Raw genomic sequence first — 57671 nt, 5'->3', positions numbered from 1 at the left:
AATCTATCCGATTTGGTGACACATCAACTATGGCGATTAGATGATCTGTCCACTATTGTCGAGCTTTGCAAAGCACAAAAAGGCATCGCTTTTTTGCCTGAACATATTGTTGAGCCGCTACTAGAGAAGAGTGAACTGGCCATTATTACCGATAATCTGGAGTTTTTCGGTAAAAAGGTCACCGCTTCACTGTTTTGGTGTACTCATTCTGACTTCGGCTTATACAACCAATGGATCCGCAGCCAGCTAAAAACTGTCATCGACCAACAAAATACCTTTGTCGCCGCACTCGCCAATTAACATCTATAGCTCACGCTTGAGGCCAAGGGGTACCAAGCGTGATACAGATCTCTCAGCCTTTTTACTCCTCCCTAACATAGTTATCACATGGATGATTCGCCCCCATTCAGGGTATTGAATAATCAACGATGCCCTTTTGAGCGACAAAACTATAATAAGGACATCATGTGAAACTGGCTAAAACCCTTATCTCTCTTTCTGTTGGCGCAACCCTTTTATGGGGCTGCTCTGGCGAATCAACCACGCCATCTGACCAAGGTGGTACGACAACAAGTTATGCCTGCAGCACTCATAATAGTGCTCAGACCGACGATTTACGCATCTACCAAGTCATGGTAGAAAGTTTTGTTAATGGCAACCCGACTATCGGCCATGGGACAGGCTACGGTACCAGTCATCACATGGGTGACATCCGAGGCATAATTAACTCACTCGATTACATTCAAGATCTGGGTATGAATGCGGTCTGGCTGACACCAATCTTCAATTCCATTGCCGTGGACGGCCAAGACCACTGGGCAGATAGACTGGATGCGACCGGCTACTTCGCCACCGACTACTTTGCAATTGATCCACGTTTCGGCACTCTAGAAGATGCTAAAGAGCTGGTCGAAGAAGCGCACAAACGTGGCCTATACGTATTCTTTGATGGGGTGTTTGGGCACCATAAGGATAACGTGGTTGCATCTCCGTCTGGCAATAAGCCTGTCGGTTCAAGTAATCCGGTCAGCTACCCTGAAAGCCTTCCCTTCTTTAAAGAAGTTGCTCAACATTGGGTGAAAGAGCTGAAAATTGATGGCTGGAGACTGGACCAAGCCTATCAAGTTCCCACTGACGCTTGGGCAGAAATCCGCAAAGCTGTTGATGAAGCATCACAGCAAGTGACCTACACCAATATTGACGGTGAACTTGTTAATCCACTCGGGTATATGGTGGCCGAAATTTGGAGTGGCGAAAGCGAGATTGCACAAGATGGTTATGGCAGTGAACAGAGCCCGGCACTGTGTTCAGCGTTTGATTTCCCGATGCGCTATCGATTAGTACAAACCTTTGCGGTAGAGGAATCGGGTTATAGCTCTAACCAAGGTGGTTTAAAACTTGCGGAAGGCATGCTAACCCATGACGCCTACCCTGCTCATGCCAAGCCAAACTTAATGCTTGGTAACCATGATTTGGTGCGCTTAGGCGATCTTATTCAACGTGGCGACCTTGCCGAGCCTGAAGATGAAGCCTATTGGCTGCGCCATAAAGCAGCAATTTCATTCCTTGGCGCGTATACCGGACCGATAACACTCTATTACGGTGATGAAATTGGCGATGAGCTAGAAGGATTTGCTGATCGAGTAACGAATGACTGTGCTATCTCAGGGAAATGTGATGACCATGTAGCCCGTATGAGTGGCAAGATTGAAGGTGTCACTGGTATCACACTATCTACAGAGCAAGCCGATCTCAAGGACTACGTGAAAGAACTGATGACACTTCGCGCGCTGCACCCATCGCTGGCTCAAGGTACTCGCAATAACGTTGTCGCAACAACGAGTGCCTATGCGGATCTAAAAACATCCGGTGAAGAATCGATTCTATATATCGTGAATACGACAGCATCGAATCAAACCATTACGATTTCTGAAGATACATTATCATTTAGTGGCAACCTTAATGATTTACAAACGAATGACAGCGTAACCTTAGCTTCTGGTTTCTATAACGTCGACCTAGCTCCATTCCAAGCTAGATTTCTAATACTCGAGCAATAAGCAGCGAGAAGCCTAAAAAACAAGCCGCCTTCAATAACCATTGAAGGCGGCTTTTTCTACCTCATTTCGTTACTATTCTTAGACACTAACAGTTGTAGACACTGACGGTTAGATAGTAACGACGGATGCTTACGCTAGTGCTGGGTAGGTTTTGTACTTCACACCCATCATTTGTTCCATACAGTGCACGACTTGACAGCTGTAACCAAACTCATTGTCATACCAGATATATAGTACACAGCGATTATCTTGTGCGATGGTTGCTTGTCCATCAACAATACCCGGGTGACGTGCTCCTACTAGATCTGTCGACACAACTTCCGTTGAATCGGTATAGTCAATCTGAGCTGATAGTGGCGATGTTAGCGACACTTCGCGAAGGTAAGCGTTTAGCTCTTCTTTAGTCGTGCTGCTTTCCAGATTCAAATTCGCAACCGCCATTGAAACGTTAGGGGTCGGAACACGAATAGCGTTACCACTCAACTTACCTGCAAGTTCAGGCAACGCTTTTGCCACTGCTTTTGCTGCGCCTGTTGAAGTCAGCACCATGTTGAGCGACGCTGAGCGGCCGCGACGATCACCACTGTGGTAGTTGTCGATAAGGTTTTGGTCATTGGTGTATGAATGCACAGTTTCAATATGACCAGAAACAATCCCATACTTATCGTTCACAGCTTTAAGCGTTGGTGTAATAGCATTCGTGGTGCAGCTCGCTGCAGATACAATCGTATCTTCAGCCAAGATGCTTTCGTGATTAACACCAAACACGATGTTTTTGATATCCCCTTTGCCTGGCGCAGTTAGCAGTACTTTCTCTGCACCATTACACGCGACGTGCTGACCAAGGCCTTCTGCATCTCGCCAAACACCAGTGTTGTCAACAACGAGTGCATTCTCAATTCCGTACTGAGTGTAATCCACATCCTGCGGGCTATTCGCGTAGATAACTTGGATGTAATTACCATTAACAATCAGTGCTTTGTTGTCTTCGTCAACCAAGATACTGCCGTTAAACTGCCCATGTACTGAGTCACGACGCAAAAGGCTAGCACGTTTTTGAAGGTCGCCATCTCGACCACCGCGTACCACAATTGCACGTAGGCGTAGCGGATAACCGGAACCACTCTTCTCAACCAAAATACGTGTAAGCAAACGGCCGATACGTCCAAAGCCGTAAAGCACAACGTCACGTGCTTCTAGTGAACCATTGCTCTCAATGCTTTCATTAAGAGCCGTCATCAAAAAGTCATCAATATTTTGGTGACTATCGTTTTGAGACCAGTATTGAGTTGCCAATTGACCCACATCGATACAACAAGGCGAAAGATCGAGTTCAATTAAACGTTCAATGATTGGAGCTGTTTGAGAAATAGAGACAGAGGTGGCGCTGTAGTGGCGAGAAACACGATGAGTTTTAATAATATCGATGGTGGTTGCGTTGACGAGTGTTTTCCCAAATAAAAGCACTTCTACGCCTTTCTCTCGATACAACCTGCCGAGAAGCGGCAAAATAGACTCAGCGAGTGTTTGATTTAATTGCCATTGATTTTGGTGAATTTCAGTTTGCGAGATGTTGCTATTACTCATAGTAACCGGGGGCCTCTCTAGATTAAAGGCTCGCTATGTCTCGTATGTAGGGTACAAGAGATATTGAGCGACACAGGGATGTAATCGTGTTGTTATTTTTTATGCCGCGCAGTGTAACAAACAGACACTTAATCTGCTAGTAAAAATAATTCAGAATAACCCAATGAAAAAGTGTGATGCAGGTAGGATAAATTTTGGTTTTTCCCTCGACCTTAGTCGTAAAAAATAGTCACCAAGGTCGGGGTTATTTTATAGAAACAATCAAGAACAATGACAATTCACAATTGCATTCATCATTCAATCGAATAATTATTGCGATTCGAAGTTGTCATGATCCTGCTTTTTAATCGCTTTATGACCATCTTCAGACACTCCGCGTTTCCAATAGCTGCTGATATAGATAGCATCTCGAGGAATGGCTTTATCATTTCTAAAGTACTGACGTAGCGCTCTCATCTCATCAAATTCACTTGCACACCAAACAAACGGTTCGCCCGCTAACCACGGTAGTGCTTTAGCCTCTTCAGAGAGTGAGCCTGTTGTCCATATTAACTGCATGTCTTTCGGTACGTAGATCTCTTGCTTGTCAGCCATATCTTCAACCTGAACGACAGCGTACCCTTTAGCGTCTGCTGGCAACATGGTAAGTTTCACCGACAATGCAGGTAAAGCCGTCATATCTGCCGTAAAAAAGAACCACTCTTTTTCAACATCTACCTCTTGCAACGCGCCAGGTCCTACTAGCGATATGGTATCCCCTACTTCTGCCGCCATTGCCCAGCGAGCACCAAAACCACATAGTTTATCTTCTGTAACGTGAGTAACGAAATCGACATCAATTTCACCACGTAGTGTATCGAGTCTGCGAATGGTATAGGTGCGCATTTTAGGTCGCGCATCAAATGGCTCATCATCAAGATCGATGCCGCCATGCTGATTGAAAAGCAACTTGATGTAACCACCAAGGCTTTCCATAGAAAACTGAGTAAACGCTTCACTATGAAGTGTGATACGTAACATATTCGGTGACAGGGTGCGCTTGTGACTAACAGACGCCATTTTAGGAGTTGGCTTTTTCATTTAATGTACTTAATGATTATTGTTTTCATTAAGTTTAACACAAGGTTGCAGAAAGAAGAGTCATCTAAATGACCAATTTATCGAATTTACAGTCTTTTACTTTCCCGAAAACCGTACAATCGACTCTGACCTCCCTCGTTCAATCTCGTCTGGTCATGGACTAAGTGGGGCCCTCTAACACTATTTTGTCATTTTTTCCACAAACCACTGTTCATAATTTGACCAGGGCAGGATTGACTTCTATTGTTGATAGACCGCTCACAACAATGGAGGTAAAACATGAAAAAAATGAGCAAGGCATACCGTATGCAAATCATCAAAGAAGTGGCAGAAAGAAAACGTCGTGATCAGTTCGATGACCCAATGGCCAAGTACATCAATCACCTTTTAGATGAACGCCCGAATATCGACAATGTCGTTGAATACAAACAAGAATTTAGCGGAAGCTACTTTGATGAAAATGTTGGGGGATGGATAAGTAAAACTTGGCAAAGCAAATAAAAAATCAATTGAGTGTGACCACACCATTAACCGTCTAGAAAATTGGGAACGAGCTTCGAGCTCACGATAAGGCGCCGCGTTTAAGGCGCCCCCATTGTACTCTTTATCTTCTCACCGCAATGAGCATAAGTCATATATCTCGGTCTAAGAGATCTGCAGACTGTTAACCCACAAAGTTTGGCAACATTCCCATCATAGAAAGCACATGGAAAATCGCGGTTAACACACCAAACCCAATGACCACAGTAATCATCGCACTGCCACCAGGCGCCGTGAAACCCTCTACGCCGGCATGTACCTGACGGGTTTTACGAGCTAACAAGGCCGGAATAATACACGCCCAAACCGTTGCCGCCGCGCCAGCATACCCAATAGCCACCACAAAACCGAACGGGAACAACAATGACAGCACCAAGGGTGGTAAAAAGGTCACTAACCAAGTCTTAGTACGGCCTGACTTATCATCGCTAAACTTGAAGAAATCCGCTAAGAAGTCAAACACACCCAAACCAACACCAATGAACGATGACAATATCGCCGCCATAGAGAAAGTGTTAATAGCATTAGCCACCTGTTCGGATTCAATCACTGAACCCAGCGCTTTTAACAATGCATCAACGTTGCCTCCTTGCTCAATGACCGGACCAAAGTTGGCACGTGGTAAGTTGCCAAAGATACTAAATAGCCATAAGAAATAGAGGCTCAGCGCAATCACGGTTCCACCAAGAATCGCATACTTGGCTTTGGTCTCTTCCCCATAATAGGCACGCATAGACGATACTGAGTGGTGGTAACCAAAAGATGTGAGCGCCACTGGTAGCATCGCCATAGCATAAGGCGCGTAAGCACTCTCTTCTCCTATTGTGTCGAACAACACCGACATATCGACTTTAACCGCCAACCCTGATACACCGAACACAAAGCTCAAGATCATAAAGGCGATCAGTACTACCGAAATTCGGTCCACTGCGCGCGTGGAATGCCAGACAAATGCAGAGAATATCAATACAAACAACGCAGAGGCGACTTTCGCATTGAGTCCTAAAACATCCTGTAGAATTAAACCGGAAGAAGTAATGTAGGCATAAAGTAAAATGCCCCCACAAAATATACGGTAATATTGTTCAGTAGATTAACTTTATTGCCTAATAGATCTTTTGTAACTGTATCGAATGACACCTTTAAGTCATAGTGTTTAAATGCTTCAAGTAGCATCCAGCCGGATATCGTCATCACAACCATAGTAATGGCAATCGCTAGCATCGACCATACAGTCCATGCCCCTGCTCCTGCACTGGGTAGTCCAAGCATCCCTGCGCCGACACAGACGCTCGCAATGATGCACGCGCCACCAATGAGCGCAATGTAGTTCATTTAAGAGGAGCAGCGTTGCGATTAACAGGGTATCGGGTTTTTGATATTTTTACCGCCCTAGGCCGGTTTGGCTTAGGGCGTTTGTCTATAAAGAGGATGGATAGGTCGCCTCGAAGGCTCTTTAAGCGTTTCGGCGTGTTACCTAAGGATACCGCTTTACTCATCACTTTGAGCTGGCTGGCTATAAATTGGCAAGCATACTTAAAACTTATTTCATTAGGTAAGCGCCCGTGTTCAACTGCGGCTTGACTAGCTTCTCGTCTCACCAAGTTATAACCAAGTAGCAGTCCCCATAGCTCTTGATAGACGAGATCGACTGTTTTGCTTCTCAACACTAAAGCGTTATGTTGCATCGAACTCTTGATATCACGATAACCTAATTCTATCTCCCACCTTTCATGATAAAGCTCTGCCACGGATTGAGCGTCATACTTGTCTCTAGGAAGAGAGGTAAACACCGTCTTGGATTTACCTTGGACCTCGTAAGTGACCGCCCTGACTGTCCATTTCTCAGGAAGATTAGGGTTCTTCTTACGAGCCTGTGGAGAGGTCTTCATCTCTACTAGCATGTCACTGCTTTCTTTATCGTCCAGTAGGGTATATTTGACTCCTTTCTTTGCAGGGAGAAGCCAATGTCTATTTATTCCACTGTTGTGAAGAGAAAGTAGTAAATCTGCTCCATAAAACCCTTTATCCAGTAATGTCACAGAGTTGTCTGGTAAAGCGTTGATGAAGGGCATCGCTAGAGGGATTTCACCTCGGCGATACGGGCTTATCGCTGCATCAACGATGACATGAGAGCGAACATTCATCATTGTCACAACCCTCAATACTGGATGAGGTGTTTGCCTGTTGCTAGACGTATTACCAGAGCCAAAATGTTCTCTTAATTCGGGTGTGTCAGCTGTTCTAAAAAGAGCACCATCTACAGCAAAAACCTGTAGGCCTTGCCAAGTATCATCAGGGTATCGCTCAAGCCCCCATGTTTTTCCGCATTGCTTAAACAGCCATTCTGGTGCTGCTTTACCTAAGCGCTGTCTTGCTTGGGTTAAAGCGCTCTTTGCCAACAGTTCTTCATCAGCAAGGCCATCAGCACAGACGTTCATTCTCCGTGCGACTTCGGCAATGGGTTCATTACGGAAAAAAGCCATACCAACAATTAACCACAAAACCATATCACTCGGTAGTCGGCGTCGACGGATTGTCGCTTTATCAGACAGAGAGGCTGCTTTAGCGACCCACTCATCAGGAATATGTTCAGAGAATGTGGTGAGCTGAGCTACATCGACAGGGTTTTCTTCGAGGAAGTCGGCAAAGAAGTTTTGAATAGACATAAAAAAATCGGAAACCTATAAACAGGTTTCCGATTGTCTCTCATCAGAAGGATCGGTCAACCGATCCTTATCTGATCTACATTGCACCAATGAGCGACGGATTCTTTTTCATCATTCTGCTCTCTTTAATTCACGTTATTGGATTAGGGTGATTAATCGTTATTATTTTTGTATTTTTTATTCTGTTGTTTTTTGAAAAAAAGAACGCAGCTCAACAGCTGCGTTCTTTAGGTGTGACTAGGCTTCTTCGAGTTGTTTCTCTTCAGCCTTTTGAGCTTCGCCCTTTACGGCCACTTCGACCTCTTTCAGTCTGGCAGTAAAGTGACGTAACACCTCAGGCTCATAAGTAAAGTCCAGCCCTTTCACTTTGTGTGCATTGGCTTTTACTTTCTCAAACGCTTCGATGACGAAATCCATGTGTGTTTGCGTGTAAGTGGCGCGAGGAATCGTTAAGCGAAGTAACTCGGCTGGACAAGGGTGCTGTTTGCCCGTTGCTGGATCGCGACCTAGCAATAATGAACCAATCTCAACGGCGCGAATACCCGCAACTTTATACAGCTCACATGCCAGTGCGTGTGCTGGGAATTGATCTGCTGGAATATGAGGAAGAAGCTTACCAGCATCGACAAACGCCGCGTGGCCACCCGCTTGTTGACAAACCACACCAATCGCTTCTAATCCATCAACCAAGTATTGAACTTGATTAATGCGGTACTCTAGCCAGTCTTGACGCATACCGTCATACAGACCAACAGCAAGACGCTCCATCGCACCACCTTCTAGACCGCCATACGTAGGGAAGCCCTCTTGAACCACACACAAGGTGCGACATTCGGTATAGACATCCATAAAAGATTCGTCTTTAAAGCAAAGTAGACCGCCCATCTGCACCATCGCGTCTTTTTTCGCTGACATCGCCAAGCCATCTGCGTACTTGTAGGATTCACGCGTGATTTGTTCAATAGTCCAGTCTTGGTATCCCGGTTCACGCTGCTGAACAAAGTAGGCATTTTCTGCGTAACGAGCAGAATCCATAATCACAGGGATGTCATACTTCTGAGCAATCTCATACACCGCTTTTAAGTTAGCGATTGAAACTGGTTGGCCACCCGCAGAGTTACAGGTAATGGTGCTAACAATATAAGGCACGTTTGCTGGACCAGCCTCAATGATTGCTTGCTCTAGCTTCTCTAAATCAAAGTTGCCTTTAAAGTCAGCATTTACAGCAGTATCGAACGCATCTTTGGTGTACACGTTTTTCGCCACACAGCAGTTCACTTGTGTGTGACCTTGAGTGGTATCGAAGAAGTAGTTAGACAGCGCTACCATCTTACTGCGATCAAGCCCTTTCTCTTTTTCACGCTTTTTGATAAGCACAGGAATGTAGATTTGCTCTGCGCCACGACCTTGGTGAGTTGGAATCGTTAACTCATAACCAAAAATGTCTTTCACAGCGTTGGATAATGCATAGTAGCTACGGCTACCGCTGTACGCTTCATCACCACGCAGCATTGCCGCTTGCATTTCTTGCGTGATCGAACCAGTACCACTGTCAGTCAGTAAGTCGATAAATACATCTTCACTATCTAATAGGAAAGGGTTCATTCCTGCTTTAATAATTGCTTGCTCACGATATTCACGCGTAGTACGTTTTACTGGCTCAACAACACGAATGCGGAATGGTTCTGGTAGGTGTTTGAAGTTTTCCATTATTTTTACCCAATATATTTATTTACCTTCATACAAGTTTTATTTAATATTTCTTGCGTAGATAAATTTAATTACAGATAACCCTATCTAGAAAATATATCCAGATACGATTGAATTTAGTTTGTTTATTATTTGAAGCTGCCGAACCAATCAATGCCTTGCAACACGGTACGGAACGAGTCCAAATACTCATTAAGTTGCAGTCAGCTAGGCGCTGGCAGACAGGCGCTGGCAGACAGGCGCACTGGACGGTGCGAGAGGGTTATCTCGAAGGGAAAAAGAAAGCGATTTTGTAGTCTAGCGTGAACCAACTACTAATTATGTTGAACTTATTCATTGATTTACCTACTTGCAATATTCAACGACTCTAATCTCAAAGTTATTTCTAAACAAAAAGCTATCGAACTAACTAAGTGTATTATCTATAACTTATCTTACATGTCATTACTATAGGATATAATTTGAGAACTCGCTAACAAAAAAGTTGAATGTTCTTTAATTCAACTTTGCTTGTAAAACAATATTTTGAAGCAGATCAACACAGCGTACTAGTTAATAAAAGCGCACGGATTACCCTTTATAAATCCATCATAGATTTATGACGTTATTTGCTGTTCAGAGGTACCCTAGCCGATTCCATAAACGCCACCACCCTTTCCATCATGGCGTCAAAATACGGATTCCAACTCAAACGTGCACTCACTCGATCTTCTTTAAGCAGTCCCCATGCTGTATAGGTCAGAGTCGGCATACCAACGCAGTCCACGGTGTACACTTCCCCTTCTTGCGCTCCACCACATTGGCGCATCAAGCCTCTTTCACCATACAAAGGGTTATCAGCACGATAAAGCACAGAAATGTGGGAGCCGCTTTCAATACTCTGCTCGGGCAGCGCCATGGTTCTCTTAATCACACGAGCATCTGGATAGGGCTTTTCTCCATACCAAACTAGGCGGCTGCTTGGGTGGACAAACTCTGTTCTAAACAACGAGTACACTGCCTCGGTGTCGATAAGCTCATCATTTTCCGTCACCATAAGTAATGCCGGAACGCTGAGCTGATATTGCTGCAAATCGTGCTTAACCAGTGTCGTCGTTTGGTAGTACAACGCGGCACCATGCATCGCTAATGAGTCATAGCGCGTATAGTTTTGTTCTTTGGCAACATTGACCCAATCGACGAAGACACTGGCTGCGCCTGCAAATCGAACCACAACATCATCGGGGCTAAACGCAGGTGAAAACAAGACGATACCACTCACATCATCGGGCCGCTGCGCCGCATAAGAGGTGATCAAGTTAGTCCCTGTTGAAAACCCGCCTAACCAGATATCGTCGACTTCACCACGCAAAATAGCGACCTGATTAGCAACCGCCTTTTGCCAATCTTCGACACTTGGCTGCATTAAGTCCGCAGGACGTGAGCCGTGCCCTGGCAGTAGCATCACATGCACCAAATAGCCTTTTTCGGCAAGTACTGGCGCGATATCGATAAAGGAATAAGGAGAATCACCTAATCCATGAACCAGCAAAACACCCTGCCCGTTTGGTTGTTTCGGTACTAACTTGTATGGGCTGACCGCCTTCATCTCCGCATCATAGCCCGCACCATGAAATACTCGGGTTTCGTCAAGCCATTGCGCGGTTTGCTCGAGATAGTGTTCAAAGTTAGACTGGTTATAAGGGGCGAGAGAGCCAGATGTTGTATACATTTCTGGCTCATGTTCGATGATAGGGTTCGTACACCCGGTTAGGCCCAAGGTGTAAAAAGCGCAAGTGCCGAAAAGAGTGGCACTGCTAAAACGCATACTTTGAATAGTCGCAACTCTAAAACGCATACTTTGAATAGTCGCAACTCTAAAACTCAGTTTAGCCACCCGCGCCACTCATTTGATGGTCTCGAAAATACTCTTCGGCATCCATGACCTTACCATCGGGTAGAGCACATTGTTTGCTATCTGCAATGTAACCGCCACCTGTCGCTTCACAAAAGCGAGCTGCACTATCAGCACCTTGCTGGTGATGTGCACGAAAGTACTCCCATGCGTCGACCTTTTCACCGGAAGACAACGTACAGGTTCCGGTTTGCAAATCATAAGCACCGTGTTCTTCACAATACACTGCCGCAGGGTTCGCCATGCCAACCGGCTCTGGCTCAGATTTAGCACATCCCATCAAAGCGACTGGCGCGATGGATGCCCATAAAAAATACGAGATCAGGTTTCCACCTTTCATAGCGATTCTCCTTTGTTGCTACATTCCTTTCTGGCAATGATTCAAATGCAAAGATAACACTTGCTTGCGTCTAATAAACTTAGATGAACATGTAAGAAGTGCAACAGATCACTGACTTATTGATACTCGACCACTAATGCCACTGGTTCTAGTTCGAAATATTAATCTAACAAGGTAACACATCTTCGAATGTGAGAAGGTAACTCAGAGTATGTTACTTGTATCTCAAGCTGGATACTTGAAAATTCATGAGTAAATTATTAGTAGAAGGTCACAGCTTATGAAAGGTGTTCGTTTATGGCATTTTGCCCAGGCTTCACTTGGGATTGTACAATGGGTAGGCATTGCTATTTTGCTTAATCCTATCATCATTGAAAGAACCGCCAGCGGCGCTTTGCTTGGTCAAGTGATGGCTTTGATTGGGGGCGCGGGTTTGCTCGCTCCACTCATCGGTGGCTTGGCCGATAAGTTCTCCTGTCATCGAATATTCCAGCGCCTCGCTCTGTTAACCCACTTTATCGCGCTATTGACCCTCTACTTTGCTGAAACCTCTACCACTATTTACTGGATTGTCGGTGCCTTAATTGGCGTCGGTAGTGTCGCTCTGTTGGTACTTAACCCTACCTTTGTCATTGCATCGAGCAAGAATCAACAGCAGGAAGGGCGCGGCCTCGCAAGTCTCTACCAATGCCAATTTTTCGGCATTGTTGTGACAGGTTTATTGGTCGCTCTCGCCGACTGGATGTCGGTGAGCAGCACTGATCAGCTGCTGATTCTAATGGCACTTGTTCTTATAGTTCTAGTTATGGTGACAATTGCACCGCCACCAGCCGTTGAAAGCGAGACTCTACAAGCTGAAACGACGGATGTGGAACACGCAAGCACTAGCAGCACCAAAAAGGCGATGCCTTGGTTTCTGTTCTTGTTGGCGGTATTTTTCTCGATGTTTCTTTCTTCCAACCTTATGGAACTCGGGCCGCTGCTTATAAAAGAGGTGTACCACGTAGAGATTGGTAACTCGGCACTTGGCATGGCCGTTTCCGCGGTGATCAGTATCTTCATGCTTGAATCTGCGGGCCGCTGGATGCAAAAAAGTGGTCCATTTATGGTTTGGTATGCCGCGCAAGCGATGTATTTAGTGGTTGGTTCAATTTTCTGGTTAACCGCAGGTCACGATGTTAATGCCCTATTACCCATCGCTTTACTTGTTGTGCTAATGCAAGCGATGTCTTGGAATGACATGATCATCCCTGCTATCGCTGGAAGACTGAGCCCGAACTCACCGGCGTTAACTCAAGGTTTGTTGATGCTTTGTATGGCTGGCGGCTTTGGCATAGGTGCGATGTTGGCGGGTATGTCTATCGACCTGTTTGGTTATGCTTCTGTGTTTACGCTGTCTTTAGGTGGCATTGTTGTCGCACTGCTGTGCATCGCGGTGTTGGTAATGATTTCCAAGCCTGCCCCATCAGAAACCGCCTCCGCATAATCCTAATTTATGTGCATAGCTAGGAGGCGCAACAGTCGCCTCCTAGCTTTATTCCAACAGTTATTCACCAAAAAATGAGTACTGTGCCTCAAACAACCAACTTAACCCCGCCAATTCTAAGTAAAATTTCCACTGGATGAACCAGTAGAATGAAATATTCATATATAATCGCCAGCAATTGAGTTAAACCTAAGAGTATTATGTTTCTAGCACCATACGTATCAACCAACAACGATCAGTTTGAGTTCACCCGTCAACAAGCAAGCCATTTCGCAAAAAAGGTCGCAGGTGACTTCAACCCTATTCATGACGAAGATAACAAGCGCTTCTGTGTACCAGGGGACCTGCTATTCGCAGTGTTACTTCAAAAAGAAGGCATCAGCCAGAAAATGCGCTTTGATTTCTCTGGTATGGTGGGTGACGGCGTTGCCTTGAATGTAATCGAGAAAGGCGCGCATGAGAGCGCACTTGTTGATACGGCTGGAAAAGAATACTTGCAGATGACTCACAGCGGTGAAGTAAGTCATGACAGTGCGTTCATTGAGCACGTTGTGACCAATTACGTGCAGTTCTCTGGAATGAATTTCCCGCACATTATGGTTCCTTTGATGGAACAAGAGCAAATGATGATCAACTGCCAGCGCCCATTGGTCATTTACGAAAGCATGGAAGTAGAATTCGAACGTTTGGATCTACAGCATCCAGAGGTCGAGTTTACCGGCGCGACGTTCGATGTCGAAGGCAAGCGTGGCGTGGTAACTCTCAACTTCGCGTTTAAAGAAGACGGTGCCGTTGTCGGCAAAGGCATTAAACGCATGGTTGCGAGCGGCCTAAAACCATACGATACCGATGCAGTCGATGATCTCGTTTCCCGCTTTAATGAGCGTAAAGCTTACTTTCTAGAACAGCTAAGCTAAAAGATTTCAATCGTATACCCAAAAGCCCCGCCATAAGTGACGGGGCTTTTTAGTTTGTTCAGCGGATGTCACCTACATCATATCCAGCGTCTTACTTTCGCTTTATATTGGCGATAGTCTTCTCCAAACATCGATTCAAGGATCCGCTCTTCTGGTTTGATTTGGAATCGATTCATATAAGGGATGAACAGCCAACATAACGTCAGCGCTAAACCATCTTCGAGCCAAAACCCCCAACTAAGCAGTAATGTAAACAGAGCCAAGTACATGGGGTTGCGGGTTTTCGAAAAGATACCACTGTCCACTACACAGCTGGCTTTATTCGGCTTGGTAGGATCGACGGTCGTTTTAGCTCGCCTAAACTCGACCACGCCAGACACGCCAACAATACCGCTAAGAATAAATAGCCCCAACGCCCACACAGTTTTGAGTGGAATGTAGGTGTACAGCCAACCATTGTCGTACCATGCAATAAAGTACATCAAAGCAGCAATGATCAGAAAAACCAAAACCGGTGGAACTTTAAGCTCTAACGCCTTCAATATCGACTCCTTGATGTTACTCAAACACCTAAAAAAAGCGTCCCATAGGACGCTTTAAGAAATGACTAACTCATAAGTTGCAGCACCGCTTGCAACGGATGTTGTGTGGCAGTCTGCTCAAAACGCTTCACTTGACTTCGACACGAATAGCCAGTGATCAAACAGCGTTCTTTGGGGAGCTTATCCATATTTGGTCCCCAACTTAAGCCATATATGTCTTTCGACATTTGTAACTTATCCGATTCGTGACCAAAGGTGCCCGCCATACCACAGCAACCGACCGGAACTGTCGTCAAGCGACCACCAAAGTGTTGGAATATTGCGCCCCACTCTTTCTCCGCATTTGGCATTTTAGTTTTCTCGGTACAGTGAGCAAATAGATACCAGTCCGCCTCATCTACCCCGTGACTAGGCTCAATGTTCACAAGCATTGGTGTTAACCACTCATGTACGGTGAGTACATCAAATTCGCCTCGTGATTCACCTAGGATTTCCATGTATTCATCGCGATAACAAAGCACCAACGCTGGATCAACACCTACCAATGGTATCTCTAGGGCAGCGACTTGAGTAAGAAAATCTGCTGTATTTTGGGCAGACTTCGCAAACTGCGCCAAAAAGCCTTTGATATGACTTGCCTTACCATTGGGCTTAAACGGCAACATCACCGGTTTTTTACCCAACTTTAAAATCAGTTTGGCGAAATCTTCCACCACTTGCGCATCATAAAAACTGGTGAATGGGTCTTGAACAATGCACACATAATCCTGACGCTGCGCTGCAGGAATAGCTTGAAGTTGCTCGAGGTTGAACTCAGAAACTGGCTGATGCTTGATGCGAGTTTTGAGTGTCGGTACCGACAACAAAGGGGCATCGATATAACCCACAGACTTTTCGGTGAGCTTCTGCACCAAGGGTTGTTTCAACGCAAAATTGACAACTTTTGGCGCTTTCGCCATGTAAGGCAGCAATGTCTCGATATTCGCGACCAAATAATCTTTGGCAGGGCGCTGATAGCGAGTGTAATACAAGTTTAAGAAGCGAGCTCTAAAGCTAGGGACGTCAACTTTGATTGGGCATTGGCTAGCACACGCTTTACACGCCAAACAGCCATTCATCGCTTCGTACACTTCATGAGAAAAGTCATACTCATGGCGCTTATTAAACGTATTGCGCCACTTTTCAATCAGGCCTTTCGCACTTGAAGACTGTTTGGTCGCGTTCTCAAGCTCTATGACATCGAACCCCTGCTCTGACAACTGTCGTAACCACTCTCGTACCAATCCAGCTCGCCCTTTTGGCGAGTGGCGACGATCTGCTGTAACCTTCAGAGAAGGGCACATAGGAGAGGCGGTGTCGTAGTTGAAGCACAAACCATTGCCATTACATTCCATTGCTTGGGAAAAGCTATCTCGTACTTGAACCGGAATTTGGCGATCGTAGGTTCCGCGTTTGACATCAGACACTTTCACTAGCTCGTCGTTACTTTCTAGTGGAGTACAAATCTTACCTGGGTTCATCTTATTGAGTGGATCACAAGCGGACTTAATACGGCGCAGTTCGTTAAACAACTGGTCACCGAAAAACTCAGGGCCGTACTCAGAGCGGAAGCCTTTGCCATGCTCGCCCCACATTAAGCCGCCATATTTTGCAACTAACGCCACGACTTCATCGGAGATCTGATGCATGAGTGCTTCTTGAGTCGGGTCGCACATATCCAATGCTGGCCTTACATGCAATACACCCGCATCTACGTGACCAAACATACCATAGTTAAGGTTGTGGCCATCAAGCAAGGTACGAAAATCCGCTATAAAATCAGCAAGGTTTTCCGGCGGCACACAGGTATCTTCTGCAAAGGCAATGGGCTTCGCGCTCCCCTTCACTGCTCCAAGAAGACCGACGGCTTTTTTGCGCATGTTATAAATACGGCTAATACTCGAGACATCATTAGTAATTTGATAACCAATAATGCCGTCTTGTTCGGTTTTCAGTTTCTCATCGAGACTATTCGTCAGCGCTTTGACTGCGCGCGCCACTTCTTCCTCATCTTGCCCTGCGTACTCAACCATATTGAGGCCCTGCATTTCTTTACCAGGAACATCACTGATCAAGTCGCTAACGGTGTGCCAAACAATATCTTGCTTAGCAAGATTAAGAACTCTTGAGTCTACCGTTTCCACAGACAGAGCGTTGGCTTCCACCATAAATGGTGCGTTACGCAGCGCCGAATCAAAGCTGTTGTACTTAACATTGATGAGCGTTCGCGCTTTGGGGATTGGCGTAAGATTAAGCTTCGCTTCGGTAATGAATGCCAAGGAGCCCTCGGCGCCACAGAGGATACGGGTAAAATCAAACTCATCGGTTTGTGGTTGGTAAGCGTTTTTTAAATCGTATCCGGTCAGAAAGCGGTTAAGGGGGGGAAACTTTTCATCAATAAGAGCACGCTGTGACTGACACACCAACTTACTCACATCCAGTGCTTGTTCAGCAAAACTCCCCGTTACCAACAGCGCTCCTGAGCCATCACTTTCTAAAACCGAGCCATCAGCAAATACCGCTTGCAAAGAGAGCACATGATCAGACGTTTTACCGTATTTCAGCGATCCTTGACCAGAGGCATCGGTATTCACCATACCGCCTAATGTGGCGCGATTACTGGTGGAAAGATCCGGAGAAAAGAAAAAACCGTGCGGACGCACCGCGTCGTTAAGGGCGTCCTTAACGATACCAGTTTGTACCCTTACCCAACCTTCATCTTCGTTGATTTCGAGTACCTTGTTCATATGGCGGGACAAATCAACCACCACACCCGAAGTCAGCGACTGGCCATTAGTGCCCGTACCGCCGCCCCGTGGCGAAAAGGTCACCGAGCTAAACTTATCTTGATTAGCCAGTTGGCCTATCAACTGAACATCTTGGGTTGTTCTTGGATGAATAACCGCTTGTGGCAACTTTTGATAAACACTGTTATCGGTAGCCACAGCCAAACGGCTGGAGTACTGAGTTTCAACATCGCCGCTAAAGCCACTTGCTTCTAGCTGCTGAAGGAACACCTGCACGGTGGGATGAATATCGGTTTGAGTATCTAATCTTGGTAACATTTAGCTTCCTGCCCCTTAAGTCTGCCGATCCACTCAGCAAAGGAGTAAATTATATGAATGCTTTCGTAGTAGCCGTGTGACGAACCATTAATAACGTCTTATACGTTGCTGAAAGCACATCGATTTTACTTATCCCGTCACTTTACAACAACTAAAAGTGTGATCAAATCGGAAACTCATAACCAACCACCCTGTTTTATGCCTTTTCAATAACTAAGCTTCATGACACACTTCTAAACCTATGGAAGACATCATTACATCAAGCGGTTCCCAATGAAAAAAACAAAAGTAATCACTACAGAAGATATTCTGCTCAAACTCTGTCAGTCGGTCTCTACCGTCCTAACCTCAGCGACACAATCGAGTGTCACCTATTCAGCGATGGTGCAGAAGATAACAAAAACCACACTAAAGCCTGACTACGGCTGTTTTGTTTTATTCGATGGCGGATTTTCTGGATTGGTGGTGATTAACTTTACCTCTAAAGCGGCGCTTGAGCTTTATACCAACTACATGCGCAACATGGGCATGCCTGAAGAAGAGCTCGCGATTCACCACAACTCAGACGAAGTGGGCGATGTACTGGGCGAGCTGATGAACCAACTTGTCGGTGACTTCACCAACAAGGTACGTAAAGAGCTACAAACCAACATTACTCAAAACCAACCGAAAATGTTGTCTATCAACAAGCAAGTCGTTTTATCGGTCGACACCAATCTAGAGCGCCCTCAAGCACGCCGTGTGACGTTCTCCACCGAAAACAACAACATTTTCTATCTTGAGTTTGCAATGGATAAAACCGAATTCATCCAAATGGAAGAGTTTGAAGTCCAGCCGGACGAATGCCCAGACGCAATTATTGAACAAGCGCGCTCCAAGCAAGCGGAGAAAGACGCGTCAAAATCAGAAACGGTTGACAACAGTCAAGACTTGCTCGACGAACTCGGTATTTAAGTCTCCGGCTTCCTTGATTGTATGCCCAAGTGACTCCCTGTTACTTGGGCGACCCGCTCAGTAAGAATCTCCCTCTCTCCCCATTTCATCAACGTACCCTCTGGCTATGATGCTCTTCCCCTTTCGCACAAAAGTCGCTAAAATAAGCGCCCGTTTTTTCTTCCGCGGTATAGAGATTTCAGATTGTCGATGGATAAACAAAAAGCCCTTAAAAAGATTGCTAAGTGCCTAGAGCTTGGCAACTCTGCAAACGTCAATGAAGCAGCAAACGCCATCAAAATGGCGCATAGACTGATGCTTAAGTATGGCCTCGATAAAGACGATATCGAGTTCATTAAAATGGGCAAAACACAATCGACACATCTACTGCCAACTACCATCAGTTCTACGCTACTCCGCGTTATTCGCGGTATTAACACTAAGTTTGGTGTTGAAGCGGTGTTACTGAACCACAAAGGCCTTAAGCGCGTCGAGTTTATTGGTGAGGCCGATCGCGCCATTTTCGCCGCATTCGCGTTTGATATTATCTACCGTGAAATGAATGAACATACAGGTCAGTTCCGCAATAGCTTTGCAGGCTCTGGCACTGCGAATACCGAAGTGACGCGACGCGTGAATTCATTTGTCTCTGGCTGGATTGAAGGCGCGCTTGAAAAGCTTCCTGTTATCGCACCGGATGATGAGTCCACTAATAAGATCAATAACTACATCGATAAAGAGTTCAAAAACATCGATCGCGAAACCTTCAAGCAGCAGCTCAAAGAAGCGATGAAAAACATCACCGCCGACTACGAAGTGGGATTGAAAAAAGGTCGTAAGATCTCAGTAAACCGCCCTATCGATGGTGCCCAAGCGCCAAAACTGCTTAAATAAACCTCCCAGTTCACCAGCGCGACCATCACGGTTGCGCCTATCCGGAGTGTACCTTTGATGCCAAGACGCTTACTTAAAGTTGTATGTTACGTGCTGCTTTCCTGTGCTTGGTTTTCCGCTCCGGCGTGGTCTTCGCTTTCCCACCTTGAACAGCAAGCCAATCTCAACAACGCTGATGCCCAGTATCAGTTGGGACTCGCTTATGAAACAGGTGAAGGAGTCAAACGCGACCTTGGTAAAGCCACGTATTGGTATCAGCAAGCCAGTGAAAACAATCACGTTGCAGCGACCTTCAATTACGCGCAAGCGTTAGAGTTTGGTCGTGGCGTACAAGCCAATCCCGCGAAAGCCTTACTACTGTATACTAAACTGGCGGTAAACGGTGATGCAACGGCATTAGGGAAAGTCGCTAAACTCTATCAACAAGGTTCACCTGAGATTGCAGACGAAGACCAAGCCGTACTTTGGTACTCGCTCGCTAAAGATGCTTCTGACAGCTACCAAGATGCCTACGAGGAGGCTCTGCAAGCACAATACAATGCACAGCAATTGCGACAAATCGAGGCACTTAAACAGCAAGAGCAAGCAAACCAGCAAAATACAAGTTCTACTAATACCACAGCTTTGCTAGAAGGCGATTCCGGATTCAGCGGCTGGTTACATCTGGTTTATCTATTTGTCATCGTGGCATTGGTGGCCCTATTATCCTATCGACACCGCCAAGCTCAGGCGCTTGAACAAACCCAAACAATCAGCACCAATCATCAGAACGCGACAGAACAGTTGCAGAGCCAACTTAACAAGCAGCAGCTTTATATTCAGCAGTTGCAGCGCCAACTCAAACTCGCCAATGATCAAATGCGCACAGCCCCACCTACTGCACAACCTATATCCCCTCTTAGAGACGCCTATTTGCGCTTTGGATTTGAACCGAATCAGCCTTTGAACGCTAAGCAGTTAAAGACTCGCTACAAACAACTGAGCCGCATCTACCATCCAGATGCTCAAGGTAGTGAAGAGGAAATGAAACAGCTTAACCTCGCGTTAAATACACTGACCGCCAACCTTCAGTCCAAGCACTAACGCTATTAAAAACGACTAAAATATAACCAAAAGCGTCTAAGTACGCCTTTTTGAAACATTAATTTAACAAAAGACTTGTTTTTGTGTCATAATAAGTCCCGAAAATAACACCCGTACCGAGTACAACTCCGTACTAACGTACATATAAGGGTGGGGAGTAAACATGTATACATTCACCAAACAAGATATCTGCGATTGGTGCCATGCACCTAGCTTTGTCACCAAACACGAGTACATCGATGGCAAACACCATCATTCATGTGAAAAGTGTTTGAGTTTCGCCATTATGGACGTCAGACAGTTCAATCAAGCAGAAATCGAATTTAGAAATCGAGCAAACGCTCAACAATAACCGCAATGCGCCTCTGCCCTCAGAGGCGTTTTAGTTTCTGCCTCCCAAATACGACGAGCTCAAAGGCTTTCACTTCCCCTTCTTTTCCTAGTTTCGATTTTCTTCTAGTCACATGAACCGTGTTTTTGTACAGGTCGTTTATACAGTAGTTTTTTATGGCCAGTACTGTATAGCGAGAAACCTTTACCAAACATTCCATTCTGTTAGAAAATAAATACCAATAAAAACATGACTTTAAATTCACTTGAAGAATTAGTGCTCAAAAAGTGCTTGATCTTTCCCCTGCAAAAAACTACTGTATATCCATACAACATGTATAAAGGAACAGGGTTATGTTAATCAACAATTCAATGCAGTCTAGATACAATGTTTCACGCTCATACACTTCATTTGACAGTGCGGCTGCACAACGTGGGATCCAGGATGAGATCCTTGAAAAGTTGTCGCAATTAACCTCTAGACCTCAATGGATTTTGTTAACAGCAGAGTGCCCTCGCCCGTCAACAAGCCAAGTTCTGCATTTCCATAAGCTTGGCAATCACATGGTACAAATGAAGCCATCGGCAAGTCTTACCCAGTATCAGGTAGTAGAAAAAGCCATTCGCTCTGGTAATGCCTGTGCCATCATCGCCAATGGCTCATTCACGACTCAGCAGCAAGCGACTTTGAATGCATTAGCACTAGGCCATCAATGTGAAGTGATTTTCCTATCTGGTGAGCATTACCTGCACTAATTCTTAAATTCATCGTCAAGCATCTACGGACTCACTGCCCCTTAGGCGCTTGACGATGGGCCATCATTCGCGTTGTTGTTTATCCTGTTCTTCCTGTACTTAGTTCTATAGCAAGTCACTTATTACCAGTCTGTTACGTAAAGTTTTTCTCTTATCAAAGCGTACTTTTTCATCGATTAACGTTAGTTTAATAACTAATTGCGCAAACGTTTGCTTTTTCTCTGGCAGGATCAAACAGTTCTGGTATGATGCGTGGCAATTATGAGTGATTCCACTCTTCCACTTGTTGTCGCCCAGTATCGCGACTGTAAACCAGATAGGAATGTCTCCATGAGTCTTGCTGATCAAGTTCTAGCCGTAAACGACGATCTCCCAATCCGTACCGATAAGCCTGTACACAGTGGCAAGGTACGTTCTGTCTATTGGTTGACTGAAGAAGATAGCCGCCGCCTAATCAAACAAAAAGGCTACGATGTGGCAGAAGATGCGCCGCTAGCGATTATGGTCATCAGTGACCGTATTTCTGCGTTTGATTGTATTTGGCACGGTGAAGGCGATCTTCGCGGCGTTCCTGGTAAAGGTGCTGCGCTTAACGCCATCTCTAACCACTGGTTCCAACTTTTCAAAGACAACGGCCTCGCTGACAGCCATATTCTTGATATCCCTCACCCATTCGTGTGGATCGTTCAAAAAGCCAAACCGGTAATGATTGAAGCTATCTGCCGTCAATACATCACAGGCTCAATGTGGCGTGCGTATGAAAAAGGTGAACGTGAGTTCTGTGGTATTACCTTGCCAGAGGGTCTAGAGAAAGATTCTAAACTGGATGAAATTCTCATTACACCATCTACAAAAGGCATTTTGCGCGGCATTCCAGGTGTACCAGAAGCCGATGATGTGAACATCACGCGCCAAAACATCAGCGACAACTTCGAAGCGTTTAATTTCTCAAGTGCTAACGACATCGACAGCTACGAAAAGCTATTGAAAGATGGTTTTGGTGTGATTAGCCAAGCCCTTGAAGCAATTGACCAAACGTTTGTTGATACCAAATTTGAGTTTGGCTATGTGACTGACTCTAAAGGCAATGAAAAACTGATCTACATGGATGAAGTTGGTACGCCAGATTCATCACGCATTTGGGACACCAACGCTTATCAGCAAGGTGAGATTGTGGAAAATTCAAAAGAAGGTTTCCGCCAGTTCCTACTTAACCACTTCCCTGATCCAGACATTCTGCTTAACAAAGAGCGTATGCCAGAGCGTGAAGCATTGGCAAAGGACAACGCGCTGCCACTAGAGGCATTGATGGATGTTTCTCGCACCTACACAGGCATTGCTGAAAAAATCACTGGACGCCCAATCACATTGAGCGAGAATCCAAAGCAAGAGATCATTGATATTCTGCGTACTGAATACGATTTGATAGCCGATTAAGCCTCAGTGAAATCATTAATAAAGAGGGGAGCCATGGGCTCCCCTCTTTATATTTTAAATAACTACGCTTGAATTTCCGCGATAAGCACATCATCATCCGGCAGCGCGGTAATTACTGCATTCGCCTTATTCTGTATCTTGCTGATTTGTTCCGGCTCTAGTGAATATGGCATGATGACTTGCAAACGTTCGATATGCTCATCCCTTGCAATACGGATCAACGATACCAAATTAGATTCGTCACTACGGCGGCTAGAGAGCGACTGCAAGGCAATTTGCCATAGACGGCTGTCTGGATCACTGTCTTGCTTCGTTGTCTCTTTCCACGCTTCACCAAACACAGGAGCCACCGAAGCAATAGCTTCGAGGAAAGTCCATTTTTTACTGCACGATTCGCCGAGAAAACTGGTGTAATCAAACTCCACTGGCGATTTTTTATCATCACACATCTTCACTCCCGATTGCAGAATGCTCGCTAATTACTATTATTCATACTCGCTTATATAGCAATGGGATATATAAAAATAGTCTTTTATAGCCATATAACGCATAGAAAAGTGATATAAAAACCCAACTCGCAACATCTCTTGAACATACAAACATCAAACGCCACTCTGTTGTGTAACCTGTTGTGCACTCTATCGTTTCTTATGGTTATTTAATTCGAAGCCCGAACCATTTACCGCAAATCCAACACTCGGCTTGCCTTGCGATATTTGACCCGCCACCCCGACCAAGCAGGCAATTCTTTGCGTCTTGGATCTTCTTTTCGCGAACCAGATTGGTAGCTCACTTCCACCAATTTTCCTTTACCAAAATAATGTACTGACAATGTCAGCCCACTAAGCTGCACAGTTAACGGGTATTTCTCTGCAAAATCTTGGTATTCCCACTCTGGGATCCCTTCAAACTGAAAGTCACTGGCGTCAATCAAGTCAAGATCCTCTTGGTTCTCGACACCGAGCTCAGCCAACTGATGATAGAACCATTGCTCAACGGTGGAAACGGTGCCGCTACCACCTCCCTCTGCTAATCCCAAATCCTGATAGAGCTGCCAATGTTGCATCTGTTGGCTAATTGCGAGTGCAAGCCCTGGAAACAAATGACCGTCAACTATCGCCTTGGTGATCACTTCAAGTGCAGCCTCTCCCTGAGGTTGACCGATACGATGACCGATAGTACGTCCAGCATACACAAAATGCTCGTGGCTAATTAGGCCTTGCTCCGTCTGTTCAGCTTCCCCAGCTTCCCACTGTCCGATTCCTTGTTCCCGCAACATAGCGAGATCCACAGGAATCATGAGCGTCCCTAACGTCATAGTTTGTTTCACACCTCTACCTGGTAGAGAGTGCGTCGACAGCACTAACGCGGCCTCAGAGTGATTTTTCAAACGGCTAGCTCTACCCAGTAAAACTTCGATATGACCATTACCAAAGGCATCGCGCCTGCGCTCACGTCGGACAAACACCAGTTTTGGGTTTGCATTTATCATCTCGGCAAGCCACTGCCCTCTGTCGTAACGAGAAGCCACTTCCAGCGCGGGCAATTCAAAGGCAGCGCGCATTTGATCGGATAACCCTTGCGCCTCACGCAGCGCGTCTGGATCCACAGTAACGCCTGAGTAGCGCCGACCTCGTACCAATCCCACCATCAACTCACCATCACAACCATATCTTTCTTCTTGCTCAAGTCGCTCCAGCACCTCTTCGTTGCTGGTTAGTTGATATAGTCTGCCTGTAGTGCAAATCGCCGCCGTAAGATCAATCATCACCTCTTTTAGCACCCTAGTGGGCATTTTGGTGACCAAATCCGCATAAACAGTATCAATCGGCAATGGAGCAAGTTTGTGGCCGTGAGCTGTAATCCCATTTTGGTCAATCGCACCTAACTCAAGGAGCTGCGCCTTTGCACTGGTGAGGGATTTCTCCGGAATCGAATCAATAAACGACAGTGTTTCAAGACGGTGGCCACATACTGCTGCTGCTAGCATTGGCTCGACGATGGACTCACGCTGGAGTTCTGGGGGCGTAACGGACTCTAGAGCCGCATGTTCTCCATACAAACGCACACAAACGCCATTCATAACGCGTCCTGCTCGTCCTGCACGCTGGGCTGCGCTTGCTTTTGATATATGTGTAAGCATAAGAGTCGTTTGACCGTTACGCTGAACATTACGGCGTTCCAGTCCTGAATCAATCACCAACGCGATATTGGGAATGGTTAACGAGGTTTCTGCTACATTGGTCGCTAGCACCACTTTTTGCTTCGATTGCACTGTCATTGCCAGCGCTCTTTCCTCATCGCTCACCGAAGCATGCAGTGGAGTCACGAGTATATCGCGGCTTTCACAGAGGGCGGCAAGGGTACTTTTCACCTGCTGGATCTCTTTTCTTCCCGGCAAGAAAACCAATACATCGCCTTGAGTTTCTTCCAAGCGCAGTTCGAGCTCTTGTTTGATTCGACTATCAAGATAGCGACTATCTGGAAGCTGGCGACTGTCTTCCCGAAGGTGGGTAACATCGACCTTATATACTCGTCCGCTGGCAACAAGTCGTTTCGCACCGAAATAGTTCGCCAGTTTCTGTCCTTCAATGGTTGCCGAAGTAATAATGGTGCGATGACTCTGTTTTTGTTGCAGCAGAGCGACCAGCAGGTCAGTATCCCAGCGACGTTCATGGAACTCATCCACCACCACGACAGAAAAATCCGCCAGCTGATTTTCAGCAAACCAGCGCAATGCAACACCTGGGGTGACAAACACAATGTTCGAGTCCTCTGAATATCGATTCTCGAGTTTAATCGCGTAACCGACTTTCCCACCCACTTTGTCGCCCAGCGATTCGGCAACAAACTCTGCCAACGACGTACAGGCAATACGCCTAGGCTCAACCACCAGCACCCTGCCCTGCTCCATCGCCCAAATTGGTAGTCTGGTTGATTTGCCGGAGCCGGTCTCTGCTTCAACAATTAGGTGCGAATGAGTGAGTGCGTTTTTAACGTCGTGTTCGATGGCGTCGATAGGTAAGATCATGGATATGTCAGTGGTTTCTCATGTTTGCGCAGAGTATACCCCGAACCATGCCGCAGTTGCAGTGACAGTCGCGCTAAGCGCCGGATTTTTCCCTGATAAATTCTACAATTAGTTAACATTTGCACTTCGCTAACCCACCCTAAATGTGTTAAATTAACGCCCTAATTGTTCCGACTTCCCGAATGACTGTTCCCATATCAGGTAACCTAATGAACAACAACAAACGACCACTCTATATTCCTTACGCAGGCCCTGCGCTTCTTAGCACACCATTGCTCAATAAAGGCAGTGCTTTCACTTCAGAAGAAAGAATGTCCTTCAACCTAGAAGGCCTACTTCCAGAAACCACTGAAACCATTCAAGAGCAAGTGGATCGCGCTTACAAGCAGTACACCAGCTTTGACAATGACATGGATAAGCACATTTACCTGCGTAACATCCAAGACACGAACGAAACCCTTTTCTATCGTTTAGTTCAAAATCACATCACTGAGATGATGCCTATCATCTATACACCAACCGTTGGTGCAGCGTGTGAGAACTTCTCAAACATTTATCGTCGTGGGCGTGGTCTATTTATCTCGTATCCAAACCGTGATCGCATTGATGATCTGCTAAACAACGCTCGTAACCACAACGTAAAAGTTATCGTAGTGACCGATGGTGAGCGTATTCTTGGCCTAGGCGACCAAGGTATCGGTGGTATGGGTATTCCTATCGGTAAACTGGCGCTCTATACCGCTTGTGGTGGTATCAGCCCTGCTTACACGCTACCTATCGTTCTTGATGTGGGCACCAACAACCCGCAGCGTCTTGCTGACCCTATGTACATGGGCTGGCGTCACCCACGAATTACGGGTGATGAATACCGTGCGTTTGTTGAAGACTTTATCCAAGCCGTTCAGCGTCGCTGGCCTGATGCACTCGTTCAGTTTGAAGACTTCGCACAGAAAAATGCTATGCCACTTCTTGAGCGTTACAAAGATCGTATCTGCTGCTTCAACGATGACATTCAAGGTACGGCAGCCGTAACCGTAGGTTCACTGCTTGCGGCCTGTAAGGCAGCGGGAAGCAAACTCTCTGAGCAGCGCGTTACCTTCTTAGGTGCAGGTTCTGCTGGCTGTGGTATTGCAGAAGCTATCGTCGCGCAAATGGTGTCTGAAGGTATCAGCGATGAGCAGGCTCGCTCACAAGTGTTCATGGTTGACCGTTGGGGTCTGCTGCAAGAAGGCATGCCAAACCTGCTCGACTTTCAGCAGCGTTTAGTGCAAAAGCACAGCCACACGCAAAACTGGGAATCAGATAATTCAGGTTTCTCACTGCATGATGTGATTAAGAACGCGAAGCCAACCGTTCTTATCGGCGTTTCAGGCGCACCAGGCCTGTTTAGCAAAGAGATCATCCAAGAGATGCACCAGCACTGCGAACGTCCTATCGTGTTCCCACTATCGAACCCGACGAGCCGCGTTGAAGCGACGCCAAACGACATTCTGCGTTGGACTCAAGGCCAAGCATTGGTTGCAACGGGTAGCCCATTTGACCCTGTTGTTGTCGAGGGCAAAACTTACCCAATCGCACAGTGTAACAACAGCTACATTTTCCCAGGCATCGGTCTGGGCGTATTAGCAGCACAAGCTTCTCGCGTTACCGATGAAATGCTAATGGAATCAAGCCGTGCACTTGCTGAATGCTCACCACTGGCACAAAAAGGCTCTGGTCAGCTATTGCCGCCTCTAGAAGAGATCCACTTGGTATCAAAACGTATTGCTTACGCTGTTGCTAAAAAAGCGATTGAGCAAGGTGTCGCGAAAGAGTGCACTGACGAGACACTGCTAAAAGCTATTGAAGAGAACTTCTGGCAGCCTGTGTATCGCAAATATAAGCGTTCGGCGTTCTAACCGGAATCAATGTCACACAAAGGCTCTTGTTATCAAGAGCCTTTTTTTTGTCTAATTGAGCGCTCAGAACACGAAAAGGAACCCAATTATGTTTGATGTCTTTGCGCCTGGTGGACAGTTTATTTCACCTTATCTTCTGGAAATTGCTACCGCTTTAGTCGCTTGCACGCTAGTCGTGCTCGGCGCCGACATTAATCGTTTGATGCGTAACGCATTACGTGATACTAATTTCGTAATTCGAACAGTCTGTTTTATACTTCTTAACGCATTTGGTTATGGATTGATCATCATTAAAGCCACACCAGTGTTAAAGAATACACTCAACAACATCGAACCGGGTTTGATGTTCTCTATTGTGGTTTTAAGCTTTATAGGTATCGGCATTTGGGCTCAAAGGAATCGACAGATTTAGTGACCTTTAAATTTGATAAGGAAATGTGGCAACGTGACGCTCTAGTTTCACTATTGAAGCGTGGGGTTCGTCTGCTCATTTTCGCTGTGATCGCTGTTGCCGTTGTGGTAATGGCGATTGACCGCTGGATAAGTTGGCGTGCCAAAGACCAACTGTTTACCTCTATTTCTGAGATAGATAATGTTCAAGTGGCCGTCGTGCTTGGCACCAGTAAATATCTAGGCCGCACACTCAATGAGTACTATGCTCATCGTATTAATGCTGCTATCGAACTCTATGACGAAGGCAAGGTATCGCACTTTCTGCTCAGTGGTGATAATGCCCACCGCTCCTACAACGAGCCATGGACAATGAAGCGGGATTTGCTCAGAGCAAATGTACCTGAGCCTGCAATTCACCTCGATTACGCGGGGTTTCGTACCCTTGACTCCATTGTTCGCGCCAAAGAAATTTTCGATACCGACAACTTTTTAATCATCACGCAGAAGTTCCACTGTGAACGCGCTCTGTTTATCGCTCAGTATTACGACATCAACGCCCAATGCCTTGCGGTCGCAGGCCCAGTGTCTAAGTCAGGGTATTCGGTAAGACTACGAGAAGTGTTTGCAAGGACTAAAGCGCTGCTCGACTTGTATGTCATGCATACTCAACCGCGCTTTCTTGGTCCTAAAGAGCCGATTGTGACAAACTCGGATAGTGACTCGGAGATAGAAGAAGCTTCGAAAATTGAAATCGCTCCAAATCAAGACTCTGATAAACAGCTTGAACAAGATAAAGAGCCATAACCTTTCATTGAGCTAACCTTTATTCAATCAAGCCGATCAGATACTAACCTCTACCGCTCTAACACAATTTCGCCCTTGCTGTTTCGCCTCATAAAGCATATCGTCGGCAAAATTGATGGTCTCATAAACCTGATGATTTTGTCCTAGCGCCACTCCAATACTGCAACTCATCTCGTCACCATGCACCCATAGATGTGCGTGGACATAGTGACGTATCTGCTCAGCCATCTTCACCAATTCGCTGTTTGATTTTTGCAGGCAAAACACCACGAACTCTTCGCCGCCCCAACGAACAACTTTGTCTTTGCTGCCTACGAGTTCAGAAAGCACCATAGCAAACTCACGCAGCACATCATCACCTACGCCATGACCGTAAGTGTCGTTAATACGCTTAAAATGGTCGATATCGATAAACAGCACACCAATCGAAGACGTTTGAACTTGTAACTGCTGCCTTTCCAGCCATGCGCGCACTGCATGACGATTACGAATGCCCGTGAGCTCGTCTTTATGTGCCAACTCCGAGAACTTAATGTTCTCACTCTCTAAGCGTTGATTAACTTGAGACAAATAACCTGCTCTGCGTTTCTCGCGATCCATTCCTAACTGATAGTTACGTAGCTCCCACAAGAGCGCAATTGTCGCGACCACAATCCACACGCCCAACATAAACAGAAACAGCGTCTCTCCGGCAATATAACGGCCCACCAGTGTAATACTGTGGATTTTGATCGAGTGCTCACCCAAAGCTGAGTTTGAACCCGTAGCGAGCTCAAACTTATTGATATTGGTAAACTCTGGCGCTGCGTGCGCGATAGGAATTTTATTGTCGACCACCCACCAAGTCATCACTTGGAAATTCCGCATCGGAATGCTGATTTTCCCTGCATCAGCTTGTAGCGTGACGCCGTTATATTTGTGGGTGTACTCATCTTGGATATTGGAGTAGATAGGATTGTAATTACGAAAGTAAACTCGAAGAGAGCGGTCGTCATTAGGAGGGATATCGTAATCGATATCAAGTTCAAGTGTATGATAGTCAGAAAGATCTAGCCCTATCTGGGGGTCTGAGTAAAAGTGCACAGAGACGCCGCAATAAGGCCAAGCGTAATCGCTTGTCTTCAGTGTGCAATCGAGCTGAACGCCTTGATCCATTTTCTTAAGCGTAGAGAGACTCTCGCCACCTTGAAACTGATCATTAGACGCGAAGAAACCAAATTTGTCACTCGATACCACAAGCCGTTTTTGGTCGCCCCAAAGCCGATAGCTGCTTATCACTACTAGGGTCACGAGGATAAGTGACAACAATAACTTTACCGAAAACTTCATAAAAACGACTCAACAACACCACAAGTCTTTGACAATACCATCAACAAAACTAGCTTGGTGCTTGAACATTAGCAATAGGTAAATTTGGATTGTATGACATCCCTCGCCCGTAGACGGTGGGATCGTTGACTTTTGGGGTGGGTTTATAAAAGCCTCAAGCTGGGCTTGAGGCTCAGACTGCTGACAAAGGTCTAGCTTTCAAGCTAGACCTTTGATCTAATAGGAGTATCGAAATATGGATACTCCGATATGCTTCAAAAACCTTCTCCTCAGCAATACGAACTCGAAATGGTAACCATGGAACAGCTCGTTCCACAGAATCATCTCGTTCGTAAAATTGATAATGCCATCGACTTCGAGTTCATCAGAGACGAAGTGGCACATCTATACTGCAAAGATAATGGCCGCCCACCCGTAGACCCTGTGCGTTTATTCAAAATCATTCTGCTTGGCTACCTATTCGGCATCAAAAGTGAGCGCCAACTGGTCAAAGAAATTGAAGTGAACGTCGCTTATCGTTGGTTCTTACGAATGTCACTGACCGAAAAAGTTATCCATGCTTCGACGTTAAGCCAGAACCGAATTCGACGCTTCAATGGTACTGACGTCTTTGAGCGCATCTTCAACAACATAGTGCTTCAAGCGATGGAGAAAGGCTTAGTCGCAGGACAGGAGCTCTTCACTGACAGTACACACCTTAAAGCCAATGCTAACAAGAACAAGCACATGAATCGTCTGCGTCCAGTTAGTGCAGGCGCTTATCTTGATATGCTGAATGAAGATGTGGCTGCAGACCGAGAATCTGAAGGTAAAAATCCATTCAAAGAGACGCCACCAAAGACAGACGTCAAAAACACTAAAGTCAGCACCACCGACCCTGAAAGTGGCTTTATGACACGAGACAATAAGCCTCAAGGCTTCTTCTATCTTGACCACCGAACCGTGGATGGTAAGCACGGTATCATCGTAGACACATACGCAACACCGGGGAATGTGAATGACTCACAGCCCTATATCCGTCGTCTCGATCACACACTAGAGCAGTTCAACCTCAATCCTATCGCAGTTGGTATCGATGCAGGTTACTTCACTGCGCCTGTTGCTGAATCACTCGAGCGCCGCAGTATATTAGGTGTGTTCGGGTATCGCCGCCCATCAAGAACTAAGAACAAATTTAAGAAGAAAGACTTCAAATACCAAAAAGAGACCGATACCTATCGCTGTCCAGAAGGGCAAGAACTTATCTATAAAACCACAACACGCGCAGGCTATCGCTCATACGCTTCAGACCCGAAACAATGTGCGTTTTGCCCCGTTCGGGACGACTGTACTAAGAGTGAAAATATGCAGAAGGTCATAACGCGTCACCTTTATAGTGAGACGGTGGAGCGAGCCAATCAAATGCGACTCTCTAGCTACGGAAAGAAGACGTATCGGAGGCGAAGTGAAACAGTAGAACGAAGCTTCGCCGATGCAAAACAACACCATGGCCACCGTTACGCGCGCTACCGCGGTCTCGCAAAAGTGCAAATGCAATGTTGGTTAGCCGCTGCCGCTCAAAACATCAAGAAGATAGCGTTGGTGGTGAGCTATCTGCGAAAAATGGGCCTAAATAAGGCAGAAATAAGTCAAATACTAGCCTCTGTATGCCGATTTAAGCCTTACTCACTTCAGAACGCTATCTAACAAAAAATATCGCGATCGCGGCCTACGGCCGCTCCGAAAAAAGAACCCCGCTTGAAAAAGCGGGGTTCGTCAGCAATCTGAGCCTCAAGCTGGGCTTGAGGCTTTCTAATGCATGGCAATAGCTATACTAGAGTATCTTCTGAATAAGTACCTATCTCAAGATCCATAGTTGTCCCGTTGAACTCTATTTTTTCGACATTCTTAACAATCGTAAATTCGCCGGAGGAGCCTTGTTCATAGACTTTATATTCCTGTTTAAAAGCGGGTCCATTTGCTTCAACAATAATACTAGTATCCGCAGTAATAACTAACGTATCGATCCCGTGCCCACCATCGACATAGTCTTGCCCGCCCGACATTACAACTGTATCGTCACCATGCATGACCTCAATAACATCATTGTGGTCAGTACCAGTGACTTTATCCTCTCCAGCATCCGTCCATTTATCATAATATTCCATGCCATGACCAAGCCCTGAGAAGTCGACCACATCGTCACCGCGGGTGCCATGAAGCACTTCGACACCAGATACAACATCGACCACCTGAACAGGACCTTCACCGATCATCTCCACATTGAAGGTTTCATCGTCAGTAACGTATACATTAAGGGACTCAGCATTCTTATAAGTGTCATTGTACTTAAGCGTATCAGTACCACCTCCACCCTCTATGATGTCACTTTCCGCATAAACAGGTTTATGCGCTGGTGCTTCCTTGTCAGCGTATATGATGTCATCACCACCACCAGCATTAATGTAATCACTCCCATTACCGCCATCGAGGACATCATTGCCGGAATTGTATGTCATACTTCCGCCATTATCCCCCATAAGCGCATCATCACCATCACCACCAGTGAGAGTGTCATTACCAGTGAAACCAACCAGTAGCGAGTCTTCGTCTGTAGCAACAAGGTTATCTCCTGCGTTATGACCACGTATAAACACAAAACTACCTTCATCAAACTGAAAGTTTTCTACATTCTTGACCATGTCGCGGCCATCATCACGTCCATCAGCGACATCTTCTACCGAAGTGTTTCCACCTGAATAATGTTGGAACTGAAAGTCAGCTACGGATCCGTGGTACACAGCGGTATCTTCGCCCTGGCCACCATCTATGGTATCATCACCAGCACCACCAATAAGGACGTCGTTACCATCACCGCCACTCAACTTGTCATTACCACCTTTGTAGTGAAAATGGGTACCATTGTCACCGATCAATACATCATCGCCGCCCTTGCCATTCAACTCGTCGTGACCATGCATACCAACCATTAACGTGTCGTCGTCTGATTTCGCAGTCATTACATCAGCGGCATTGTGACCGCGTTGCCACGTATAGATATCATCACCGAACTGAACCTTTTGCCCGTTCTCAATGTAGACTTTGGACTCACCATCTCGGCCATCGACTGAGTCCACAACCCTGATGTGACCATACGTTTGAAAACTGTAGTCAGCAGCTGAACCTTCAAAGACAGGGATATCTCCAGTTAGCAAACCTACAATATTATCGATCTTCAAGGCGTTTTGCGGATCGGTTGGTTCGAGCGTCTCATCGACATCAATAATGCTTTTGATTAACTCATTATCTTTAAAACCTTCGAGTTTGATCGTTGTACCTTTGTTGCCTTCAAAAAAGGTAAGAACCAACGTACCGTCGTGCTGCAGATTAATAGTCAGCTTGTTATCCAATGCTTCCTCAACAAAGGTATTTGCATTTTCAAAACCGAAAGTATCTTCACTTTCACCATTGGCTTTTTTAAGGTCTAATTTGTCCTCAAAAAACTTTTTATTCAAGCGTTCTAGCTTTCCGTCAAGCTTGTCGTCAACCCTACCCTCATGTTTATCACTTCGCGCTAAATCGTTCGAAAGAACAAAGTGCTTGCGATCCACTAAAAACTGTAGGTTGTCGACACCAAGCTCAAAGTCCTTGATAGTGTTCACACCACCATGGGTAATGCGCATAGCAAAGGTATCTTCTCCTTCTCCACCAGTAAGCTCATCGTCACCTACACCACCGAAGAGGACATCATTACCCTCACCACCATAGAGAAAGTCATTGCCTTGGTTACCTTCAATTACATCGTTTCCTTCTTTTCCATATATTGTATCGGCTCCTTTAAATCCCCTTATATGGTCATTATTATTGTTGTCGTTATTATCGCCATTCAAAGTACTCGCACTCTCAGTGCCTTTATCATCCGAAATTTTATTTAGTTCCATGTCAATCATTCCTTTCTAACGTTGCCCTATATCTCTCTCATCCCCTTCTCCATGCTTTGAATCAATGGAGAGAGGAGATAATCGAGAACTGTGCGTTCCTCTAGTACAATTTGCGCTTCTACCGGCATACCCGGTTTAAGATCTAAGCCAAGATCGAGAAGCTCCGTTGCATCGAGGGCTATCTTTCCTTGATAGAAATGACCACCTAGCCGCTCATCGACGATGCTGTCCGCAGAGAGGTGTATGAGCTCACCTGAGACCGCTGGGACTTGTCGAAAGCTGTATGACGTTAATCGGATATTGGCCGATAACCCCTCATACACCGATTCGATATCTTTGGGTTGAATGTTGACGCTCGCCACCACTCGCGTGTTATTGGGCACAATCTCTAGAATTGTGTTGGCTGGCGCAATGACGCCGCCTTGAGTGTGAATAGTTAAGTTGATCACTTCACCACTCACTGGTGCCCGCACTTCAATTCGATCATTCAGCGTGTTGGAGGCTTTAAGCTGCTTCAATACTGACTGCTCCTCGGCAACCAATTCTTGCTTTTTTTGCTGAGCCGTACGTCTGAAATCGATTTTCATCGCGTCAAGCTCCGAGCCCAACTCGGTTATCTTACTTTGCGAGTGCTTAATACGAGTGCGATGTTCAGCAATGCGGGCTTTTAAGCTTGAGTACTCGCGCTTTAGCTCCAAAAACGCCACTTTAGACACATAGCCTTTCTCAAGCAGTGCCGAATTCGCTTCAATCTCTTCGTTCAATAATGTGAGTGATTGTTGGTCGCTCGACAGCCAAGCTTTGTAGCTGTCGCTGTCGTTTTCTGACTGGGTGATTTGTTGATGAATAGACGCGATTTGCTCTTTCAAAATCATTCGGTTTTGGCTTAGCAGTGACTCTTGATCGCGCTGAATTTGAGCCTGAATCGGCGTTAAGCTTTGGTTGCTGCTCCAAACGATGGGGTTACCGGAGAGCTCGGCCTCGACTCTTGCGAGTCTTGCTTGAACAATAAACTTACGCTGATTCAACTGCTCCATTTGACTGACCAATAACGGATCAGACAGCACCAGCAATAAGTCACCCTTTTCAACACTCTGCCCCTCTTTAACAAGTAGTGTTTCCACAACACCACCGGTGTGGTGCTGGACTTCTTGATTCTCCAGTTCGGTCACCAATTTCCCAGGCGCGAGGGAGGCCGAGCTAAGAGGTGCTTGGTAACTCCAGTAGCCACTTCCTGCCACACAAACGAGCAGCACAGCCCAACCGAAAAGAACAAAGCCTCTGAGCGATAAGTTAAACGTGCGCGACGATTCGGTATGTTTCAGTATCATGAGACACTCCCCATCTGGGTCGATTTGGCGGGTAAATTCAATATCTCCTGTGTTTTTCCATACTGCTGGAGTTGATGACCCCCTAGAACCATACAGAGACTGGAATGCTGAATTACCGACATACGGTGGGAGATCACGATCGTGGTGATCCGTTGAAGACGTGTATGGGCGAGCAGAGCTATTAATGCGGCTTGTCCGCTGTGATCTAAATTGGTGTCAGGCTCATCAAGGATGAGCAGAGATGGCTTGGTGTAGAGTGCTCGAGCGAGAGCAATGCGCTGCTGCTGTCCACCCGATAGCTGCACACCTAAACTGCCAACCAAGGTTTGGTAGCCATTAGGTAGCGAGAGGACCATTTCGTGTACGCTGGCTAGTTTCGCCGCGTCCACAATGTCCTTTGCCTCTGCATTCACATCAAATCGACTGATGTTTTGCGCGATTGTCCCTGACAGCAATTGACTATTTTGAGAGACATAACCGATTTGCCAGCCAAGCTCCGATACATCACGTTGATTGAGGGTCGCACCATCAATCCTGACATCACCATTGACCGGTTTCACAATCCCCAAAATGGCTTTGGCTAACGTCGACTTACCGACACCACTGCCACCGACAATCGCCACACACTCACCTTCAGGTATGGTAAATGTCAGATTCTCAAGCAGCGGCTTTTCTGTGCCTTGATGACCGAGGTCGACCTTTTCAAACTGAATTTTCCCTTTAATTTTAGGCAGCTCTACGAGATCTGCGCTTTGCTCTAGAAACGCTTTACGAAGTCGTTTATGAGCTTTCCACCCTTCGAGCCAGCCTTGCCAGTTATGTATCGCTTGCTCTACTGGTGCGAGTACGCGACTCATGATCATTGAAGCGGCAATTAATACGCCCGCCCCTACTTCATTGTCCAAGACCAGCACGACAGACAAGCAAAGCACACCAATTTGAAGCAGCATGCGAATGTACTTTGCCAGTGCGAGGATCCCTCTCGATACTCTGTCTGCATTCGCTTTGTCCACGGTAGGGTTAATGGACTCTCTTTGCCATTTGGCGATAAGGTTTTCGTTCATTCCCAATGCTTGAGCAATTTCTGCATTCTTAAGCCAATCTGATGTTAAAGAGTTGAAGGTAGAGCCATGCTGACTTAAGTGGCGCTGCAGACGCTTTGTGATAATGATGCTGGCAAGAGAGATCGCAAATAAAACGCCGGCACCAGCAAGGGCAAAATGGCCTAAAAGTGGATGCATTAAATACATCACCGCAAGAAAGATAGGGGCAAAGGGCGCGTCAAATAATGCAAATATACCGGGAGATGTAATGGTGTCTTTGACCTTCACCAAATCGCTCAAAGGCTGGCTATGAACCCCATTTGCACTCTGAGACTGCAACATTGATAGGCTAAATGCAAAATCGGAAGACTGCTGATTAACGCGATACCCGTAACGCAGCATTATTTGGCCTCGAATCCAATCTAACATTGCTTGCATTGACAACAGAAACAAGGCAAATACCGCTAGCATTAGCAATGTTTCTCGACTTTCAGAAGACAATACTCTGTCAAAAACTTGCATTGAGAACAAAGGAATGACTAGAAAAAGTACATTCACAACGAGTGACATTATGACAATAAACATAACGACTCGCTTATTTACATCAGAGTACCCTGATGTTTTTATTTTATCCTTAGCAAACATAGCGCTCCCTAGCCGGTAAAAATACAAACATACGCATAAAAAGTCATTTTATAAAATGCTAGTTAATATTAGCCACTAATACTTAGGAATTATTTTGTTAATGCACCATCCAGCCACATACATCACATCGGTTCCAACTTTTGAGATCAATTGCAACTCACTTACACAAAAAGAATGACACCAATCACATAAAATGCGTATCTTGTGATATAAATCCCACTAATGACAAGTATATTAACAAACCATAGTTTATTTTTTCGCTAGTACTTTCGGCCAAACTTACATTGGTCTAAAAATTATATTGAATCTGTTGTTTTGCTGTAGGTACTCAATGAAAACCTTATTAACTGCACTATTATTGTGCATATCAATAACTATTTCACCAAATGTGAACTCAAAGAACACATTGAAAGTTCTATCGTGGCATGGATATACAGACCAGGATGTGGTAACTGCATTTAAAACAAAACATCGTATTGATGTGGAAATTACATATATTAATAATGATCGAGAATTACGCAGCCATATCGAAGATTCGAATAAACAATATGATATAGTAGCGCTAAATTCAGCGGAACTAAGGCGTTATATAAAACTGTTCAAAGTAAGGCCCATTGATACTAGTGAGATAAGCAATTTAAAGTGGCTTAGTGAACAGTTCACTCCTCTCTCAAGCAATCCAGAAACCTCTTTCAGCAATGACGTATACGGCATTCCCTATACTTTTTCTTCTATGGGCTTAATTTATAATAAGGATCGTATTGGGCAGCCACCAAGAACCTGGAGTGCACTTTGGTCTCTGATATATCAGGACAAGGTCCTTGGATATGATGGTGGTACACATAATGTCAGTCTCGCGGCTATCTCTCTTGGGTTACCAGACCCTTTTCAGATCTCAAGTCAACATGACAAACAAATTGCTGAACAATTAATAACACTTCGAGAAAACGCACTGACCTTCTACGCCTCAGTAGATGAAGCAACCGAGCTTTTTAACAAGTTCGAGCTATCACTTATGTTCGCCAATTATGGCCACCAGCAGTTCAACGCATTACGGAACAGTGGAGCGAATGTCGGCTACATTATTCCCGATGAGGGGGCTCTTGCATGGGTAGATTGTTGGGCAATTCTAGCTGACTCTACTCACTCCGACCTTGCTCATCTTTGGATTGACTTTCTTTTGGAGCCTTGGGTTCAGCGAAACTTGATTGATCGACATGGTCTGCAAAGCTCTTTGGGGCAATTCTCTCAACAAACAAGCCAGGAGAAGCTCATATGGCTGTCACCTGTAGAATCAGGAAGTAAGCGCGAAGCTATGTGGGATGCTGTCTATAGCGGAAAGTCCCTTTCTGCAGTGCTAAAACATATCGAGAGGTTCACTCCATGAGACTCTCCACGAAAATAAGCCTCGCTTTAACCGGTTCTCTGTTGGTGTTTTTCTTCGCCATAGCCTGGCTTAGCTATCAAGGCTCACAAACATTGCTCATCAAAAATATTGAAGAGCGGATGGCACAAAGTACCAACATTGCGTATCGCTCTTTGCAAGAAAAACTGAAAGACATAGAGCGCGTCAACGAAACGCTCGTTTCTCTCGTTCGAGAACAAGTAAAAACCAATTCTGGCGCAGCACAACTCGCCACTACAGTGCACCCTTTTCTCAATAACAACCCAAGTTTTTCCAGCATCTCGATCGTTAGCCGCATGCCTATCGCACAAGAGTTGGTTCGCGTTGAACGAGACAATACGGGAAACATTGTGCGGGCGAGCCGCAGTCAGCTTAACTCTCTATCGCACATACCAATCTTTATCGAGGCCACTGCAGCATCTAAGGGGTCAGTCTATGTCTCGTCGGTAACAACTCACTACGATAGAATTTCCTACCCAGATCCTAAGCCATTCATTTTCATTGTTTATCCGTTGACGAAAAACAACGACCAAGGGCTGTCACTCCTCATTGCCATCGATGTAGAAAGGCTACTTAAAGGTGCAACACAACTATTGTCCAACCCTACTATGTTGACCATTGCCAATACCGATGGTAGCTACTTGTTACACCCCAACAGTGAAAAGCAATTTGCTTTTGTAAAAGGAAAGATTGAAAAGCTACAAATCGATCACCCCGAAGCCAAACCGACTATCGAAGAGAACCAAGCGACCTTTTTTGAAATAGATGGTGGAGAACAGAGCGAGCGACTTCAGTACGCATACTTCCTGCCGGCGATATTTAAGATTCACAGCACGTCAACTGAATACATTCTAGGTCTACAGCAAAAAGACACTATCGGCGGAATGTGGATGGACAAAACGGCAAAAGCACTTGGGCTCACTTCATTAACTCTGATTGCTATCGTTAGTGTCCTCTCTTTTTCTCTATTTCGATTTATCACGATTCCCCTAACTAATATCGCCAGATTTGCAAAACGTATTACCCTAGAAAAAAGCACACCATATAAATACGATGCTCAGGATGAAATCGGGGATTTAACACGCGCACTCAATTACCTACAAAGTAACTTAAATGCACACTATGTGCAGTTAAAGAACTCCGAACAGAAATTTCAAGAAATGGCTCGTCTCGATGATCTAACCAACCTTCCCAATCGAAAAGATTTTTATGAAAAACTCGAAAGTGAAGTCAACCACCATCGAATAAATCAGCTTCACTTCGCTTTGCTGTTTATCGACATCAACAATTTCAAGCAGGTAAATGACAAAGAAGGGCATGATGTGGGTGACAAGTTTCTTAAAGGGGTTGCCCAGCTACTGTCAAAAAACCTGCGTTCAAGTGATCTTGTTTGCCGCTATGGTGGAGATGAGTTCATTGTCGTGCTATCCAACCTTAAACAGTTGGATGTGATTCACTCTATTTGCAGCAAGCTACATCAATCCACACATAGTCTAGTGCGTTCGGAAAAGCTCTCTGGGTATGACCTGTCGTTAAGTATTGGGGTCGCTGTGTACCCAGAGTCGTCCACCAACGCGAAGGATCTAATTAAGGTTGCTGACCAAGCGATGTACCGCGCAAAGGCTAAAGGACACGCAACCACCTACTGGCACACTCCATTTTATTAATGTTTACAAAGACCCAATGGCTCTATTTTGTTAAACTGAGCAAAACAACGAAAAGAGTAATGTCATGTCACTATTAGCCTCGGGAACGCTATCTAAAATGCGCGCTTCCCTCGACTCAACCGTTCAGTACCGCCTTCCGGTTGGCGATGAAGAAATCGCTCTGACTCCATTGATGGGGAAATCCATTACCCTAACCCATACGGGCAACATCTTTTGTTCATCTTGCGGTAAGAAGACCAAGAAGAGTTATTCTCAGGGTCACTGCTTTGTGTGTATGAAAAAACTTGCCAGCTGTGACATGTGTATCATGAAACCAGAAACCTGCCATTACGATGCGGGCACGTGTCGCGAGCCTGAGTGGGGTGAAGAAAACTGCATGGTTGACCACTTTGTTTACTTATCTAACACGTCTAGTTTAAAAGTGGGTATTACGCGCCACACGCAAATCCCAACACGTTGGATTGACCAAGGTGCAACGCAAGGTTTGCCTATTCTTAAAGTGAAAACGCGCCACATCTCAGGTTTGATTGAAGTGGAATTAGCTAAGCACATCGCAGATAAAACCAACTGGCGTACGCTACTGAAACAAGATGGTGAACCTATTGAGCTGGTTGAACGTGCTCAGCAACTACTGCCATTGGTCGCAGATAAAATTGACGAAATTCGTGCTCAATATGGTGATGACGCGATTGAAGTGCTTGACGAAGCTATCACGCCACTGAGCTATCCAGTTGAGCAGCATCCAACGAAAATAACGTCACATAACTTTGATAAAGAGCCGGTTGTAAGCGGCGTTCTTCAGGGCATTAAAGGCCAATATCTCATTCTAGATACTGGTGTGATTAACATTCGTAAGTTCACTTCTTATGAAGTAGAAGTGAGTGCCGACGCCTAGTAGTCACATTCAAATCAAACAGCCCGCATATTGCGGGCTGTTTTCTAGGGACGTTTAAAGGGATTCGAGTGCATCAAAGAAATAGTCGACTTCTTCTAAGGTGTTGTAGTGCATAAAGCCAACTCTCAACACGCCCCCTTTCTCCTCTAACTCAAGTTGTCTAACAAGACCTAGAGCATAAAAGTGACCATTCCAGACACAGATGTTCTGCTCACCGAGTGCCCTCGCGAGCTGCTCTGGCGTGTGTGTATTTGAACGCAGGGCAAACGTTGGAGTTCTCACTGTATGGCTGCTTTCTTGACTACCGTAGAGTGTTAAGCCCTCGGCTTGAGACAAACGTTGCAAAAAGTAGCGACTCAATAGCTCTTCATGTTTACCCATCGCTTCAAACGCACTCGTTAGCTGCGCTCGAAGTGATGTACCCTCACCCCAAGATGCCAAGTACTCTACCGCAGCGATAAAACCTGCTAGCGCCTCAAAACTCTGCGTACCCGTTTCAAACCTTCCGGGGCCAATGTCTGTTGCTGGTTCAACTTTATAAGGTCTTAGTGTCTGCAACCAATCAGAGCTGATGTATGCCACTCCCAAATGGGGGCCAAAGAATTTGTAAGCTGAGCAAACCAAAAAGTCGCAACCTAACGCTTGTACATCAATAAGGTTGTGAGGTGCATAATGCACCGCATCAACATAAACCGCCGCATCGTATTGCTTCGCCAACTCAACAATACGTTTGATATCGGTAATCGTACCTGTGGTGTTTGAGGCATACGTTACCGCAACCAGCTTGGTTTTAGTTGATAGCAAAGATTCAAAATGCTCCAAGTCCATCGAACAATCCTGAGTATTCACCTTCGCTTGTTTAACGACTGCACCTCTATCTTCTGCCGCTTGCTCCCAGCTAGAGACGTTTGAATAGTGATCGAGCGCAGTGACAATCACTTCATCGCCCTCGCGCCACTCTCTAGCAATCGCACGGCTCAACTGAAAGGTCAGCGATGTCATATTAGCGCCAAACACAATATTGTCTGCACTCGGCGCATTCACGAAATCACGACCACAAGCTCTTGCTAGCCCGACTAGCTCAACTGTGTGCTTGCTGGAAAAATAATGCCCGCCAAGATTAGAGTTGTAAGCACCAAGATACTCATTCATCGCACGCAACACACTCTGAGGTACTTGTGACCCGCCCGGGCCATCCAAAAATACCACTGGTTTATCATTGTGTTTTTGATTTAGAGCCGTGAACTGACGGCGCGCTTCATCAGGAGTGAAGTGCATGTTTTGCTCCCTTTGCAGTCAATACAAATACATCCATGTAACCTTCGCTCTGCTCATCGACGCAGCGAATAGGCTTGGCGTTATGCCACAAACGCGCATCGTCTAGAATTGCCACTTCACCATCAACAAGTACTTTCTTGAAAAACGGCGCTTCATCATGGTTGTTGTAGAGCATGATTTCACCACCACTGATGTTCTGACGACCTACCCCGACAAGCGCAATATGATCAAACCCATCTTGGTGCACACCTTCCGGTGCGACTTCGGTTTCATCATAGACCGCCGCGATACGGATCTGGTGAATCTCAATCTCTTGTCCATTAGGTAAGCCATTCGTCGCCACAAACAAAGACACCAGCTCACCCATCGCATCGCTTTGTAGCGTCGATTCAAGAACAGGTTCAAACTGCCTCACTACATCCCCTTGAAAGTGGTTATAGTGCTCTGACTGTACAAAGCTGCTCGCACCCGTATCGACGATCTTTCCATCAAGATGTTGTATGACCGAGTAGCGGCGTAAACGATATTGTCCATCCGCATGCTGAGTGTTGGGTAGGGTGGAAAATGTTGGCGCAAGCTGCTCAATAGCGCGGCCACTGAGACTAGTAAGATGTAAGGTACTTTCACTGGTGTGTAGCATCATTGACTCCTTTCCTTGTTATGCTGCAACATCTTTTTGTTTACATTTCATTCACAAACCCATTAAATACCAAACATTCTGCGAGATCAACTTTTTACAGCACTTAAATCCAAATTACATGGCAATAAGAAACAATAATCTAAATTAATTAAAATAATCAGAACCTAACACCAAACACAGATATTGGACACTCAAAAATACAGAACACATCACTAGGTGAAATTTCCGTGTAAAACGACCGCCAAGAGTTATGTACCTTACGATGAACCTTTACGACAACTCTCAGTGTAAAACACTATCAAAACTAGATATGACAGGCAGTTAAACCACAGCGAAATAAAGGCTACTTCCCAAATTAGAGATAATCCGTACCGCCTAACCGCGTTTATCGAGCTGAGTGAGCAAAATAACAACAGACAACGCAAATCTAGTGTTGATTCCTACCCCCTAACCCCAATATATTAGGTAGCAAAGCGACATCCATTGCTGATGTTGATAAGAATTGAGAAAGTGAGATAAAACTATGGCTGACACAAAACACTGTAAACTGCTGATCTTAGGTTCAGGCCCTGCTGGTTATACCGCTGCAGTTTATGCGGCTCGCGCTAACCTTGAACCTGTATTAGTGACTGGTATGCAGCAAGGTGGACAGCTAACAACAACCACTGAAGTCGAAAACTGGCCTGGTGATGCGGAAGGTTTGACTGGCCCTCTACTCATGGAGCGCATGCAAGCTCATGCAGAGAAATTCGACACCGAAATTATCTTCGATCACATCAATAAAGTGGATTTTAGCGAACGCCCTTTCAAGCTTTTTGGTGACAGCCAAAGCTACACCGCAGATGCCGTTATCATCTCTACTGGTGCATCAGCGAAATACTTGGGCCTGGACTCTGAAGAAGCATTCAAAGGCCGCGGCGTATCTGCGTGTGCCACTTGTGATGGTTTCTTCTACCGTAACCAAAAGGTTGCGGTCGTTGGTGGTGGCAACACAGCCGTTGAAGAAGCACTGTATCTTTCCAATATCGCATCAGAAGTACACTTGGTGCATCGCCGTGACAGCTTCCGCGCAGAAAAGATCTTAGTGAAGCGCTTAATGGATAAAGTCGAAAATGGCAACATCATCCTTCACACTGACCGTACTCTTGAAGAAGTGGTCGGTGATGATATGGGTGTGACAGGCGTTCGTATTAAAGACACCCAATCCGATCTCATCGAAACGGTTGATGTGATGGGTGCATTTATTGCGATTGGTCACCAACCAAACACCGCGCTTTTTGAAGGCCAGTTAGAGATGAATAACGGTTACATCGTGGTGCAATCAGGCCTTAATGGCAACGCAACGCAAACCAGCATTCCTGGTATTTATGCTGCAGGTGATGTGATGGATCATAACTATCGCCAAGCCATTACCTCTGCGGGTACAGGCTGTATGGCTGCGTTGGATGCGGAGCGATTCCTAGACGCGGATGAGTCATAAGTCGTTCTCATCTCCTATCAGCATACCAATATCGAAAATTGAAAACCCATAGGTACCCCCTCTGGGTTTCTTTTTGTATAATCGCTGGTTCTACTAATAATAATACTCATTAAGCCTTCTACATGGATAAGAAAAAACAACGGAGCTTGAATAAGTGGCTCAAACAGCAAAGTAAGCTCGCCAAACGCTGGCTTATGATTGCAATAGGGCTCGGCGTTCTTTCAAGTCTGTTCCTTCTTGCGCAAGCCGCACTGATCGCTACGATTCTTCATCAACTCATTATCGATCACGTCGATAAGCACGAACTGATCCCACATTTTGCTGGCCTAATGGTCGCCGTTGCCGGCCGCGCAGCTTGTGCATGGGGCAGAGAAATTGCTGGCTTCAAATGTGGTGAACAAGTCCGAATTTATATTCGTCAGCTCATACTCGATAAGCTAAGACAGCTTGGTCCTAGCTACATCAAAGGTAAACCCGCAGGAACCTGGGCAACACTGGTTCTTGAGCAAGTAGAAGAAATGCAAGATTTCTTCTCTAAGTACCTTCCACAGATGTCTCTCGCGGTGGCTGTTCCCTTTATCATCTTGATTGTTGTCTTCCCTATCAACTGGGCGGCGGGACTTATTTTCTTAGTAACAGCGCCTTTAGTTCCTATGTTTATGGCGCTGGTGGGGATGAAAGCGGCAGATGCCAACCGCAAGAACTTCAAGGCGCTGCAACGCTTATCAGGTCACTTTTATGACCGTTTACAGTCGATGACGACAATCCGCCTATTCAACCGCACCAAAGCAGAAACCGAAGTGCTGCATGGCGCTTCAGAAGTCTTTCGTAAACGCACCATGGATGTGCTGCGTCTCGCGTTCCTCTCTTCTGCTGTTCTTGAGTTTTTCACCTCGATCTCTATTGCTATTACCGCCGTGTATTTTGGCTTTAGCTATATCGGTGAGCTGAACTTTGGCCACTATGGTCTGGGTGTGACGCTATTCGCAGGTCTATTTATCTTAATTCTCGCACCTGAGTTTTATCAGCCTCTGCGTGACTTAGGCACTTTTTACCACGCAAAAGCCCAAGCAGTTGGCGCCGCAGAGAGCATAGTCGAGTTTCTAGAGCTTGAAGTACCCGCACTGCCAAACGGCGACACTAAGCTCGATGCTAAGCAAGCGATGACCATTCAAGCGGAAGATCTAGAAGTTTTTAGCCCAGATGGCACTAAACTGGTCGGCCCTATTTCGTTTACTCTCGATGCTAATCAGGCAACCGCACTGGTTGGCCCTAGCGGCGCAGGTAAAACTAGCCTAATCAATGCGATCTTGGGCTTTTTGCCTTACCAAGGGTCACTCAAAGTCAACAGCATTGAACTCAAAGAGGTTGACCAGTCTACATGGCGCGATGCCATTAGTTGGGTCGGCCAAAACCCTATGCTACTGCATGGTTCCATTCTAGATAACGTGACTTTGGGTAATCCAAACGTTAGCGATACGCAAGTGAATGATGCACTTCTGGCCTCTTTCTCTGCAGAGTTTGTCGAAAAGCATGGTCTGAATTATCAAGTAACGGATCGCTCAGGTGGTCTCTCAGTTGGTCAAGCACAGCGATTAGCATTGGCACGCGCTATGGTTCAAAACGGCCGATTCTGGCTACTTGATGAACCCACAGCAAGTTTGGATGCGAAGAGTGAACGTCTCGTGACTCAAGGCCTCCATGCTTCCACGGCCGGTAAAACGACCCTCATGGTCACTCACCAGCTTTCTCAACTTAAAGATGTCGATACCATCTTGGTAATGAATCAAGGACAAATTGAGCAGCAAGGCAACTATGATGCGCTAGCTAAACAGTCTGGTCTGTTCCAAACCATGTTGTCAGCACACCACTCCGCCAAAGCCCAAGATAAGGGGAATCTAGATGCGTGACCTACTCCCTTATTTGAAGTTATATAAAAAGCACTGGTTTGGTCTATCACTTGGTATGGTGTTGGCGTTTTGTACCTTGTTCGCTTCCATCGGCCTGTTAACGCTCTCTGGTTGGTTTATTTCGGCCTCTGCGGTTGCTGGCTTGACCATCGCTAGAGAAACCTTTAACTACATGCTTCCCGGTGCAGGGGTTCGTGGTGCGGCTATGGCTAGAACGGCTGGTCGCTGGGGTGAGCGAGTAGTGAGTCACAATGCCACCTTTAAGCTACTTACCGATCTGCGCATCTTTTTCTTTAAGAAACTGGCGCCGCTGATCCCTGGCAAAGCCGTCAACATTCGTGATGCCGACATGCTCAACCGTTTGGTAGCCGACGTTGATGCTATGGATCATGTTTATTTGCGACTGGTGAGCCCGATGGTGGTTGGCGCATTTGGCATCTTATGTTTAACCGCGGTACTTTGCTGGTTTGACGCCGCGCTTGGCTTGACGCTTGGCGCACTGCTGATGCTGCTACTGTTAATTTGGCCAACGGTTTTCTATCGTCTCGGCAAGAGAAACGGCCAAGCGCTTACGCTCAACAAAGCCGCTTTGAGGATCAAAACTCTCGATTGGTTACAAGGCTACAGTGAACTCACTCTATTCGGTGCTGAATCACGCTATCGCCAAGCCATTCTGAGTGCTCAGGATGAGCTGCTAAAGAACCAGTTTATTCACGCGAAGATCTCCGGACTTGCTCAAGGCTTGCTTATCCTTGCTAATGGTTGGCTGCTTATTTTGATGTTGTGGCTGGCAGCAGACGGTGTCGGCGGTAATCAGCCAGATCCACTGATCGCCTTGATGGCGTTTGCCACCATGGCCAGTTTTGAACTACTTATGCCAATTGCTGGTGCATTCCAATATTTGGGGCAAACCCTCACCTCAGCCCGACGTTTGAACGAAGTCATTCTCGCTAAACCGGATGTGACTTTCCCTGAACAAGACGTCACGCATAGCAACGCTTATTCAGTTAAATTAAATAATGCCAGCTTTAGCTATCCTGGTGCTAATCAAATGGCGCTTCGAGATATTGAGTTAGAGGTGCCTGCTGGTCACAAGTTGGCCATCGTAGGTCAAACAGGTTCAGGTAAATCAACCCTACTTCAGCTCATCACACGTTACTGGGATGTCCAAAAAGGTTCCATTGAACTCGCTGGCGAGAATATTCAGTCGTGGAGCGAAGCTCAGCTTCGTCAATCCACCAGCGTTGTTAGTCAAAAAGTGGATGTCCTCAATGGAACCTTGCGTGACAACCTATCCATGGCTAAACCAAATGCCAGTGATGAAGAGCTCAATGCTGCGCTGGTCAAAGTCGACCTTGGTCATTTAACTGAGAACACTGGCTTAGATGCGTGGTTAGGTGAAGGTGGACGCCAGCTATCAGGGGGTGAAAAGCGACGTATTGGTATTGCTCGTGCCCTACTTCATGACGCACCAATCCTGCTGTTAGATGAACCGACAGAAGGACTCGATAAGAAAACCGAACAACAAATAATGGCGCTGTTCGAGAGCCAGTTTGTAGGTAAAACAGTGGTGTTTATTACCCACCGCTTGGTGAGTCTTGAATCGTTCGATCAGGTATGTTTACTCGAAGATGGTGAAATACTTGAGCTCGGCCATCATACTGAACTGCTCAGTCGTAAAGGTCGATACTTCCAACTGCACCAAACTTTGTAATCCGTTCGCCTAAATAGAAAAGCCCTGCACAGTTCGATACTTGCAGGGCTTTTTGTTTCAATCGTCTCAGGTTTTAGTGCTCGCTCTCTTGTTCCAGCACCACTTCATGCACTTTCACTTGCGTAATGCGATTGTTTTTCACCGCCATGACCTCAAACACAAACCGCTGATAATAAATAGCCTCTCCTTCCGCCGGTAAACGTCCAGCAAGCCAAGTTAAGAAACCATTTAAGGTTTGATAACCTTCGGTGTCCTCACCTTCTAGATCATTGATATTTAACTTACTTTTGAACACAGCAATTGGAATGAGCCCATCCAATTGCCAGCTACCATCTCTGCACTTTCGTGCCCAGATATGCTGAGTCGTCATAGCCAACTCACCCGCAATAGACGTGAGCAAATCATGGTGAGTCACTAGACCTTGAATATCCCCATATTCATCTACCAGAAAAGTCATTTCACTGCTGGTTTGCTGCATGTAACTAAGCAGGGGCAATCCTTTCATCGATTCTGGTACGAACTTAGGTTTGCGTAGCAGTTTTACCAAACGGCCAATCGACAGTTCACTGTACTCATCAAGTAGCACTTTAGACGAGATAGTGCCGATAAGGTTGTCTAACCCTCCACGACATACAGGCCATACCGAGTGTTTGGTTTGACGGAGATCTTTAAGGATTTGCGCCAATGGTTGCTCAATATCGAGATAATGAATATCGCATCTTGGTGTCATTAACGAAGTCGCCATTCGATCATTAAGCTGAAGCAAGTTGGCGATCATCTCTTGCTCTTGATGTTCAATCACCCCGGATTCTGATCCTTCTTTAACAAGAGCAACGATATCCTCCTCTGTGACAGCGTCACCATTACCACTGTTTTGTCCAAGCAGTTTTAGCATCAGATTGGTCGATAGCGTCAGCAACAACACAAACGGCTTAGTGGCAATAGACAATCCGTGGATTGGATAGGCAACAATAACCGCAATGCGTTCAGCATTATTTTGTGCGACACGTTTTGGTACCAACTCCCCAACAACAATCGCAAAATAGGTAATAAGTAATACTACCCCTGTTGTCGCCAACAAGCTGGCTAACTCTTGCTCCATGCCAACACTGACTAACCAGTGCATGATAGGAGCAGATAATACTGCCTCACCCCAAATGCCACTTAGAATACCGATGGCAGTAATCCCGATTTGGATAGTAGAGAGAAAAATGGTGGGATCATCTTTGAGTTTGAGCGCCACCTGCGCCGCCCTATGCTGCTCAGCTAGCGTACGCAGTCTGCTGCCTTTCGCTGCCACCAACGCAATTTCCGACATGGCAAACAAACCGTTGAGCGCTATTAGGCCAAAAAGAATCAATATATCCATAGTGTTTTCCAACAACTCGCCTACATTCAGCATAACTCTGAATGTCTATTAAGAGTATGAATAGTCGCATGTTCCGTGACCAAATAGATATCGGATATTTTATGGAAAAGATAAGCTAAGTTTGTTGAGCAAAATAGAAAAGCCGCGTTAAAACGCGGCTTTTATTGCATAGATAAGGTCTTTCGTGAATTAAGCGTACTGTTGCTCGAATTCTTTCATAAATGCGACCAGCGCTTTCACGCCTTCAATAGGCATCGCATTATAAATTGATGCACGCATTCCACCCACTGCGCGGTGCCCTTTTAGGGCGCGAAGACCACGTTCGTCCGCCAGCTCCAAGAATTTCGCATCCAACTCTGGTTTTGCCAACTGGAACGGTACATTCATCAGTGAACGGTTATCCACATGCACTTGGTTTTTGTAAAACGGTGAAGCATCAATATAGTCATAAAGAATGGCGGCCTTTTCACGGTTAATACGCTCAATAGCCTTAACACCGCCTAGCCCCTTGAGCCATTTAAAGACCAATCCAGATAGGTACCAAGCAAATGTTGGTGGCGTGTTGTACATCGACTCTTTTTCTGCCAGAACTTTGTAGTTTAGGAAAGTTGGCAACATCTCGTTGGCAAGGTCCAGTAAATCGTCACGTACGATTGCGATACAAATGCCCGCAGGACCAATGTTCTTCTGAGCGCCAGCGTAGATCACACCATATTTGCTCACGTCAATTTCACGCGACAAAATGGTCGAAGACATATCCGCAACAATCGGTAAGTCCGTCTGTGGCAACTCGTTAATCTCGATACCATCAATGGTTTCGTTTGGACAAAAGTGCACATACGCCGACTCAGGATCAATGACCCATTCACTCACTGGCTGCACCGCAACTTTACCGTCAATTTCAGTCTTTGCTTGATGCACGATAGGTGTACAGTATTTTTGAGCTTCCTCTACCGCGCTTTGTGCCCAATATCCCGCATCAATGTAAGTGGCTTTTTGCTTACTACCAAGTAGATTTAATGGCACCGCCGAGAATTGCGCGCGTGCGCCACCCTGACAGAAAAGTACCTTGTAGTTCGATGGGATGTTGAGAAGATCTCTTAAATCTTGCTCAGCCTCTTCCGCCACCTGAATAAACGGCTTACTTCGATGACTGATCTCCATAACCGACGTACCCAAATCGTTCCAATCAAGCAGCTCTGATTGCGCTTGCTTTAGTACGTCGCGCGGTAACCCTGCTGGTCCTGCACTAAAATTGAATACGTTATCTGACATCGGCTCCATGACCCCATTACTCCTAACAAAATACTTAATCGAGCCATCAGTAATATCACGTTTTCAAAGAGATAAAAAGAAAGAAAAGAGGCACATGGCCTCTTTTCTTTTGACGGATGAAAAATTAGCCAAATCGAGCTTATTGCCCCATAGACTGACCCATTAGCAGTGGCAGAAAGAGTGCAATCAACGGGATGCGCTGACCATTAGCGAACACTAGTTGACCCGCCTCAATATTGGCATCCAACTCATAACCTGCTTCTTTTTGCTGAATCATATCCATGACCACAAGTTCATCAACACCTTGAGCCAACATCGGGTGTGCGTTAACCATTCCTTGCGACATGTAAGCATTCATATTGCCCTGAATAGCAGGCATCACCACACTTGGATCGCGTGACACATTTTCCGTGCCTTCAGGCACTTCTACCAACCACTTAGACTTAAACTCTTCTTCGGCAATTTTGAAGTGCATATCGTTCATCGACACCTGAAAACCACGAGCGAATAAAGTTTCAATCAATGGAGCAACCGCATTGATATCAGCTTGTGCCATAGAAGGATTGGCTTGGTATATATCAACCAAGCCTTCAAACGACGCTCTATCTAGCGAGTTAAGTGCGAAGTCGATATTCAGATCGCTTAACTGGCCCCCTTCTGGATACGTCAGCTCTGTCATATCGAAAATGTGCTGTGTATCGATACGGTCAGTTTCTGAATTTAGCGATGACTTAAAGGTGTAACCCATAGTATCGATATCGAACAGGCTTTGGTGGTTCTCATCCAAGATAGTAAAGTGCTTCATCGATGCACTCTGTTCTCCTAGCCAAAAGCCGTTCCCTTTAATACCAACGCCATTACCTGCGATATCCGTAATGCGTAGCTGTTCACCATTTTCAAAATCAAGTTGAATCGAAGGAATGTTGGCTTGAAAGGTCATTTGTCCAAGTACGGTTGCAGTACCTGTTACTACCGATGGAGAGACAGACATACTCACCGTCTGCTGATCATTACCTTGATAGCTCCAGCTATCTAAGGTCATCTCAAACTCAGTATTGCCATTGAGCTGAGTGACGGTCTTCATATTAAGCGGAAAGTCAGGGAAGTTGGTCAGTACCGAGTTCGCAGAAAGACTGAACAAACCATGACTAATATCGCTTTTAACTATCAGCTCAGTGGGCAGGCCGTCGACTTCAAGTTGCTCTTTTAAAACGGGATCTTGAACTTGATAACGAGTTTCCACTACCGATGACAAGTAGCTACGATCATAGGAGACTATCTCCGCACTCACGCCCTCGTTATTAAGTTGGGCCACACCGTCTTCAAAGACTTTTTGCCCAATGTGTCCGACCGCCAATGGCCAACACAATACCAACGCCACTGCACCACCAATAGCGCCATACTTCTTTAGTTGATTCATAGAGATAACTTAAACATATTGTGAAGTGTATTTCATTCAGTCTAACTCAACTCGCTTGGATCTCCAATCTCATACCTACTTCTCATAACCCTCTGCTTTTTATTGATATATTAAATTCACATCCGACGTGAAAAACCAGGGCATCAATGACGAAAACCAACCGATACGCGGTACTGTGCTTAGATAGCGATTTCGCCAATCTCGACAAACTCGACACCGAGCTATCCTTGTATCAGTCGCATTTCGATATTCACCTCGCGACCTCCATTCAAGAGGGGTATGAGCTTGTGCAACAGATCGGCCGACAAGGTCAGCATCTCGCAATGGTGATCGCCCGTCACAGCCGTCTGTTTGATGGTGGTGAGTTCTTGGTCCAACTTGAGCAAACTGCGCACGCGCAATCAGCACGTAAAATCCTGATCAGCAAAACTGACTCTTATGATATTCAAGCCATCTTAAACGCTGTGAATGAAGGGCGGCTTGATCATTGCCTGACCTATCCTATTGAGCAGGTAAGCTTGCATAAAACCGTGGTAAAGGAACTCACTCAGTATGTGATTCACCATGAGAAAGACCAGTTGCTCGACTTTGGGAAAGTGCTCGATCAGCAAAAAATACTGCGCGCCCATATCGAAAACAAAATGCATTCCTATCGCGCTAGCTTTATTCATGATTTCCATGAGCTGTCCGACAACGAGCTTGCGATACAAGTTATAGAAGCCCTACTGGCGTTTTTTGCCGAAAAAGATGAAACCCGTGCAGTGCGCGAGTATTCCGCTGAGCATCTTCTTACTGCGGAAGGCATGTCCAATCAGTTTCTGTGGTTTATTGTTGAAGGCCACGTTGCTCTGTACAAGAAAGACGATATCGGCCAGCAGCGAGAGGTTGTCAGACACAGCCGCGGCGGTATTGTTGGCGGCATGTCTTTTGTTACTGGCGAGCATTCATTCTCGACGGCTATGACGTTAACCCCGACCAAAGTCGTGAAACTCGATCGCAATGTCTTTACACAAGTCATGCATTCGAATACCGACCTACTACCGCTGTTTACTAACTTACTGCTACGCCACTTTAATCGTCGCCTGCAGCGAAGTATTAATACTAAACTCGAACTGCAAAAAACGTTGGAATCGCTAGAAACAGCGCACCAACAACTGATCGAGCAAGAAAAAATGGCCATGTTGGGACAACTTGTCGCAGGGGTGGCTCACGAACTTAACAACCCGGTTTCCGCCATTTTGCGTGGTGCCGAGACATTGTCGACAAAAGTAGATGCCATACTGAATACCAATCACGATGCTAACACGTTCGATATTGGTTTAGAGGTACTCAAACAGTCCAGGCTGTCATCCCCTTTATCAACGTCAGAATTAAGGCTGCGGGCCAAAGTGCTGAATGAAACCATTGGTGACAGACGCTTGGCAAAACGACTTGTCAGTCTTGATTTACATAATCACAGCTCCCTACTCAAACAAGCGAAAAGTGATCCCGATAGTCTAGCGGAAACCTTAACCAAACTGGAGCGTTTTCAAGCGACAGGTACGACGCTGCGTTCTATCCAAGTGTGCGCGCAGCGAATTGCCGATATGGTCAAAAGCCTCAAAGGCTACTCAAGACAAGACAACGAGTCTTATGAACTTGTCGACCTGCATGAAGGAATTGAAGACACCTTAGTGATCTTTGAAAACCGCCTTAAGCGACATAATGTCATCAAAGAGTATGGCTCATTGCCTGCGATTTTTTGTAAGCCTATCGCCTTGCAACAGGTGTGGACTAATTTAGTATCCAATGCACTTGATGCTCTCCCCGAAAAAGGACAACTAACGATCCGTAGCAGCCAAGTTTCTCGAGATGATCTTCAATATAACTGCTTCGAGTTCATCGACGATGGCTGCGGCATTCCACCAGCGCAATTAGACTGTATTTTTGAACTCAACTACACCACCAAGCGCGAAGGCAACTTTGGCTTAGGCATTGGCCTGTCTATCTGCCAGCAAATATTGGCTCAACATAAAGGGTGGATAGAAGCGACATCAGAAGTTGGCAAGTACACCAACATGGCCGTATACATTCCCGTTACACAACAAGAACTCATCAAGGAGCACCACTATGACTGAATATCTAATTTTATGCGTCGATGACGAGCGTGAGGTACTGGATAGTGTGTTGCAGGATCTGGATGATTTTGAGGACCATTTTATTGTTGAAGGTGCCGAATCAGTGGATGAAGCGCGCGAAGTCATTGCCGAACATGCGCGCGACGGTGCCAGACTGGCTTTGATTCTTTGTGACCATATCATGCCAGAACAAACAGGCGTGAGCTTCCTCATCGAGCTAAGCGAAGATGAGCACGCAAAGTCATGCAAAAAAGTCCTGTTGACAGGGCAAGCGGGACATGAAGATACCATCGAAGCCGTCAATCACGCCTGCCTCGATTTTTACATTAGTAAGCCATGGAAAGGTGAAGAGCTTCGAGCGGTAGTGAAACAACAACTGACCGACTATATGATCGCCAACAGCCGCGATTTGATGCCTTGGGCAAGAGTGTTGGATACCGAGCGAATTTTCAATGCTATCTCGGACAATCGGATCAACTTTGGTGAATAGCCGCTGTTATTGTCAAACTGGTTAAATAAATCGCCCTGCAATAGAGAGTTATCAGCTCGTTAGCTCCCTTTTTTATTACGATTTCCTTACATAACATGCCGATATTGGTTGAAATATGTAAGGCATTGTCAATTTTTGGGGTTTTGGCCCCGATAAAGGCACTTTTTGTTGGAGACACAAGGGGAAATTGATTTATCATAGCCAGATACTTTAAGTTGCCATAAGCATCTTGCGACGTGCACTCTTATGGTCATGGAATTAAGTTCAAACAAAAAGGTTTAGAGACACTATGCGCAAAACTCTATTAGCTGCTCTGATGGTTATCACTTCGCAGCAAGCATTTGCAAACCAAGAAGAGCAACGAGCTACAATGAGTAACTTCAATTACGATTACGCAGAAGCTCGAATTGGTGCCAGTCCAATGACGTTTGGTGCGGCTATCAGTAAGTCGATTCACCCAAATGCTCACATCGTTGGTAGTATCGACTCGAAATTTGAAGGCGACTACGACTTCTCTGGTGGTGTAGGCTTCCACGCTCCAGTTAACAACTGGGCTGACTTTACTGGTGAAATGCTTGCTCACATTCACGACAGCGGCGACCACCACAAAACTGACACAGGTATGGAAGTAAACCTTGGTGTACGCCAATGGCTTGGTCCACAACTAGAAATCGGTGGTAAAGCAGGTTATCTAAACGTCGGTGACAAAGACCGCTGGATGGGTTCAATCTATGGCCGTTTCCACTCTACAGAGCTATTCTCACTAGGTCTTGAAGGTCGTATTAACCATATCTATGGTGACCAACTCATGTTCACTGCCCGCTTCGCATTCTAATACGTACCGTTTAACCGCGCTCTAGAACAGAAGATCAAAAAAGAGGCCACCGAGGCCTCTTTTTGTTTCAACTGATTACACTACTCAATTACTGGTCTATTTTTGAACAATGCTCTAATAAGCGCTGCTTCATCGGGTCTTGAATGAGCTTCCAATGCACACCATCTACCGCTCCAGCAAATTTCCACAGTAATTTCACATCTACGTCATTGCCGTATGTGCGCTTAACTCGATTAAACACTCGCGGAGCACCCAATTCCAAGAAGGTTTTTACATCTTGAATACCCGACTTCTTCACCATACGCTCTAGCGTGAGCTGCATATTAGGTAGATCCCTTAATCGGCGATTTTCTACCGAATGCTTACTGCAGTGTTGGTCAACGGAGTTTTCGATTGAGTTTCGCACTAAATCGTCAAGCACTGGCGCTTTTTGTTCAAATAAGTTGGTTACGTCGTAATAGTTCACCGTTGCTGTTGATTGTTTTTTCACATGACGAAATTTCTCACACTGGAGGTCATGAAGCTTGGCATCCAAGCCCTTCCCTCCTCGGATGAACACTTTATCATTACTAATCAATGCATACATAGCGCCGTCCTTGAAGAGCCCAGTGCCACCAAACATCGAACGTTTTTGCGATTCGCCAAATTGAGTCGTGTAGTCGTAAAAAGATTGCTCTATCATTTCCTTTGATCCTTAATCTTTACCCCGATTAATCGATCACCAGAAATAGCAGCTAAAAAAATCAAATTTATTATCAGCTCGGTCAATCTACATTGGTATAAAATGCCGTGCTTTTTTATATGTTTTTATAATAGTTCACATTGCAAATTAAGTCTGGCTCAATGTCACAGTTGTGCGAGTTGGCAGAAATAGTTTTGCGAGTCACTTCACAACTATAACCATACACAACAAATTGCACACGATTATGCAATCGAATGATGTTCTAAACAGCAATCGGTTAGCCGACGTCAATTTATCTCGCTAATCTTATTGTCAATTGCAGACCCACGCAGGTACACTGACTCCATCGCTTAACCTCTCGAATATTTATGAACCACTTATCTTTTTATTGGCTACCAGAGAACCAACAGCTGTTCATCGAAAGCCTCGAAACGGAATTTGCAGACTTAGTCGAGCAATCAATCAATACTGGGAAGATTTCTCTCCCACCCATCTCTGAAGTCGTACTGAAGATACAAGCCCTTTGTAATGAAGAAGAGACAGGTATTGCCGATATCGCCGAATGCCTACTCGAAGATCCTGGCCTAGCAGCAACAGTACTAAAAGTTGCCAACTCGGTCATTTTTAACCGTCGCAACATTACCTGTAATGATCTCAACACAGCGGTGTCGCGTCTGGGCATCTACCGCGTCCGTGATATTGTCACAGCTCAATCTATCGAGCTTCTCAAGCACTCGG

Annotated in this window: 46 protein-coding genes and 1 pseudogene (2 of these 47 running past the window's edge); 25 read left to right on the top strand and 22 right to left on the bottom strand. The window is 45.7% G+C overall.

Features of this window, described 5'->3' with window-relative positions; genetic code table 11:
• Together AAA946_RS07245 and AAA946_RS07240 are read left to right on the top strand one after the other, a co-directional pair.
• Window positions 1-300, top strand: partial view of a LysR family transcriptional regulator gene (locus AAA946_RS07245; protein WP_338164251.1) — the end only. It extends 588 nt beyond the left edge of the window; only the last 300 of its 888 coding nucleotides appear in the window; its start codon lies beyond the left edge, outside the window; its stop codon occupies window positions 298-300.
• Window positions 301-467: 167 nt separating this feature from the next.
• Window positions 468-2060 (top strand): alpha-amylase family glycosyl hydrolase, encoded by a 1593-nt coding sequence (locus tag AAA946_RS07240; protein ID WP_338164250.1) that lies wholly within the window; start codon window positions 468-470, stop codon window positions 2058-2060.
• A gap of 129 nt (window positions 2061-2189) precedes the next feature.
• Here AAA946_RS07240 and AAA946_RS07235 read toward each other — a convergent pair whose 3' ends face one another.
• A complete protein-coding gene (locus tag AAA946_RS07235) occupies window positions 2190-3647 on the bottom strand; it encodes a glyceraldehyde-3-phosphate dehydrogenase (RefSeq protein WP_338164249.1) in 1458 nt (485 codons plus the stop codon).
• A 309-nt stretch (window positions 3648-3956) separates the two neighbouring features.
• A complete protein-coding gene (locus AAA946_RS07230; protein ID WP_338164248.1) occupies window positions 3957-4727 on the bottom strand; it encodes a siderophore-interacting protein in 771 nt (256 codons plus the stop codon).
• 279 nt (window positions 4728-5006) lie between these two features.
• Here AAA946_RS07230 and AAA946_RS07225 point away from each other — a divergent pair, with 279 nt between their 5' ends.
• Window positions 5007-5228, top strand: coding sequence for a hypothetical protein (locus AAA946_RS07225; protein ID WP_338164247.1), 222 nt, complete (start codon window positions 5007-5009; stop codon window positions 5226-5228).
• A gap of 163 nt (window positions 5229-5391) precedes the next feature.
• Here AAA946_RS07225 and AAA946_RS07220 read toward each other — a convergent pair.
• From AAA946_RS07220 to AAA946_RS07200, 6 genes and pseudogenes are all read right to left on the bottom strand, one after another.
• A pseudogene (locus AAA946_RS07220) lies at window positions 5392-6602 on the bottom strand (aromatic amino acid transporter).
• The gene (locus AAA946_RS07215; protein ID WP_338163367.1) at window positions 6599-7936 is read right to left on the bottom strand and encodes an IS4 family transposase; all 1338 of its coding nucleotides are present in this window, start codon (window positions 7934-7936) and stop codon (window positions 6599-6601) included. Before AAA946_RS07215 ends, AAA946_RS07220 begins: the two are co-directional and overlap by 4 nt.
• 237 nt (window positions 7937-8173) lie before the next feature.
• Window positions 8174-9646: a tryptophanase gene (gene tnaA, locus AAA946_RS07210; RefSeq protein WP_338164246.1), complete on the bottom strand. Its 1473-nt coding sequence runs from the start codon at window positions 9644-9646 to the stop codon at window positions 8174-8176.
• A gap of 262 nt (window positions 9647-9908) precedes the next feature.
• Complete coding sequence (gene tnaC, locus AAA946_RS24130) at window positions 9909-9983, bottom strand: tryptophanase leader peptide (RefSeq protein WP_112479975.1); 75 nt, start codon at window positions 9981-9983, stop codon at window positions 9909-9911.
• Window positions 9984-10250: 267 nt separating this feature from the next.
• Window positions 10251-11357 (bottom strand): alpha/beta hydrolase, encoded by a 1107-nt coding sequence (locus tag AAA946_RS07205; protein WP_338164245.1) that lies wholly within the window; start codon window positions 11355-11357, stop codon window positions 10251-10253.
• A 157-nt stretch (window positions 11358-11514) separates the two neighbouring features.
• On the bottom strand, window positions 11515-11880 hold the full coding sequence (locus AAA946_RS07200) for a DUF333 domain-containing protein (RefSeq protein ID WP_338164244.1): 366 nt from the start codon (window positions 11878-11880) through the stop codon (window positions 11515-11517).
• Window positions 11881-12160: 280 nt separating this feature from the next.
• On the opposite strand from AAA946_RS07200, the gene AAA946_RS07195 reads away from it, so the two are divergent.
• Complete coding sequence (locus AAA946_RS07195) at window positions 12161-13366, top strand: MFS transporter (RefSeq protein ID WP_338164243.1); 1206 nt, start codon at window positions 12161-12163, stop codon at window positions 13364-13366.
• 200 nt (window positions 13367-13566) lie between these two features.
• The gene (locus AAA946_RS07190; RefSeq protein WP_338164242.1) at window positions 13567-14283 is read left to right on the top strand and encodes a DUF3581 domain-containing protein; all 717 of its coding nucleotides are present in this window, start codon (window positions 13567-13569) and stop codon (window positions 14281-14283) included.
• Window positions 14284-14360: 77 nt separating this feature from the next.
• On the opposite strand, the gene AAA946_RS07185 is transcribed toward AAA946_RS07190, so the two are convergent.
• Both AAA946_RS07185 and ydiJ read right to left on the bottom strand, forming a co-directional pair.
• A complete protein-coding gene (locus AAA946_RS07185) occupies window positions 14361-14825 on the bottom strand; it encodes a methyltransferase family protein (protein ID WP_338164241.1) in 465 nt (154 codons plus the stop codon).
• Between the two features lie 65 nt (window positions 14826-14890).
• Window positions 14891-17929, bottom strand: a complete 3039-nt coding sequence (gene ydiJ, locus AAA946_RS07180; RefSeq protein WP_338164240.1) for a D-2-hydroxyglutarate dehydrogenase YdiJ — start codon at window positions 17927-17929, stop codon at window positions 14891-14893.
• 273 nt (window positions 17930-18202) lie between these two features.
• On the opposite strand from ydiJ, the gene AAA946_RS07175 reads away from it, so the two are divergent.
• From AAA946_RS07175 to AAA946_RS07150, 6 genes are all read left to right on the top strand, one after another.
• Window positions 18203-18883: a DUF3334 family protein gene (locus AAA946_RS07175; RefSeq protein ID WP_338164239.1), complete on the top strand. Its 681-nt coding sequence runs from the start codon at window positions 18203-18205 to the stop codon at window positions 18881-18883.
• Between the two features lie 189 nt (window positions 18884-19072).
• Window positions 19073-19756, top strand: coding sequence for a DUF2786 domain-containing protein (locus AAA946_RS07170; protein ID WP_338164238.1), 684 nt, complete (start codon window positions 19073-19075; stop codon window positions 19754-19756).
• Window positions 19757-19813: 57 nt separating this feature from the next.
• Window positions 19814-20839 (top strand): hypothetical protein, encoded by a 1026-nt coding sequence (locus AAA946_RS07165; RefSeq protein WP_338164237.1) that lies wholly within the window; start codon window positions 19814-19816, stop codon window positions 20837-20839.
• A 163-nt stretch (window positions 20840-21002) separates the two neighbouring features.
• Window positions 21003-21191: a hypothetical protein gene (locus AAA946_RS07160; RefSeq protein WP_042498447.1), complete on the top strand. Its 189-nt coding sequence runs from the start codon at window positions 21003-21005 to the stop codon at window positions 21189-21191.
• A 332-nt stretch (window positions 21192-21523) separates the two neighbouring features.
• Window positions 21524-21925 (top strand): hypothetical protein, encoded by a 402-nt coding sequence (locus AAA946_RS07155; RefSeq protein ID WP_338164236.1) that lies wholly within the window; start codon window positions 21524-21526, stop codon window positions 21923-21925.
• Window positions 21926-22255: 330 nt separating this feature from the next.
• Window positions 22256-23362, top strand: coding sequence for a phosphoribosylaminoimidazolesuccinocarboxamide synthase (locus tag AAA946_RS07150; protein WP_338165791.1), 1107 nt, complete (start codon window positions 22256-22258; stop codon window positions 23360-23362).
• Between the two features lie 62 nt (window positions 23363-23424).
• On the opposite strand, the gene AAA946_RS07145 is transcribed toward AAA946_RS07150, so the two are convergent.
• Both AAA946_RS07145 and AAA946_RS07140 read right to left on the bottom strand, forming a co-directional pair.
• Window positions 23425-23811: a transporter gene (locus AAA946_RS07145; RefSeq protein WP_112461666.1), complete on the bottom strand. Its 387-nt coding sequence runs from the start codon at window positions 23809-23811 to the stop codon at window positions 23425-23427.
• A 230-nt stretch (window positions 23812-24041) separates the two neighbouring features.
• Window positions 24042-26393: a helicase-related protein gene (locus AAA946_RS07140; RefSeq protein WP_338164235.1), complete on the bottom strand. Its 2352-nt coding sequence runs from the start codon at window positions 26391-26393 to the stop codon at window positions 24042-24044.
• 209 nt (window positions 26394-26602) lie between these two features.
• On the opposite strand from AAA946_RS07140, the gene AAA946_RS07135 reads away from it, so the two are divergent.
• The 3 genes from AAA946_RS07135 (at window position 26603) to AAA946_RS07125 (ending at window position 29488) form a co-directional block, all read left to right on the top strand.
• Window positions 26603-28291 carry an NAD-dependent malic enzyme gene (locus AAA946_RS07135; protein ID WP_042498437.1) on the top strand — a complete coding sequence of 563 codons (1689 nt, stop codon included), beginning with the start codon at window positions 26603-26605 and terminating at the stop codon, window positions 28289-28291.
• A gap of 88 nt (window positions 28292-28379) precedes the next feature.
• Window positions 28380-28703 (top strand): DUF3392 domain-containing protein, encoded by a 324-nt coding sequence (locus AAA946_RS07130; RefSeq protein WP_338164234.1) that lies wholly within the window; start codon window positions 28380-28382, stop codon window positions 28701-28703.
• 23 nt (window positions 28704-28726) lie between these two features.
• On the top strand, window positions 28727-29488 hold the full coding sequence (locus AAA946_RS07125; RefSeq protein WP_445206095.1) for a SanA/YdcF family protein: 762 nt from the start codon (window positions 28727-28729) through the stop codon (window positions 29486-29488).
• Window positions 29489-29524: 36 nt separating this feature from the next.
• Here AAA946_RS07125 and AAA946_RS07120 read toward each other — a convergent pair whose 3' ends face one another.
• Window positions 29525-30817, bottom strand: a complete 1293-nt coding sequence (locus tag AAA946_RS07120; RefSeq protein ID WP_338164233.1) for a GGDEF domain-containing protein — start codon at window positions 30815-30817, stop codon at window positions 29525-29527.
• A gap of 249 nt (window positions 30818-31066) precedes the next feature.
• Here AAA946_RS07120 and AAA946_RS07115 point away from each other — a divergent pair, with 249 nt between their 5' ends.
• Window positions 31067-32503, top strand: a complete 1437-nt coding sequence (locus tag AAA946_RS07115; protein WP_338163447.1) for an IS1182 family transposase — start codon at window positions 31067-31069, stop codon at window positions 32501-32503.
• A gap of 122 nt (window positions 32504-32625) precedes the next feature.
• Here the strand turns inward: AAA946_RS07115 and AAA946_RS07110 are convergent, their stop codons facing one another.
• The 3 genes from AAA946_RS07110 to AAA946_RS07100 are packed head-to-tail and all read right to left on the bottom strand — an operon-like array spanning window position 32626 to window position 37756.
• Window positions 32626-34737: a calcium-binding protein gene (locus tag AAA946_RS07110; RefSeq protein WP_338164232.1), complete on the bottom strand. Its 2112-nt coding sequence runs from the start codon at window positions 34735-34737 to the stop codon at window positions 32626-32628.
• A 26-nt stretch (window positions 34738-34763) separates the two neighbouring features.
• The gene (locus AAA946_RS07105; RefSeq protein WP_338164231.1) at window positions 34764-36068 is read right to left on the bottom strand and encodes an HlyD family type I secretion periplasmic adaptor subunit; all 1305 of its coding nucleotides are present in this window, start codon (window positions 36066-36068) and stop codon (window positions 34764-34766) included.
• A complete protein-coding gene (locus AAA946_RS07100; RefSeq protein WP_338164230.1) occupies window positions 36065-37756 on the bottom strand; it encodes a type I secretion system permease/ATPase in 1692 nt (563 codons plus the stop codon). The genes AAA946_RS07105 and AAA946_RS07100 overlap by 4 nt, the downstream gene beginning before the upstream one ends.
• 331 nt (window positions 37757-38087) lie before the next feature.
• Between AAA946_RS07100 and AAA946_RS07095 the strand changes: the two genes are divergently transcribed.
• The 3 genes from AAA946_RS07095 to AAA946_RS07085 all read left to right on the top strand — a co-directional run bounded on the left by AAA946_RS07095 (window position 38088) and on the right by AAA946_RS07085 (window position 41723).
• Window positions 38088-39143, top strand: a complete 1056-nt coding sequence (locus AAA946_RS07095) for an ABC transporter substrate-binding protein (RefSeq protein ID WP_338164229.1) — start codon at window positions 38088-38090, stop codon at window positions 39141-39143.
• Complete coding sequence (locus tag AAA946_RS07090; RefSeq protein WP_338164228.1) at window positions 39140-40828, top strand: sensor domain-containing diguanylate cyclase; 1689 nt, start codon at window positions 39140-39142, stop codon at window positions 40826-40828. The genes AAA946_RS07095 and AAA946_RS07090 overlap by 4 nt, the downstream gene beginning before the upstream one ends.
• Window positions 40829-40892: 64 nt before the next feature.
• Window positions 40893-41723, top strand: coding sequence for a DUF2797 domain-containing protein (locus AAA946_RS07085; protein WP_338164227.1), 831 nt, complete (start codon window positions 40893-40895; stop codon window positions 41721-41723).
• A 54-nt stretch (window positions 41724-41777) separates the two neighbouring features.
• Here AAA946_RS07085 and AAA946_RS07080 read toward each other — a convergent pair whose 3' ends face one another.
• Together AAA946_RS07080 and AAA946_RS07075 are read right to left on the bottom strand one after the other, a co-directional pair.
• Window positions 41778-43001, bottom strand: a complete 1224-nt coding sequence (locus AAA946_RS07080) for a cysteine desulfurase-like protein (RefSeq protein WP_338164226.1) — start codon at window positions 42999-43001, stop codon at window positions 41778-41780.
• On the bottom strand, window positions 42985-43641 hold the full coding sequence (locus AAA946_RS07075) for a 2OG-Fe dioxygenase family protein (protein WP_338165789.1): 657 nt from the start codon (window positions 43639-43641) through the stop codon (window positions 42985-42987). Before AAA946_RS07075 ends, AAA946_RS07080 begins: the two co-directional genes overlap by 17 nt.
• Before the next feature lie 523 nt (window positions 43642-44164).
• On the opposite strand from AAA946_RS07075, the gene trxB reads away from it, so the two are divergent.
• The 3 genes from trxB to cydC all read left to right on the top strand — a co-directional run bounded on the left by trxB (window position 44165) and on the right by cydC (window position 48745).
• The gene (gene trxB, locus AAA946_RS07070) at window positions 44165-45121 is read left to right on the top strand and encodes a thioredoxin-disulfide reductase (protein ID WP_338164225.1); all 957 of its coding nucleotides are present in this window, start codon (window positions 44165-44167) and stop codon (window positions 45119-45121) included.
• Window positions 45122-45243: 122 nt separating this feature from the next.
• Window positions 45244-47031 carry a heme ABC transporter permease/ATP-binding protein CydD gene (gene cydD, locus AAA946_RS07065; protein ID WP_338164224.1) on the top strand — a complete coding sequence of 596 codons (1788 nt, stop codon included), beginning with the start codon at window positions 45244-45246 and terminating at the stop codon, window positions 47029-47031.
• Entirely contained in the window at window positions 47024-48745 is a 1722-nt protein-coding gene (gene cydC, locus AAA946_RS07060; protein ID WP_338164223.1) for a heme ABC transporter ATP-binding protein/permease CydC, read from the top strand. The genes cydD and cydC overlap by 8 nt, the downstream gene beginning before the upstream one ends.
• Window positions 48746-48818: 73 nt before the next feature.
• Here the strand turns inward: cydC and AAA946_RS07055 are convergent, their stop codons facing one another.
• The 3 genes from AAA946_RS07055 to AAA946_RS07045 all read right to left on the bottom strand — a co-directional run bounded on the left by AAA946_RS07055 (window position 48819) and on the right by AAA946_RS07045 (window position 52809).
• Window positions 48819-50114, bottom strand: a complete 1296-nt coding sequence (locus AAA946_RS07055; RefSeq protein WP_338164222.1) for a hemolysin family protein — start codon at window positions 50112-50114, stop codon at window positions 48819-48821.
• 189 nt (window positions 50115-50303) lie between these two features.
• On the bottom strand, window positions 50304-51398 hold the full coding sequence (gene serC / locus AAA946_RS07050) for a 3-phosphoserine/phosphohydroxythreonine transaminase (protein WP_338164221.1): 1095 nt from the start codon (window positions 51396-51398) through the stop codon (window positions 50304-50306).
• A 130-nt stretch (window positions 51399-51528) separates the two neighbouring features.
• Complete coding sequence (locus AAA946_RS07045) at window positions 51529-52809, bottom strand: DUF945 family protein (RefSeq protein WP_338164220.1); 1281 nt, start codon at window positions 52807-52809, stop codon at window positions 51529-51531.
• 146 nt (window positions 52810-52955) lie between these two features.
• Between AAA946_RS07045 and AAA946_RS07040 the strand changes: the two genes are divergently transcribed.
• The 3 genes from AAA946_RS07040 to AAA946_RS07030 all read left to right on the top strand — a co-directional run bounded on the left by AAA946_RS07040 (window position 52956) and on the right by AAA946_RS07030 (window position 56251).
• Window positions 52956-54926, top strand: coding sequence for an ATP-binding protein (locus AAA946_RS07040; RefSeq protein ID WP_338164219.1), 1971 nt, complete (start codon window positions 52956-52958; stop codon window positions 54924-54926).
• Window positions 54919-55416, top strand: a complete 498-nt coding sequence (locus AAA946_RS07035) for a response regulator (protein ID WP_338164218.1) — start codon at window positions 54919-54921, stop codon at window positions 55414-55416. Before AAA946_RS07040 ends, AAA946_RS07035 begins: the two co-directional genes overlap by 8 nt.
• Before the next feature lie 289 nt (window positions 55417-55705).
• Entirely contained in the window at window positions 55706-56251 is a 546-nt protein-coding gene (locus AAA946_RS07030) for a hypothetical protein (RefSeq protein WP_338164217.1), read from the top strand.
• A gap of 88 nt (window positions 56252-56339) precedes the next feature.
• Here AAA946_RS07030 and AAA946_RS07025 read toward each other — a convergent pair whose 3' ends face one another.
• Complete coding sequence (locus AAA946_RS07025) at window positions 56340-56933, bottom strand: TfoX/Sxy family DNA transformation protein (RefSeq protein ID WP_338164216.1); 594 nt, start codon at window positions 56931-56933, stop codon at window positions 56340-56342.
• Between the two features lie 368 nt (window positions 56934-57301).
• Here AAA946_RS07025 and AAA946_RS07020 point away from each other — a divergent pair, with 368 nt between their 5' ends.
• On the top strand, window positions 57302-57671 hold the 5' portion of the coding sequence (locus AAA946_RS07020) for an HDOD domain-containing protein (protein ID WP_338164215.1). 554 nt of this gene lie beyond the right edge of the window; 370 of the gene's 924 nt are visible here — the first part of the coding sequence; the start codon lies at window positions 57302-57304; the stop codon falls past the right edge of the window.

It is taken from the genome of Vibrio sp. 10N (assembly GCF_036245475.1).
In the GTDB taxonomy this organism is placed as follows: domain Bacteria; phylum Pseudomonadota; class Gammaproteobacteria; order Enterobacterales; family Vibrionaceae; genus Vibrio.
Note: the sequence above shows the minus strand (reverse complement) of the source record. Positions and strands in the feature narration are given on the sequence as shown.

Coding starts and splice junctions, on each gene's coding strand:
- AAA946_RS07190 (WP_338164242.1), top strand. CDS start 13,567: ATGTTTCTAGCACCATACGTATCAACCAACAACGATCAGTTTGAGTTC.
- AAA946_RS07095 (WP_338164229.1), top strand. CDS start 38,088: ATGAAAACCTTATTAACTGCACTATTATTGTGCATATCAATAACTATT.
- AAA946_RS07165 (WP_338164237.1), top strand. CDS start 19,814: ATGCCAAGACGCTTACTTAAAGTTGTATGTTACGTGCTGCTTTCCTGT.
- AAA946_RS07160 (WP_042498447.1), top strand. CDS start 21,003: ATGTATACATTCACCAAACAAGATATCTGCGATTGGTGCCATGCACCT.
- AAA946_RS07140 (WP_338164235.1), bottom strand. CDS start 26,393: ATGATCTTACCTATCGACGCCATCGAACACGACGTTAAAAACGCACTC.
- AAA946_RS07045 (WP_338164220.1), bottom strand. CDS start 52,809: ATGAATCAACTAAAGAAGTATGGCGCTATTGGTGGTGCAGTGGCGTTG.
- AAA946_RS07170 (WP_338164238.1), top strand. CDS start 19,073: ATGGATAAACAAAAAGCCCTTAAAAAGATTGCTAAGTGCCTAGAGCTT.
- AAA946_RS07150 (WP_338165791.1), top strand. CDS start 22,256: ATGAGTCTTGCTGATCAAGTTCTAGCCGTAAACGACGATCTCCCAATC.
- trxB (WP_338164225.1), top strand. CDS start 44,165: ATGGCTGACACAAAACACTGTAAACTGCTGATCTTAGGTTCAGGCCCT.
- AAA946_RS07055 (WP_338164222.1), bottom strand. CDS start 50,114: ATGGATATATTGATTCTTTTTGGCCTAATAGCGCTCAACGGTTTGTTT.
- AAA946_RS07110 (WP_338164232.1), bottom strand. CDS start 34,737: ATGGAACTAAATAAAATTTCGGATGATAAAGGCACTGAGAGTGCGAGT.
- AAA946_RS07125 (WP_445206095.1), top strand. CDS start 28,727: ATGTGGCAACGTGACGCTCTAGTTTCACTATTGAAGCGTGGGGTTCGT.
- AAA946_RS07030 (WP_338164217.1), top strand. CDS start 55,706: ATGCGCAAAACTCTATTAGCTGCTCTGATGGTTATCACTTCGCAGCAA.
- AAA946_RS07120 (WP_338164233.1), bottom strand. CDS start 30,817: ATGAAGTTTTCGGTAAAGTTATTGTTGTCACTTATCCTCGTGACCCTA.
- AAA946_RS07040 (WP_338164219.1), top strand. CDS start 52,956: ATGACGAAAACCAACCGATACGCGGTACTGTGCTTAGATAGCGATTTC.
- AAA946_RS07035 (WP_338164218.1), top strand. CDS start 54,919: ATGACTGAATATCTAATTTTATGCGTCGATGACGAGCGTGAGGTACTG.
- ydiJ (WP_338164240.1), bottom strand. CDS start 17,929: ATGTTACCAAGATTAGATACTCAAACCGATATTCATCCCACCGTGCAG.
- AAA946_RS07205 (WP_338164245.1), bottom strand. CDS start 11,357: ATGTATACAACATCTGGCTCTCTCGCCCCTTATAACCAGTCTAACTTT.
- cydC (WP_338164223.1), top strand. CDS start 47,024: ATGCGTGACCTACTCCCTTATTTGAAGTTATATAAAAAGCACTGGTTT.
- AAA946_RS07155 (WP_338164236.1), top strand. CDS start 21,524: ATGTTAATCAACAATTCAATGCAGTCTAGATACAATGTTTCACGCTCA.
- AAA946_RS07225 (WP_338164247.1), top strand. CDS start 5,007: ATGAAAAAAATGAGCAAGGCATACCGTATGCAAATCATCAAAGAAGTG.
- AAA946_RS07085 (WP_338164227.1), top strand. CDS start 40,893: ATGTCACTATTAGCCTCGGGAACGCTATCTAAAATGCGCGCTTCCCTC.
- AAA946_RS07105 (WP_338164231.1), bottom strand. CDS start 36,068: ATGATACTGAAACATACCGAATCGTCGCGCACGTTTAACTTATCGCTC.
- cydD (WP_338164224.1), top strand. CDS start 45,244: ATGGATAAGAAAAAACAACGGAGCTTGAATAAGTGGCTCAAACAGCAA.
- AAA946_RS07145 (WP_112461666.1), bottom strand. CDS start 23,811: ATGTGTGATGATAAAAAATCGCCAGTGGAGTTTGATTACACCAGTTTT.
- AAA946_RS07230 (WP_338164248.1), bottom strand. CDS start 4,727: ATGAAAAAGCCAACTCCTAAAATGGCGTCTGTTAGTCACAAGCGCACC.
- AAA946_RS07235 (WP_338164249.1), bottom strand. CDS start 3,647: ATGAGTAATAGCAACATCTCGCAAACTGAAATTCACCAAAATCAATGG.
- AAA946_RS07080 (WP_338164226.1), bottom strand. CDS start 43,001: ATGCACTTCACTCCTGATGAAGCGCGCCGTCAGTTCACGGCTCTAAAT.
- serC (WP_338164221.1), bottom strand. CDS start 51,398: ATGGAGCCGATGTCAGATAACGTATTCAATTTTAGTGCAGGACCAGCA.
- AAA946_RS07215 (WP_338163367.1), bottom strand. CDS start 7,936: ATGTCTATTCAAAACTTCTTTGCCGACTTCCTCGAAGAAAACCCTGTC.
- AAA946_RS07130 (WP_338164234.1), top strand. CDS start 28,380: ATGTTTGATGTCTTTGCGCCTGGTGGACAGTTTATTTCACCTTATCTT.
- tnaA (WP_338164246.1), bottom strand. CDS start 9,646: ATGGAAAACTTCAAACACCTACCAGAACCATTCCGCATTCGTGTTGTT.
- AAA946_RS07200 (WP_338164244.1), bottom strand. CDS start 11,880: ATGAAAGGTGGAAACCTGATCTCGTATTTTTTATGGGCATCCATCGCG.
- AAA946_RS07090 (WP_338164228.1), top strand. CDS start 39,140: ATGAGACTCTCCACGAAAATAAGCCTCGCTTTAACCGGTTCTCTGTTG.
- AAA946_RS07135 (WP_042498437.1), top strand. CDS start 26,603: ATGAACAACAACAAACGACCACTCTATATTCCTTACGCAGGCCCTGCG.
- AAA946_RS07100 (WP_338164230.1), bottom strand. CDS start 37,756: ATGTTTGCTAAGGATAAAATAAAAACATCAGGGTACTCTGATGTAAAT.
- AAA946_RS07075 (WP_338165789.1), bottom strand. CDS start 43,641: ATGCTACACACCAGTGAAAGTACCTTACATCTTACTAGTCTCAGTGGC.
- AAA946_RS07195 (WP_338164243.1), top strand. CDS start 12,161: ATGAAAGGTGTTCGTTTATGGCATTTTGCCCAGGCTTCACTTGGGATT.
- AAA946_RS07025 (WP_338164216.1), bottom strand. CDS start 56,933: ATGATAGAGCAATCTTTTTACGACTACACGACTCAATTTGGCGAATCG.
- AAA946_RS07115 (WP_338163447.1), top strand. CDS start 31,067: ATGCTTCAAAAACCTTCTCCTCAGCAATACGAACTCGAAATGGTAACC.
- AAA946_RS07175 (WP_338164239.1), top strand. CDS start 18,203: ATGAAAAAAACAAAAGTAATCACTACAGAAGATATTCTGCTCAAACTC.